The sequence below is a fragment of the Bradyrhizobium sp. 76 genome (assembly GCF_023073025.1).
GTDB lineage: Bacteria > Pseudomonadota > Alphaproteobacteria > Rhizobiales > Xanthobacteraceae > Bradyrhizobium.
This window is the reverse complement of the sequence record NZ_JADPIS010000131.1, coordinates 1-54,593: the sequence shown is the minus strand read 5'-3', so window position 1 is coordinate 54,593 and position 54,593 is coordinate 1. Positions and strand designations below refer to the sequence as shown.

At 64.8% G+C, this 54,593-nt stretch carries 58 protein-coding genes, 1 tRNA gene and 2 pseudogenes (1 of these 61 running past the window's edge); 32 read left to right on the top strand and 29 right to left on the bottom strand.

Going from position 1 to position 54,593, the window contains the following annotated elements:
- The 3 genes from IVB48_RS33510 to IVB48_RS33500 all read right to left on the bottom strand — a co-directional run.
- Positions 1-498: the beginning of a D-alanyl-D-alanine carboxypeptidase family protein gene (locus IVB48_RS33510; protein ID WP_247406868.1), read on the bottom strand. The gene continues 951 nt to the left of window position 1, outside the view; 498 of the gene's 1,449 nt are visible here — the first part of the coding sequence; it begins with the start codon at positions 496-498; the stop codon falls past the left edge of the window.
- 202 nt (positions 499-700) lie between these two features.
- On the bottom strand, positions 701-2,497 hold the full coding sequence (locus IVB48_RS33505; protein ID WP_247406866.1) for a glucan ABC transporter ATP-binding protein/ permease: 1,797 nt from the start codon (positions 2,495-2,497) through the stop codon (positions 701-703).
- Positions 2,498-2,586: 89 nt separating this feature from the next.
- On the bottom strand, positions 2,587-3,633 hold the full coding sequence (locus IVB48_RS33500; RefSeq protein WP_247406864.1) for an ABC transporter substrate-binding protein: 1,047 nt from the start codon (positions 3,631-3,633) through the stop codon (positions 2,587-2,589).
- Between the two features lie 224 nt (positions 3,634-3,857).
- Between IVB48_RS33500 and IVB48_RS33495 the strand changes: the two genes are divergently transcribed.
- The 7 genes from IVB48_RS33495 (at position 3,858) to IVB48_RS33465 (ending at position 9,390) form a co-directional block, all read left to right on the top strand.
- Complete coding sequence (locus IVB48_RS33495; protein WP_027565668.1) at positions 3,858-4,229, top strand: hypothetical protein; 372 nt, start codon at positions 3,858-3,860, stop codon at positions 4,227-4,229.
- A gap of 112 nt (positions 4,230-4,341) precedes the next feature.
- Entirely contained in the window at positions 4,342-4,746 is a 405-nt protein-coding gene (hisE, locus tag IVB48_RS33490; RefSeq protein ID WP_247406861.1) for a phosphoribosyl-ATP diphosphatase, read from the top strand.
- 45 nt (positions 4,747-4,791) lie between these two features.
- Positions 4,792-5,394 (top strand): YqaA family protein, encoded by a 603-nt coding sequence (locus IVB48_RS33485; protein WP_081747784.1) that lies wholly within the window; start codon positions 4,792-4,794, stop codon positions 5,392-5,394.
- Between the two features lie 48 nt (positions 5,395-5,442).
- Positions 5,443-5,979: a hypothetical protein gene (locus IVB48_RS33480; protein WP_027565666.1), complete on the top strand. Its 537-nt coding sequence runs from the start codon at positions 5,443-5,445 to the stop codon at positions 5,977-5,979.
- A 30-nt stretch (positions 5,980-6,009) separates the two neighbouring features.
- Positions 6,010-7,410 (top strand): aspartate ammonia-lyase, encoded by a 1,401-nt coding sequence (locus IVB48_RS33475; RefSeq protein WP_027565665.1) that lies wholly within the window; start codon positions 6,010-6,012, stop codon positions 7,408-7,410.
- A gap of 148 nt (positions 7,411-7,558) precedes the next feature.
- Positions 7,559-8,527 (top strand): nitronate monooxygenase family protein, encoded by a 969-nt coding sequence (locus IVB48_RS33470; protein ID WP_027565664.1) that lies wholly within the window; start codon positions 7,559-7,561, stop codon positions 8,525-8,527.
- 89 nt (positions 8,528-8,616) lie between these two features.
- The gene (locus tag IVB48_RS33465; protein WP_247406858.1) at positions 8,617-9,390 is read left to right on the top strand and encodes a thioesterase family protein; all 774 of its coding nucleotides are present in this window, start codon (positions 8,617-8,619) and stop codon (positions 9,388-9,390) included.
- 27 nt (positions 9,391-9,417) lie between these two features.
- On the opposite strand, the gene IVB48_RS33460 is transcribed toward IVB48_RS33465, so the two are convergent.
- Positions 9,418-10,980 (bottom strand): AMP-binding protein, encoded by a 1,563-nt coding sequence (locus tag IVB48_RS33460; RefSeq protein ID WP_247406841.1) that lies wholly within the window; start codon positions 10,978-10,980, stop codon positions 9,418-9,420.
- A 108-nt stretch (positions 10,981-11,088) separates the two neighbouring features.
- Between IVB48_RS33460 and IVB48_RS33455 the strand changes: the two genes are divergently transcribed.
- The 4 genes from IVB48_RS33455 to IVB48_RS33440 all read left to right on the top strand — a co-directional run bounded on the left by IVB48_RS33455 (position 11,089) and on the right by IVB48_RS33440 (position 14,113).
- Positions 11,089-12,063, top strand: coding sequence for a nitronate monooxygenase (locus tag IVB48_RS33455; protein WP_247406839.1), 975 nt, complete (start codon positions 11,089-11,091; stop codon positions 12,061-12,063).
- A 140-nt stretch (positions 12,064-12,203) separates the two neighbouring features.
- Positions 12,204-12,452 carry a hypothetical protein gene (locus IVB48_RS33450; RefSeq protein ID WP_027514201.1) on the top strand — a complete coding sequence of 83 codons (249 nt, stop codon included), beginning with the start codon at positions 12,204-12,206 and terminating at the stop codon, positions 12,450-12,452.
- Between the two features lie 132 nt (positions 12,453-12,584).
- A complete protein-coding gene (locus IVB48_RS33445) occupies positions 12,585-13,295 on the top strand; it encodes a hypothetical protein (RefSeq protein ID WP_027565660.1) in 711 nt (236 codons plus the stop codon).
- 104 nt (positions 13,296-13,399) lie between these two features.
- A complete protein-coding gene (locus IVB48_RS33440; protein ID WP_027565659.1) occupies positions 13,400-14,113 on the top strand; it encodes a hypothetical protein in 714 nt (237 codons plus the stop codon).
- Between the two features lie 96 nt (positions 14,114-14,209).
- Here IVB48_RS33440 and IVB48_RS33435 read toward each other — a convergent pair whose 3' ends face one another.
- The gene (locus tag IVB48_RS33435) at positions 14,210-14,434 is read right to left on the bottom strand and encodes a hypothetical protein (RefSeq protein ID WP_247406837.1); all 225 of its coding nucleotides are present in this window, start codon (positions 14,432-14,434) and stop codon (positions 14,210-14,212) included.
- 235 nt (positions 14,435-14,669) lie between these two features.
- Here IVB48_RS33435 and IVB48_RS33430 point away from each other — a divergent pair, with 235 nt between their 5' ends.
- Positions 14,670-14,951, top strand: coding sequence for a hypothetical protein (locus IVB48_RS33430; RefSeq protein WP_027565657.1), 282 nt, complete (start codon positions 14,670-14,672; stop codon positions 14,949-14,951).
- A 112-nt stretch (positions 14,952-15,063) separates the two neighbouring features.
- On the opposite strand, the pseudogene IVB48_RS33425 reads toward IVB48_RS33430, so the two are convergent.
- The 5 genes and pseudogenes from IVB48_RS33425 to IVB48_RS33405 all read right to left on the bottom strand — a co-directional run bounded on the left by IVB48_RS33425 (position 15,064) and on the right by IVB48_RS33405 (position 18,886).
- Positions 15,064-17,000, bottom strand: a pseudogene (locus IVB48_RS33425) (ATP-binding protein).
- Positions 16,997-17,680, bottom strand: coding sequence for a response regulator transcription factor (locus IVB48_RS33420; protein ID WP_027565655.1), 684 nt, complete (start codon positions 17,678-17,680; stop codon positions 16,997-16,999). Before IVB48_RS33420 ends, IVB48_RS33425 begins: the two are co-directional and overlap by 4 nt.
- A gap of 251 nt (positions 17,681-17,931) precedes the next feature.
- Complete coding sequence (locus IVB48_RS33415) at positions 17,932-18,165, bottom strand: hypothetical protein (protein ID WP_027565654.1); 234 nt, start codon at positions 18,163-18,165, stop codon at positions 17,932-17,934.
- Positions 18,166-18,323: 158 nt separating this feature from the next.
- Positions 18,324-18,626: a hypothetical protein gene (locus tag IVB48_RS33410; protein WP_027565653.1), complete on the bottom strand. Its 303-nt coding sequence runs from the start codon at positions 18,624-18,626 to the stop codon at positions 18,324-18,326.
- A 175-nt stretch (positions 18,627-18,801) separates the two neighbouring features.
- Positions 18,802-18,886, bottom strand: a tRNA-Leu gene (locus IVB48_RS33405).
- A 154-nt stretch (positions 18,887-19,040) separates the two neighbouring features.
- Here IVB48_RS33405 and IVB48_RS33400 point away from each other — a divergent pair.
- Entirely contained in the window at positions 19,041-19,580 is a 540-nt protein-coding gene (locus IVB48_RS33400; RefSeq protein WP_247406836.1) for a disulfide bond formation protein B, read from the top strand.
- A gap of 3 nt (positions 19,581-19,583) precedes the next feature.
- Here the strand turns inward: IVB48_RS33400 and IVB48_RS33395 are convergent, their stop codons facing one another.
- Together IVB48_RS33395 and IVB48_RS33390 are read right to left on the bottom strand one after the other, a co-directional pair.
- Positions 19,584-20,669, bottom strand: coding sequence for an AbrB family transcriptional regulator (locus IVB48_RS33395; protein ID WP_247406834.1), 1,086 nt, complete (start codon positions 20,667-20,669; stop codon positions 19,584-19,586).
- 96 nt (positions 20,670-20,765) lie between these two features.
- Positions 20,766-21,050 carry a PsiF family protein gene (locus IVB48_RS33390; RefSeq protein WP_007597424.1) on the bottom strand — a complete coding sequence of 95 codons (285 nt, stop codon included), beginning with the start codon at positions 21,048-21,050 and terminating at the stop codon, positions 20,766-20,768.
- 202 nt (positions 21,051-21,252) lie between these two features.
- Between IVB48_RS33390 and IVB48_RS33385 the strand changes: the two genes are divergently transcribed.
- The gene (locus IVB48_RS33385) at positions 21,253-21,744 is read left to right on the top strand and encodes a hypothetical protein (RefSeq protein WP_247285773.1); all 492 of its coding nucleotides are present in this window, start codon (positions 21,253-21,255) and stop codon (positions 21,742-21,744) included.
- Positions 21,745-21,791: 47 nt separating this feature from the next.
- On the opposite strand, the gene IVB48_RS33380 is transcribed toward IVB48_RS33385, so the two are convergent.
- Positions 21,792-22,340, bottom strand: a complete 549-nt coding sequence (locus IVB48_RS33380; protein WP_027565649.1) for a TetR/AcrR family transcriptional regulator — start codon at positions 22,338-22,340, stop codon at positions 21,792-21,794.
- A 109-nt stretch (positions 22,341-22,449) separates the two neighbouring features.
- Between IVB48_RS33380 and IVB48_RS33375 the strand changes: the two genes are divergently transcribed.
- The 5 genes from IVB48_RS33375 to IVB48_RS33355 all read left to right on the top strand — a co-directional run bounded on the left by IVB48_RS33375 (position 22,450) and on the right by IVB48_RS33355 (position 25,252).
- On the top strand, positions 22,450-22,878 hold the full coding sequence (locus IVB48_RS33375) for an acyl-CoA thioesterase (protein ID WP_247406832.1): 429 nt from the start codon (positions 22,450-22,452) through the stop codon (positions 22,876-22,878).
- 3 nt (positions 22,879-22,881) lie between these two features.
- Positions 22,882-23,358 carry a PaaI family thioesterase gene (locus IVB48_RS33370; RefSeq protein ID WP_247406830.1) on the top strand — a complete coding sequence of 159 codons (477 nt, stop codon included), beginning with the start codon at positions 22,882-22,884 and terminating at the stop codon, positions 23,356-23,358.
- Between the two features lie 44 nt (positions 23,359-23,402).
- Complete coding sequence (locus tag IVB48_RS33365; protein ID WP_247406828.1) at positions 23,403-23,786, top strand: CidA/LrgA family protein; 384 nt, start codon at positions 23,403-23,405, stop codon at positions 23,784-23,786.
- A complete protein-coding gene (locus tag IVB48_RS33360) occupies positions 23,783-24,505 on the top strand; it encodes an LrgB family protein (RefSeq protein WP_027565645.1) in 723 nt (240 codons plus the stop codon). The genes IVB48_RS33365 and IVB48_RS33360 overlap by 4 nt, the downstream gene beginning before the upstream one ends.
- 87 nt (positions 24,506-24,592) lie before the next feature.
- The gene (locus tag IVB48_RS33355; RefSeq protein WP_247357775.1) at positions 24,593-25,252 is read left to right on the top strand and encodes a DsbA family protein; all 660 of its coding nucleotides are present in this window, start codon (positions 24,593-24,595) and stop codon (positions 25,250-25,252) included.
- Positions 25,253-25,334: 82 nt separating this feature from the next.
- Here IVB48_RS33355 and IVB48_RS33350 read toward each other — a convergent pair whose 3' ends face one another.
- From IVB48_RS33350 to IVB48_RS33340, 3 genes are all read right to left on the bottom strand, one after another.
- Complete coding sequence (locus IVB48_RS33350) at positions 25,335-25,541, bottom strand: hypothetical protein (protein ID WP_027514183.1); 207 nt, start codon at positions 25,539-25,541, stop codon at positions 25,335-25,337.
- Positions 25,542-25,623: 82 nt separating this feature from the next.
- Complete coding sequence (locus IVB48_RS33345; RefSeq protein WP_247406825.1) at positions 25,624-26,694, bottom strand: phospholipase; 1,071 nt, start codon at positions 26,692-26,694, stop codon at positions 25,624-25,626.
- 28 nt (positions 26,695-26,722) lie between these two features.
- Positions 26,723-27,694 (bottom strand): S1C family serine protease, encoded by a 972-nt coding sequence (locus tag IVB48_RS33340; protein ID WP_247285783.1) that lies wholly within the window; start codon positions 27,692-27,694, stop codon positions 26,723-26,725.
- A 287-nt stretch (positions 27,695-27,981) separates the two neighbouring features.
- Between IVB48_RS33340 and IVB48_RS33335 the strand changes: the two genes are divergently transcribed.
- From IVB48_RS33335 to IVB48_RS33310, 6 genes are all read left to right on the top strand, one after another.
- Positions 27,982-29,400, top strand: coding sequence for a M20 family metallopeptidase (locus IVB48_RS33335; protein WP_247406822.1), 1,419 nt, complete (start codon positions 27,982-27,984; stop codon positions 29,398-29,400).
- Between the two features lie 260 nt (positions 29,401-29,660).
- The gene (locus tag IVB48_RS33330; protein ID WP_247406817.1) at positions 29,661-31,451 is read left to right on the top strand and encodes a peptide ABC transporter substrate-binding protein; all 1,791 of its coding nucleotides are present in this window, start codon (positions 29,661-29,663) and stop codon (positions 31,449-31,451) included.
- Positions 31,452-31,479: 28 nt separating this feature from the next.
- A complete protein-coding gene (locus IVB48_RS33325; RefSeq protein ID WP_007597394.1) occupies positions 31,480-32,439 on the top strand; it encodes an ABC transporter permease in 960 nt (319 codons plus the stop codon).
- Positions 32,405-33,322, top strand: a complete 918-nt coding sequence (locus tag IVB48_RS33320; protein ID WP_007615333.1) for an ABC transporter permease — start codon at positions 32,405-32,407, stop codon at positions 33,320-33,322. Before IVB48_RS33325 ends, IVB48_RS33320 begins: the two co-directional genes overlap by 35 nt.
- The gene (locus IVB48_RS33315; RefSeq protein WP_007615332.1) at positions 33,322-34,317 is read left to right on the top strand and encodes an ABC transporter ATP-binding protein; all 996 of its coding nucleotides are present in this window, start codon (positions 33,322-33,324) and stop codon (positions 34,315-34,317) included. The genes IVB48_RS33320 and IVB48_RS33315 overlap by 1 nt, the downstream gene beginning before the upstream one ends.
- On the top strand, positions 34,314-35,282 hold the full coding sequence (locus tag IVB48_RS33310) for a dipeptide ABC transporter ATP-binding protein (protein WP_027565638.1): 969 nt from the start codon (positions 34,314-34,316) through the stop codon (positions 35,280-35,282). Before IVB48_RS33315 ends, IVB48_RS33310 begins: the two co-directional genes overlap by 4 nt.
- Before the next feature lie 24 nt (positions 35,283-35,306).
- Here IVB48_RS33310 and IVB48_RS33305 read toward each other — a convergent pair whose 3' ends face one another.
- The 3 genes from IVB48_RS33305 to IVB48_RS33295 form a co-directional block, all read right to left on the bottom strand.
- Entirely contained in the window at positions 35,307-35,954 is a 648-nt protein-coding gene (locus IVB48_RS33305; RefSeq protein WP_247406815.1) for an HAD family phosphatase, read from the bottom strand.
- 66 nt (positions 35,955-36,020) lie between these two features.
- Positions 36,021-37,925, bottom strand: a complete 1,905-nt coding sequence (locus IVB48_RS33300) for a sensor domain-containing diguanylate cyclase (protein WP_247406812.1) — start codon at positions 37,923-37,925, stop codon at positions 36,021-36,023.
- Positions 37,926-38,092: 167 nt separating this feature from the next.
- Positions 38,093-38,314, bottom strand: coding sequence for a dodecin (locus IVB48_RS33295; protein WP_018453224.1), 222 nt, complete (start codon positions 38,312-38,314; stop codon positions 38,093-38,095).
- A gap of 296 nt (positions 38,315-38,610) precedes the next feature.
- On the opposite strand from IVB48_RS33295, the gene IVB48_RS33290 reads away from it, so the two are divergent.
- The gene (locus tag IVB48_RS33290; protein ID WP_247406798.1) at positions 38,611-39,612 is read left to right on the top strand and encodes a glycoside hydrolase family 16 protein; all 1,002 of its coding nucleotides are present in this window, start codon (positions 38,611-38,613) and stop codon (positions 39,610-39,612) included.
- 74 nt (positions 39,613-39,686) lie between these two features.
- Here the strand turns inward: IVB48_RS33290 and IVB48_RS33285 are convergent, their stop codons facing one another.
- The 8 genes from IVB48_RS33285 to IVB48_RS33250 form a co-directional block, all read right to left on the bottom strand.
- Positions 39,687-40,244, bottom strand: a complete 558-nt coding sequence (locus IVB48_RS33285) for an HNH endonuclease (RefSeq protein ID WP_007597381.1) — start codon at positions 40,242-40,244, stop codon at positions 39,687-39,689.
- A gap of 214 nt (positions 40,245-40,458) precedes the next feature.
- On the bottom strand, positions 40,459-41,436 hold the full coding sequence (locus tag IVB48_RS33280; protein WP_247406796.1) for a peptidyl-alpha-hydroxyglycine alpha-amidating lyase family protein: 978 nt from the start codon (positions 41,434-41,436) through the stop codon (positions 40,459-40,461).
- A gap of 135 nt (positions 41,437-41,571) precedes the next feature.
- Entirely contained in the window at positions 41,572-43,347 is a 1,776-nt protein-coding gene (locus tag IVB48_RS33275; RefSeq protein ID WP_247406794.1) for an NAD(P)/FAD-dependent oxidoreductase, read from the bottom strand.
- Between the two features lie 237 nt (positions 43,348-43,584).
- Positions 43,585-44,214 (bottom strand): general stress protein, encoded by a 630-nt coding sequence (locus tag IVB48_RS33270; RefSeq protein WP_247406792.1) that lies wholly within the window; start codon positions 44,212-44,214, stop codon positions 43,585-43,587.
- Between the two features lie 12 nt (positions 44,215-44,226).
- Positions 44,227-44,547 carry a PepSY domain-containing protein gene (locus IVB48_RS33265; protein ID WP_027565631.1) on the bottom strand — a complete coding sequence of 107 codons (321 nt, stop codon included), beginning with the start codon at positions 44,545-44,547 and terminating at the stop codon, positions 44,227-44,229.
- Between the two features lie 177 nt (positions 44,548-44,724).
- On the bottom strand, positions 44,725-46,233 hold the full coding sequence (locus IVB48_RS33260) for an acyl-CoA synthetase (RefSeq protein WP_247406789.1): 1,509 nt from the start codon (positions 46,231-46,233) through the stop codon (positions 44,725-44,727).
- Between the two features lie 22 nt (positions 46,234-46,255).
- On the bottom strand, positions 46,256-47,440 hold the full coding sequence (locus IVB48_RS33255) for an ABC transporter substrate-binding protein (RefSeq protein ID WP_247406786.1): 1,185 nt from the start codon (positions 47,438-47,440) through the stop codon (positions 46,256-46,258).
- A gap of 33 nt (positions 47,441-47,473) precedes the next feature.
- A complete protein-coding gene (locus IVB48_RS33250; RefSeq protein ID WP_247406783.1) occupies positions 47,474-48,448 on the bottom strand; it encodes a nitronate monooxygenase family protein in 975 nt (324 codons plus the stop codon).
- 175 nt (positions 48,449-48,623) lie between these two features.
- Between IVB48_RS33250 and IVB48_RS33245 the strand changes: the two genes are divergently transcribed.
- A complete protein-coding gene (locus tag IVB48_RS33245) occupies positions 48,624-49,511 on the top strand; it encodes a LysR family transcriptional regulator (protein WP_247406780.1) in 888 nt (295 codons plus the stop codon).
- Here IVB48_RS33245 and IVB48_RS33240 read toward each other — a convergent pair.
- Entirely contained in the window at positions 49,508-50,161 is a 654-nt protein-coding gene (locus IVB48_RS33240) for a DNA-3-methyladenine glycosylase 2 family protein (protein ID WP_247406777.1), read from the bottom strand. The two genes, IVB48_RS33245 and IVB48_RS33240, sit on opposite strands and share 4 nt — an antisense overlap.
- Positions 50,162-50,273: 112 nt before the next feature.
- On the opposite strand from IVB48_RS33240, the gene gluQRS reads away from it, so the two are divergent.
- Positions 50,274-51,146: a tRNA glutamyl-Q(34) synthetase GluQRS gene (gene gluQRS, locus IVB48_RS33235; protein ID WP_247406776.1), complete on the top strand. Its 873-nt coding sequence runs from the start codon at positions 50,274-50,276 to the stop codon at positions 51,144-51,146.
- 104 nt (positions 51,147-51,250) lie between these two features.
- Complete coding sequence (locus IVB48_RS33230; RefSeq protein WP_247406774.1) at positions 51,251-52,564, top strand: ATP-binding protein; 1,314 nt, start codon at positions 51,251-51,253, stop codon at positions 52,562-52,564.
- On the opposite strand, the gene IVB48_RS33225 is transcribed toward IVB48_RS33230, so the two are convergent.
- Entirely contained in the window at positions 52,491-53,384 is an 894-nt protein-coding gene (locus tag IVB48_RS33225; RefSeq protein ID WP_027565623.1) for a YihY/virulence factor BrkB family protein, read from the bottom strand. The genes IVB48_RS33230 and IVB48_RS33225 overlap by 74 nt on opposite strands.
- A gap of 204 nt (positions 53,385-53,588) precedes the next feature.
- Between IVB48_RS33225 and IVB48_RS33220 the strand changes: the two genes are divergently transcribed.
- From IVB48_RS33220 to IVB48_RS33210, 3 genes and pseudogenes are all read left to right on the top strand, one after another.
- Positions 53,589-53,783: a twin transmembrane helix small protein gene (locus IVB48_RS33220; protein ID WP_027514161.1), complete on the top strand. Its 195-nt coding sequence runs from the start codon at positions 53,589-53,591 to the stop codon at positions 53,781-53,783.
- 1 nt (position 53,784) lies between these two features.
- On the top strand, positions 53,785-54,357 hold the full coding sequence (locus tag IVB48_RS33215) for a cob(I)yrinic acid a,c-diamide adenosyltransferase (protein ID WP_247406772.1): 573 nt from the start codon (positions 53,785-53,787) through the stop codon (positions 54,355-54,357).
- A gap of 125 nt (positions 54,358-54,482) precedes the next feature.
- Positions 54,483-54,593 (top strand): annotated as a pseudogene (locus tag IVB48_RS33210) (electron transfer flavoprotein subunit beta/FixA family protein); the annotation flags it as partial.

Below are 54,593 nucleotides of genomic sequence, written 5' to 3'. Positions count from 1 at the left end.
GTCGGCGGGCAGGCCGTTCGGATTGACGTAGCTCGTCTGCGTCATGCCGAGCTTCTGCGCAGTGTCGTTCATCAGCGCCGAGAAGCCGTCGATCGAACCGCCGACGCCTTCGGCGAGCACGACGGCCATGTCGTTCGCCGATTTCACCATCATCATCTTGAGTGCGTTGTCGACGGTAAGCTGCGTTCCTGGGCGGAACCCCATCTTCGAGGGCGACTGCGAGGCTGCGGTCGGCGACACCGTGAGGATGGTGTCGAGTGTGAGCTTGCCGTCCTTGACCGCCTTCAGCGTCACATAGGCGGTCATGATCTTGGTGACGGAAGCCGGATACCAGGGAATGGTCGCGTTTTCCGCCTGCAACACCTTGCCGCTATCGGCCTCGATCAGAAGCAGCGCTTCGGCGCCCGCCGCGCGCGGCGCGAGCAATGCGCCGCAGGCGAGTGTCGCGGCGAACAGGTTGAACAGGGATTGACGAAGCAGCGGGCGAAGAGCGTGCACTATCCGATTCCGGTCCTTGGAGACCCGCCGGTTCCGGTCGGCTCTCGTGATCTGATGTTCGGTTCTGAAATCCAGCGCCGCCGCTTGCGGCGCCGCAAACCTATACCGGCTGGTGCGTCGGGAATAGGGGCATCAGCGGGGTATTCCGCAATGAAATGGGCCGAATTTCGACGATATGATGGGGACTTGCCAAGGCGACTTGCTAAGATGACTTGGCGGCCGTCGCGGCAGCCTCAGCCGCTGTCACGCTGGCCCGTGCGTTCTCCTGAACCATGAACTGAGCCCTGGCGAGGTCGGCGAAATGGCCGCCTTTGGCCACGAGTTCATCGAAAGTTCCACTTTCGATCACACGCCCGTTCTCGAACACCAGGATGCGCGTGGCATTGCGGATGGTGGACAGGCGATGGGCGATCACGAAGGTGGTGCGGCCCTTCATCACTTCGTCGAGAGCGGTATTCACCTTCGCCTCGGTGACGGCGTCGAGTGCGCTGGTCGCCTCGTCCAGGATCAGGATCGGCGGATCCTTCAGCAGTGCACGTGCGATCGAGAGCCGCTGGCGCTCGCCGCCGGACAGCATCCGACCGCGCTCGCCGGCATTGGTCTCGAAGCCGCCGCTGCGCTCGATGAATTCGAGCGCCTGCGCGCGCTCCGCCGCCTTGCGCATCTCGGCCTCGGTGGCGTCCGGCTTGCCGACGCGCAAATTCTCCGCGATCGAGCGGTTGAACAGCAGCGCCTCCTGAAAAACCACGCCGATGTTCCGCCGCAGCGATGTCAGCGTCACCCCGCGCACGTCCATGCCGTCGATCCTGATGAAGCCGGACTGCGGATCGAAGGCGCGATGCAGCAGCGCAATCGCCGTCGACTTGCCGGCGCCGGTTGCGCCGACCAGCGCGATGGTCTGGCCGGGAAGCGCGGTGAAGGAGAGGTCCTCGACCGCCGGCCGCTTGCCGTCATAGGAGAAGGTGACGTCGTTGAATTCGACGAGGCCGGAGAGCCGACCCGCATCGATCGCGTCGTGCCGGTCGTGCACCGCAGGCAGCGCATCGAGCACGTTGAAGAATTCGCGCAGGCGCGGGGCTTCCATGAACACGTTGTTGATGAAGCTCACGACCTGCTCCAGCTTCTGGATCAGAAGCGTCGCGAAGCTCACGAACATCACGATCTCGCCGACCGAGGTCAGCCCCTGGTCGTGCAGCGCGATGCCGAAAGTGAAGATCGCGAGCACAGTGATCGTGGTGGAGGCGCGCGTGATGACGGTGACGAGGGCCCACCACGACAGCACCGGCATTTGCGCCGCTAGCAACTCGTCGGCGACGGAACGCAGGCCCTTCACCTCGGAATCGATGCGCACGAAACTCTGCACCAGCGCGACATTGCCAAGGGCGTCGGAAGCGCGCGCGGAGAGCTCGCTGTAGTGCTCCTCCACCTCCATCTGCATGCCGAAAGTTCTGCGCACCACGAAGGTGGTCAGCGCGGTGAAGACGATGCAGAGCACGAACAGCAGGATTGCAAGCCGCCAGTTCAGGTAGAGCGACAGCGGCAGCAGCACCACGACCGAGAGGATCGCGGCAAAATGCTCTCGAAAGAAGCCGACCCATAATCGCCACAGCGCATCTGTGCCGTTCAGCATCACCTTCATCAACCGGCCCGAATGGGTGCCCGAATGGAAGGTCAGCGGCAGCTGCATGATGTGCTCGAAATATTCCGTCAGGACCGCCTGCCGCTGGCGGTGGGAGAGCCGGTCGGCCTGCAACGCTACGACCGCGCTGCAGGCGATGGTGAACAGCCCGAACGCGACCCATGCAACCAGGAATGGCCAGGCCGAGTTGGAGCCTGCGACCGTCTTGCCCGAGAGCACATCGACGATCCGGCCGAACAGCACCGGTTCGGCGAATTGCGAGCCCGCAAGCAGGAGATTGACGACCGCGAGCAGCCAGCCCAGTCGTGCCTCCTTGCCGAGCAGCTCGAGAACGCGGGTGTAAAGGCGGAGAATGGGCATGGGCGGGGAGCTCGGGCGGATCGAACGGAGTGAGCCCATACTCTAATCAGGGATCGGCTGCGAGATATAGCGGAAGCTGTCGGTTTTGCTCAGTTGATCAACCGCCCTTCAACGGGCGGCAAGAACCCGCCGTCGAAGATGTCGCCCGCCGCCGGCCGTTTGCGGAATTTGAAATCCTGCCCGATCTGGTCGATCGCGCGATCCATGCGCGCCGGGTCGATGTCGCCGAGGCCGTTGCGACGGACCTCGTCGGTCAGGATGTTGTCGACGAGGACGGTGCGCAGGCGCTCCAGCTCAAGATCGCGGTCGCCGTCCTCAATGCGGCTCGCGGCCTCGTCCGCCGCACGCGCCGGCTCCTTGACGGTCGCGTTGATGCCGGCGATCAATGCGCGGACGAAGCCCTTCACGGTGTCCGGCTTGGCCGCGGCGAAAACCGGGTTGACCACGACGGCAAAGCCATAGGCCTCGCAACCATAGTCGGCATAGCGAAGCGCGACGAGATCGCCGCCTGGTACGCCGCGGTCGCGCAGGTTCACTGCCGAGAGATAGCTGAAGCCGGCGACGGCATCGACCTGTCCTGCGGAGAGGATCGGCTCGCGCACCGCGGCGCTGATCTTGTGGAATTTCACGTGAGCCGTGTTGATGCCGTTCTGCTGCGCCAGCGCCGGCCACAGCCGCATCGACAGATCGCTATCGGCAACGCCGACGGTCTTGCCGTCCAGGTCGGGCAGGAGGTGGATGCCGCGGCTCCTGCGGGCGACGATCGCGTAGGGCGCGCGGTTGAACAGCACGAACACCGCCTTGACCGGTGTCGCATCCTTGTCGCGGAAGCGGATCAGCTCGTTGATGTCGACGAGCGCGAGCTCGCTGTCGCCCTTGGCGACGCGCGCAAGCGCCTCCGGCGATCCGGCCGCGCTGCTAAAGGAGACGTTGAGACGCTCGGCGCCGAAGCTGCCGTCCTTTGCGGCAAGAAAGAACGGCGCCATGCTCGCATCGATCGGGCGGTCGAAGGTGAAGTGGATTGCAATGGAGGGCGCGGCGGTTTCGGCCGCGGTAGCATCGCGCGCAGTCAGCGCCGCAAGAGAAATTGCAGCGGCCAGCAGGCCGCGAAGAGCGATTGTCGCGAATTCGAACATCAGTGGCGCCGGTCCGGTGTTATGATTTGGTGACGCTCGGAGCGCCGGCTGGCGACAAGCTTGTCCGCGTCAATATGAACGGCGGATGAGCGGCGGTTGCGTCACGATCACGCAACCCCGTTCAGCTTGTGTTGGGGTTGGGGAACCCAACATGGGATGCGGGTGTTTGAGAGACACGAGCCTGTCATCAGGCACCATTCGAGGTCCCAAGGAGGGTCCAGGACATGTTTGACAGATTTTCAGGATTTGCCGGCCGTAAGGCCGTTCTCGCTACCGCCGCGGTGCTGGCGCTGACCGCAATGACCCCGACCGCTTCGTACGCGGGCGGCCGTCATTGGCATGGTGGCGGCGGCGGTGCGGCCTTTGCCGGCGCGGCCATTGCCGGTGCTATCGGCACCGGCCTCGCAATCGCCGCGACCCGTGACGCCTACGCCTATGATGCTCCTGCCTATTACGGCGGCGGCCCGGTCTACTACGACGACGGTCCGGTCTATTACGGCGGCGACTCGTATATCGGTCCGCGCCCGTATCACCGTTGCGGCGGCCCGTACCAGTCCGCGCAGGGCGGCCAAGGCAACCTTTCGACTTGCTACTAGCTTTGACTAGCAAATGTTGGCCGGCCGTCGCGCTCGCTGCGACGGCCGGCTTTTTTGCTTTTGCTGCCGTGCGTTAACGTCTCCGCCACGGGTTTAGAGTAGCTTCGCGTACATGAGTGATTCGCTTGAGCGGCTATATCTGGCTGTGCTCGCGGCCAGGGACCTTGATCCGGCAACATCGCGCACCGCGCGGCTGTTTCAGCGCGGCCCGTCAAAAATGGCGAAGAAGCTGGCTGAAGAGGCTATCGAGGTCGTCATCGACGCGGTCAACGGCGATAGCGAAGCCGTGATCCGGGAAAGCGCCGACCTGCTCTACAATCTGACCGTGCTCTGGGCCTCGGCCGGCGTGCGCCCTGAGGACGTCTGGCGCGAGATGACGCGGCGTGAAGACATGCTCGGCATCGCCGAGAAGCTGCCGAAATCGGCGATGAAACTGCCCAAAGGTGCGTCACCGCGTGTCGCCGCGAGGCGGCCAATCGTCGCGCTCGAAGGCCGTGCCGCGCGCAAGCGCCACTAGTATTGGCACAAATCGGTCCCATCTCGGCATGGACAAATCCGTCCCATGGTGCTTCATCGCGGCGCCATGCTGAAACGTATCTACGACTGGTGCATCGACGCCGCTCACAAGCCTTACGCGCTCTGGATCATGGGCGCCGTGGCTTTCGCTGAAAGCTCCTTCTTTCCCGTCCCGCCGGACGTGATGCTGATCCCCATGTCACTGGCGCGCCCGCAACGCGCCTGGGTCTATGCGGCGATCTGCACTGCGACGTCGGTGCTGGGTGGCCTGTTGGGCTACGCCATCGGTGCGCTGCTCTTCGACTCGGTCGGCCATTGGCTGATCGAGGTCTATGGCCTCGGCGGCAAGGTCGACGCTTTCCGCGCCTCCTATGCCGAATGGGGCGCCGTGATCATCCTGCTCAAGGGCCTGACACCGATCCCCTATAAGCTCGTGACCATCACGTCCGGCTTTGCCGGCTACAATATCGGGCTCTTCATCCTGTGCTCGATCGTGGCGCGTGGCGGGCGCTTCTTTATCGTGGCGATTCTGCTCAACCGCTACGGCGATTGGATCCGGGTCAAGATCGAGAAGCATCTCGGATTGGTGGTGGCAATCGGCGCCGCGGTGCTCGTGCTCGGCTTTGTCGTCGCAGTCAAATTGATCTAACCCCGAAGGCGCTTTGCCGCTGCGTCTCGTTCGGCTACGGTTGCCGTCATGATGCTTCGATCCGGCAATCCGGTCCTGCGACTGGGCAGGCTGATATTTTCGGCGCTTTCGGTCCTGCTCCTTGCCGGCGGTACCGGATGGCCGCAATCCGCACCGCCGGCGCTCGGCTTGCAGGAGCAAGGACCGCAGGCCGCACCGGCGCCCTCGACAGCCCCTCCGTCGCCGCCGGTGCATGAGGAAAATCCCGGGCTGATCAACGAAATGGGCAAGCTGTTCGACAAGCTGCCCTCGATCCTGCCGCCGATCAAAAGCCCGAGCGAGACCATGAACGATTTGTCGCGCCTGGCGAAGCCGTCGACCATGGTGTCGGGGCGCGTGGCCTGTCCGGCCTCGTCGAACGGCGCGCCCGACTGCAAGCTCGCCGCCGACAAACTCTGCCAGAGCAAGGGCTACACGGAAGGCAAGAGCCTGAATGCCGACTCCGCGGAAAAGTGCTCGGCCAAGGTTCTGATTCCGGGCAGGCAACGCAAACCGGATGACTGCCGCACCGATACCTTCGTCACCAGCGCGCTGTGCCAGAACTGAGGACGTCGCGCGAGCAAGCAAGGAGCGCCCATGAGTCGCACGGAGCAGGACTTCCTCGGACAGCGTGAGATCGCCGACGACATCTATTACGGCGTCCAGACCATCCGCGGGAAGGAGAACTTCCACATCACCGGCATTCCGATGAACCAGGAGCCTTACTTCGTAAAGGCGCTTGGTTACGTCAAGAAGGCCGCCGCCATGGCCAACCGCGATCTCGGGGCGGTGGACACCAAAGTCGCGGAAGCCATTATCGTGGGCTGCGACCGCGTCATTGCCGGCGATATGATGGACCAGTTCGTCACCGACTTCATCCAGGGCGGGGCCGGCACCTCCACCAACATGAACGCCAACGAGGTGATCGCCAATCTCGCGCTGGAATCGCTCGGCTTTGCCAAGGGCGATTACCAGCACGTCAGCCCCAACGATCACGTCAATTACGGCCAGTCGACCAACGACACCTATCCGACGGCCTTTCGGCTGGCGCTGATCCTGCGGCTCGAGAGCTACATGACGGCGCTGCGTCAACTCCAGGAGGCGTTCTTCGCCAAGGGCAGGGAGTTCGATCGCGTGCTGAAGATGGGCCGCACCCATCTACAGGACGCGGTGCCGATGTCACTCGGCGCCGAATTCCGCGGTTGGGGCACCACCATGGGCGAGGAGGTCGATCGAATCTCCGAGGCCCGCGCGCTGCTGCGCGAGATCAATCTCGGCGCGACCGCGATCGGCACCTCCGTCACCGCTGCGCAGGGCTATCCCAAGCTCGCGGTCCGGCATCTGAGCGCGCTCACCGGCGTCGACTTCATCCTTGCAGGCGACCTCGTCGAGGCGACGTCGGATACCGGCGCCTATGTGCAGCTCTCCGGCGTCCTCAAGCGCACCGCGAGCAAGCTGACCAAGATCTGCAACGACATCCGCCTGCTCGCCTCGGGCCCGCGTGCCGGCTTCAACGAGATCAACCTGCCGCAGCTTCAGCCGGGCTCCTCGATCATGCCGGGCAAGGTCAATCCTGTCATCCCCGAGGTCGTCAACCAGACCAGCTTCCTCGTGATCGGGCTCGACACCACCGTGACGCTCGCGGCGTCCGCGGGTCAGCTCCAGCTCAATGTGATGGAGCCGGTGATCTCGTTCGCGCTGTTCTTCTCCATCCGCACCATGGAGCGCGCGGTCAACAGCCTGCGCGAGAATTGCGTCGTGGGCATCACTGCCAACGAGGAGCATACCCGCAACATGGTGCTGAACTCGTTGGGTATCGTTACGGTGCTGAAGCCGCTGCTTGGCTACAAGCAATGCGCCGAGATCGCGCGCGAGGGCTACAAGAGCGGCAAGTCACTGCACCAGATCGTCGTGGTCGAGCGTAAGCTGCTGACGCAGGAGAAATGGGACGAGATGTTCTCGTTCGAGCGGCTGATCAATCCGGACCTGATTGCGTGATGGCGTCGTCCCGCGCTGAATTCCGCGGCTTGGAATTGCGGTAACGCCGTCCTCCACGGCACCAAAACGCACTACTTGACAGTGGAAAGATTGCCTTGTTGGTATGGCTCCCAGCTTCGATTTGACGCCAACAGAGGATCGTCTCGCAATGTCCATGCCTGCCTTGTTCAAGGGACGCCTGTCGATCCCGGTGATCGGTTCGCCGCTCTTCATCATCTCGGTGCCCGATCTCGTGATCGCGCAGTGCAAGGCGGGCGTGGTCGGCTCGTTTCCGTCGCTGAACGCACGGCCGCCGGAGCTGCTTGACGAGTGGCTGGCGCGCATCACCGAAGAGCTCGCGGCGTATGACCGCGCGCATCCCGACAAGCCGTCGGCGCCGTTTGCGGTCAACCAGATCGTGCACAAGTCGAACAACCGGCTCGACCATGACATGCAGCTCTGCGCCAAGTACAAGGTGCCGATGATCATCTCGTCGCTGGGCGCGCGCGAGGAGCTCAATCAGGCCGTGCACGGCTGGGGCGGCATCGTTTTCCACGACGTGATCAACCAGAAATTTGCGCACAAAGCGATCGAGAAGGGTGCCGACGGCCTGATCCTGGTCGCGGCGGGCGCGGGCGGCCACGCCGGCACGATCTCGCCGTTGGCGTTCGTCGCCGAAACTCGAAAATGGTTCGACGGCCCGATCGCGCTGTCGGGCGCGATCGGCAACGGCAAGGCGATCCGCGCCGCGCGCATTCTCGGCGCCGACTTTGCCTATATCGGCTCGGCCTTCATCGCCACCAAAGAAGCCAATGCGGTCGAGAAGTACAAGGAGATGATCGCGGGCGCGACGGCCGATGACATCGTCTATTCCAACCTCTTCACCGGCGTGCACGGTAACTATCTGAAGCCGTCGATTCTTGCCGCCGGTATGGATCCGGAAAACCTGCCGACGTCCGATCCTTCCAAGATGAACTTCGGCACCGACGCCTCCGGCGAACGTGCCAAGCCAAAAGCCTGGAAGGAAATCTGGGGTTCGGGCCAAGGCGTCGGCAGCATCGACGGCATCGTGCCTGCCGCCGAAATGATCGCGCGCTTCAAGAGGGAATACGACGAGGCGGTCGATCCGCCGTTGTGATCTTAGTCGTCCCGGCTAGTGCGCAATTGCGCACTAGGGGCCGGGACGACACTTTTTGCTGAACTCCGCACATGCATCACGGAGAACCGATGACCCCCATCTACCGCGTCGAGGACGACAGCGTCGTCACCAGCCCGGATGCTGCGGGCCCGTGGGACCGGCGTATGCAGCACGGTTCAGCGCCGGCCGCGCTGGTGACGTGGGCGGCGGAGCGCATTCCAACGCCTGTCGCGATGGACATCGCGCGGGTCACCATCGACCTGATGCGCCCCGTGCCGGTGGCGCCGCTCACGATCGCGACCGAGATCTTGCGCGAGGGCCGCAAGATTCAGCTCTGCGGGGTCAAGCTGTTCGCCGACGGCGTACAGGTGGTCGCCGCCACCGTGCTCAAGATCAAGCGCCAGCCGCTGACGCTGCCCGAGGACGTCAAGGCGCTGCCGGTTACGCTGCCGTCCCCGGAGGACTCGCTGCTCGAGGACGGTCATGCCGCCACCAGTCCGTTCGTGCGATCGGTGTCGATGCGTGCCGCGCGCGGCCGCTTCGGCCAGGCCGGCGCCGGTGCGATCTGGTTTCGCGTCGACCATCCCCTGATCGCAGGCGAACCGCTCTCGCAGGCGATGCGCGCCGTGGTCGCGGCCGATTTTTCCAACGGCACCGCCTCGTCGCTCGATTTCCGCGCCTGGACCTATATCAACGCCGACCTCACCGTGAGCTTTTCGCGCCAGCCGATCGGCGAATGGATCCTGCTCGACGGCGATTCCTGGATCGGTCCCGATGGTGCTGGGCTTGCGATGTCGCGGCTCGCCGACCGGCAGGGCTATTTCGGCCGCGCCGTGCAAAGCCTTGTGATCGAGAAGCGGTAAGGGGCGGCGTGGCGTCCCGGGCAGGAGCTACCCCACCATCCGGTCCCGCCCGCTCCAGAATTCCGCGCGCAGCATCTTCTTGTCAACCTTGCCGACGCCGGTCATCGGCAATTGCCTGACGAACTGGATCTGCTTCGGCGCATGGGCCGAGCCTTTTCGCGTCTTCACCAGATTGATCAGTTCATCGGCGTCAGGTTTTGCGCCTTCGCGCAGGACGACGACAGCCGTGACGGCTTCGCCCCATTTCTCGTCGGGGATGCCCACGACCGCCACCATGGCCACGTCCGCATGCTGCGACAGCACGTCCTCGACCTCGCGCGGAAAGATGTTGAAGCCGCCGGAGACGATCATGTCCTTCTTGCGGTCGAGGATGAACATGTAGCCGCGATCGTCCTTGCGAGCGATGTCGCCGGTGTGCACCCAGCCGTTCTTCAGCGTCTCGGCGGTGATGTCCGGCCGCTTCCAGTACTCCGCCATGACGTGTGGAGCGCGCACGCAGATTTCGCCGGCTTCGCCCGTCTTCACTTCCTGGTCGTTGTCGTCGAGGATCTTGACCTCGCACGCCGCGATCGGGAAACCGCATGACAGGAACAGCTCCGGCCTGTTGGGATCGTGATCCGCCTTGCGCAGCACCGAGATTGGATAGCATTCGGTCTGGCCGTAGAGCTGCGAGAACACCGGCCCGATCCGCTCGATGCCCTCGATCAGCCGGCTCGGTGACATCGCGGAGGCGCCATAGAGCACGAGCTCAAGCGAGGAGAGGTCGGTTTTGTCGAGCGCGGGATGATCGAGCAGCACGTAGATCATGGTCGGCACGAACAGCGTGAAGTTGATGCGCTCGCGTGCGATCGTCGCCAGTACCGCCTCGGGATCAAAACCCTTCAGCATGTGCACGGTGCCGCCCCGCATCAAGGTCGGCAGCACTTTCGTGCCGGCGACATGGCTGATCGGTGCCACCGCGAGGTAGCGCGCGCCATCGGGGATCTCGAAGTCGGCAAGGATCGCGGCCGCGGCTCCGGCATTTTCGCGGTGGTAGCGCAACGCGCCCTTGGATTTGCCGGTCGTGCCACCGGTGTAATTCAGGGTGGAGAGATCGTCGGGGCCGGCGAGGCAATGCGCGCTGGCATGGCCTTCGATCTCGATCGCCTGCAAGAGGTCGACGCCGTAGTCAGCCGGTCCCGTGGTGAACACCGCCTTGAGCCAGGCCGCCTGTCCGGCGAGCTCGCCGCCGCGCTCGCGGAAGGAGCCCGCATCGACCACCAGCATTTCGGCCCCGGAATCCTCGAGCTGAAACAGCTGGTCTCCCCGCGATCCCAAAGGATGCAGCCAGGTGACGCAGAGCCGCGACAATTGCGCGGCGACGCCGGCGCACCATGTGTCGGCGCGGTTCGCGGTGAGGAAGGCGACCCGCGCGCCGGGCCGCAATCCAAGCCGCATGAACAGGCCCTGGATGCGCCCGATCAGGTCGATGGTGCCCTGATAGCTCAGCGATCCGCCGGGCCACGCGAACGCGGTTCGGCCCGGGTAGCGCGACAGCGCCCGCAGCGCCTGCGCGCAAGTCGGAGACGATGCATGGAGCGGATCGGACATATGTTTCCTCGCTGCTTTGTCATCGGCTTCCGGCGTGCCAATGTTTACCGCGACGCTAGCACAGGGAATGCGGGAGGGAACGACTAAGCCCGCGCGAGGGAGGCATGCGTGACGTCAGATCGGCTGCAACGTTTCCACGGTCGTCTCGCCCTGCCGCTGATCGCCGCGCCGATGTTTCTGGTGTCGGGCGTCGAGCTCATGGTCGCCGCCTGCCGCAACGGTGTGATCGGTAGCTTCCCCAGCGCGAATTGCCGTAGCACCGAGCAACTCGATGAATGGTTCACCGACATCGAAGCGCGGCTGCTGCGGCATGAAGATCAAACCGGCCGCAAGGCCGCGCCGCTGTGCCCAAACCTGATCGTGCACCGCTCCAACGCGCGGCTAGAGCAGGATCTCGCCGTGTTGCTGCGCCACAGGCCGGAGATCGTCATCACCTCCGTTGGATCGCCCGCGCCGGTGTTGAAGCCGCTGCATGATGCCGGCGCGTTGGTGCTGGCGGACGTGGCCTCGATCCGCCACGCCCGGCATGCGGCGGAGGCGGGCGCCGACGGGCTCGTGCTGCTCACTGCGGGCGCGGGCGGCCAAACCGGCTGGCTCAACCCGTTCGCCTTCGTCCGCGCGGTGCGCGCGTTCTACGATGGCATCATCGTGCTCGCGGGGGGTATCAGCGACGGCCAGGCATTGCGCGCGGCCGAAGTGCTCGGCTGCGATCTCGGCTACATGGGCACGAAGTTCATCGCGACCCACGAGAGCATGGCGGATGATCGTTACAAGCGGCTTCTGGTCGAGAGCAGCGCCGACGATATCCTGCTGACCACCGCGTTCACGGGACTTCAAACCAGCATGCTAAAGCCGTCGATCGTCGCCGCGGGTCTCGATCCCGACGACCTGCCGGCGCGCGGGGCCATCGACATCGCCAAGGACATCGACGTTGCCGCACGGGAGAACCGGCCAAAGCGCTGGCGCGATATCTGGAGCGGTGGGCACTCGACATCCGGCGTGACCGACGTGCTCGCGGTTGACGATCTCGTCGCAGGGACGGTCGCCGAGTATCGAGGGGCGGGTGGCCGCGTCTCCCCGTGAAAATGCGCAGGCCGACAGGGCCCGTCGTCCCATCACAGTTAATCGAGCGTTCCTCCGAAGCCCCCACTTAACGGCAGATTAACCAACGCCCGGCAAGAATCCCTCTCACGGCCGTCAATCAGGACCGAGAGGGACAGGCGATGGACTTCGACTTTCTGAACGCCAAGACGGCGGCTTCGCTGGACGAGATTCGTGTTCGCGTAGCCCATGCGCTGGCCCGCCACCCGCTGTGCCGCAATGTGCGCTTCGACATCGTCAGCGTCCCCCGCACCCGCCGGGGCGGCAATTGGACGGTGGCGCTGCAATCGGTCGAGCCGCGCGGAGTCTGGGAGGCTTCGGAGATCGTGGCCGACATCCAGGACGCCTACGATCTGGCGATAGCTGCCTGATTTTGTTGAGCTTTCTAGGCAATGTCGCCGTAGTCCGCGCGATTGCCGTCGCAATGGCACGGTTAAGCCTTAATTTTCGCCCAGTTTCCGGGCAGTGATCACGTGGACTTGAAGCCGGTTGCGGAGAGACGTTTGTCGAAAGCCATCACCATCGTCGTGCTGACCTGCTTCCTCGTCCTCGGCGCCGCCACCACCGCCATTCTCGGCCGCGACAGCGTGCCCAGCGTCAGCGCCGAAATGATCACGCAGGCGCCGGCACCCAAGCCGCTTGCAACCAATCGGGCCGCCAAGGCCGATCGTCTGGTTCCGACGTTGGCACTGGCCTCGGCCGCGTTCGACCCGGTCCAGGTTCCTGCCGACAAGCTCTCGCAGATGCCCGTGCTGACCGAGCCGCTGCGCCAGGCGTTTGCCGCCGCCACGCCATCCGATTTCCCGATGCCCAAGGCGAGCGTGAACGAGGCTCCGGCCGCTGCAGACATTCCTGCCGTCGAAGTCCCGGCCAAGCCGAAGGTCGTCGCCAAGCCGCAGCCGCAGAAATCCTATTCGCTGCTCTCCGACGTGCAGATCGCGGGCATCAGGGACCGTCTGAAGTTGTCGTCGTCGCAAGAATATTACTGGCCCTCGGTCGAAACCGCGCTGCGCAATGTTGTCCGCAAGATCTCGGCAAACAAGCTGTCCAATCCGAACGTGCAGGGTGTTCCGATCGATCCCAATTGCGACGAGGTCCAGCAGTTGAAGTCGGCGGCGATGCCGCTGCTGTTCCAGCTGCGTGACGACCAGAAAGAGGAAGTGCGCAAGCTCGCCCGCATCATCGGGCTCGAGAAGGTGGCGCAGCAGATCTAACGCGCAAGTTTCTTCCGGAAATCAAGTTCCTCCCGGAACTGCGCCTGTATCGGGAACATCCGGCAATCGACAAGCGTTGCCCGCTCCAAAGAGGGAGTGGACCAATGCGCGCCTCGACAGCCTATTTCGTCGGTGCAGGAACCATCGTCGCAGCCATCGCCATTGGTCTCGGCGGCGGCATTGTCGCCGGCAATATCATGAATCCGGTCTCGCCCAAGCAGGGGCCGGATACCAGCAAGATGGCGCAACGCGCTGACGCCAAGCCCGGCACGACGGATGCGCCATCCGAGCGCCTGCAATATCTCACCGGCTCGCAAGCATTTGGCGCCATGGTCGCCGCGCCAGCGCAGGCCGAAGCGAAATTCGACGCTAAACCCGAATCCACGCCTGAAGCAAAATCCGAAGCCGCGAAGCCCGGCACGCAGACCACTCAGGCCAACGCTGAACAGCCAGCGCAACAGCCTTCGCAAGCGGCTGCGGTAGAGCCGCCCAAGCCAGCGCCGGCATCGCCTCCGCAACTCGCGAAGCCTGCTGCACAGCAGGCGTCGACAGAGCCGTCATCCCCACCCGACAACGCCTTTGCCAAGGCCAGAGATTCTGACGTCAAGCGGGCCACGTCTGAACGGCGCCGGACGGAGCGCCGTGAGCGTTGGGCCGAGCGCCGTCATTACGATTCCCGCGAGCCGCGTGGGATGCGCGACCGGACCGATTGGGACGACGTCGCGCGCAACATCCGCGAAGATGCCGACGCGCGCGAGGTCCCGAGCCGGCCGCGCGGCGGCTTTCCGCAGATCAGGCTATTCGGCGACGACGATTAGGTCCGTCCTCGCCGTCGCGCGCGATCTATGACGGGCGCATCGACGGCTATGGTCTGACGCAACACCCGCGAGATTTGTGCCGCGGACGGCGGCCACTCACCCGCCGTGCGACTCCACGACCTTGCGGCAGCCGTCCGAAAGCTTCGACTTGTTCTCGCGCAGGCAGGCATTCATCTGCGGCGGCTTGCCGATGTGTTCGACGCAGAATTTGCTCGCGTCGCTTCGGCAGGTCATCTGCTCCTGCGGGGTCGGACCGGATTGCGCAGCGGCGGTCTGGGCGGTCGCGGCGAGCAGCAGCACGGCAAGAACCGAAATCTTCATAAAACACCTCCTTGGGAATGTCGTTGGTCCCGCTCGGGATCAAGCGGGCCGGACCATCTCGCGACCGCCGGGCGCAGGTCCATGCCATGTTCATGGCATCGGCTAGCCCGTCCCGCCGCCGTACCCCCATTTTCATGGCATGTATCAGCGCGCCGTCTTTTGTCATTCAGGCTGCACGTCGGCTGCGAGACCCGGTGATTGCATCGGGACGCCGAACGGCAAGCAGGAGAGCAAGATGTCGAAAAGAGCGGGAGCGCTGAGCGCCGGGTTGACGATTTTGGCGCTGGCAGGTTCGGCGATGGTGTCGCTGGGCACGAGCCCGGCGCAAGCGGTGGTCTATTGCAAGACGGTCGGCATACCCAAAGGCTGCGTGGTGCGACCGGCGGCAGCGGTGAGGGTAGCGCCGGCCGCCGCGGTCGCCGTGGCGACACCCGGGGTCGGTGCGCCCGGTGTCGGCGTGCGCGCGGGCACGCCGATGAATCGCGGTGGTCCGGTCAATCGCGTGGGCGTGCGCTGAGAACAACGAGTTCGGGCGAAGGAGCCGTGCGGACGAACCCCCGTCCTCCCCAGGCAAATCATCCGGCCCGTCCCTCTCTCCGCGCGTCCCACACGTTCGGAGAGGGGGCTTTTCAGCCGACGGCGGCATCGCTGTCGGGGAAAATCTGCGGCAATTGCAGCCGCACGCGCGTGCCTGAGGAATCCGAACCGAGATCGAGCATCGCCCCGCAGCGCGCGGCACGGCTCCTCATGTTGCGAAGGCCCCGCGCGGTCTGGCTCGCGTCGGTGGCCCCGCCGCTGCCGACCGGCGCACACCGTTCGCAAAGCCCTTGCCGTCATCCGCGACCCTGATCACACCGTACGGTCCCTGACCTCCGTCGACCGTCTCGATGGTGACCGCGATGCGGCGGGCCTCTGCGTGCTTGACCGCATTGGTCACGGCCTCGTCGAGGATGCGCACGATCTGGATGACATGCCATGGCCTGAGCTCGGGATGCAGCGGCAGCCCTTGCGGCGTCGCCACGTGCCAGTCGAGTGCGATGTCGTGCGGTCGCAATTGTGCGGTCGCGCGCTCGCGCCAGGAGCCGAGTGCGAGCATCAGGTCGCCGCCGATGTCGTCCATGGAGTCGATGACGAGACGGAGGTCTTTCAGCGCCGCACGGGCGGCGTCGGTGATGGTCGCGCCCTCGTGCCCGCGCTCGGACAGTGCCACGATGCTGATGAGCTGGCCGCCGAGGCCGTCATGCAGATCGCGCATCAGCCGCGTGCGCTCATTGGCAAGCGCGGCGGCCCGTGCACGCTCCTCCTCGCGGGCAAAGCTCGCCTTCAGCCGCTCCTCGGCCTCGCGTACGCGCGTTACGAGCTGGCCGGCAAAGCTGTCGACCTGGTTCAGCGCGCGCGCGAACCGCCAGGTCAAGCCGGCGCCGATCGCGACCAGCATCGCCGAATAGGAGAGGCGCGAGAGGAAGATGCGCTCGTCGGTCACGATCTCGAATACCGACAGCATGTCGTGGACCCAGCATATCAGCACGATGGTCACCGCGCAGCCGAGCGTGAAGCTTGCCGCGTCCTGCCGCCGCACCACCGCGGCGGCGGTGACGCAGGCCATCAGGAGCAGGCAGAGACCGACCGTGGGAATGCCAAGCAGGAGAAACAGAATGCGCGGCAGCGGCGGGCCGGCGATCAGTCCGACACCGAACACGACGAGGCCCGGCGCGAACAGCAGCATGCCGTAACGCGGCCAGCGCCAGCCGAAGAACAGCACGCCGAAGACGACGACCAGGGCGCTCTCGATCGGTGCGGACGCGAGCAACACCGCGGCGAGCCGGGACGTGTTGACGGGGGGCACCGGTGGCGGCGCGAAGGCCTGCACTACGCCGAGTACCATCGCCACGGCCAGGACGCCGTAAACCGGCTCGCGGCGGCGCATCAGCCACATGATCGCCAGGATGACGGCGAGGATCGACTGCCAGGCGGAGAACACCACGGGCAACGTGACGAACATCAGCGTGCGTGTCTCGTAGGCCGGCCGCAAGGCCGCATCCGGCCCGACATAGACGGTGTCGAGAAAGCCCTTGAGCGGTCCCCAAACCAACAGCCGCACCGTGATCTCGTTCGCGCCCTCGCGCAGCAGCGAGGACGGGATCGACCCGATCTGCGGAGTGTTGCGGTCGGGCCGGTTGGCGTTGGCATCGCGTCGGGAATCCAGGATGATGACGCCGTTGATTGAGACCTCCACCGCGTTGCTGAAGCGCGGCAGGAATACCGACCATCCCGACGCCACATCGCCGCGGCGGAACGTGAAGGCGCCGCTGTAGAGCGGCGGGTCGGCCAGGGAATAGCGTGACGACGTGAAATGCGGCAGCGTCACGGGGCGCGCCACGCCGTCCTCGCGCAGCGAGAATTCGCTCAGGGCAAAGTCGTCGGGGTCGCTGGGCTGGAGCAGCCGCAGCCCGAGGACAGTTGCGACCAATATCAGTGCCTGGAGCAGCAGATAGGGCACGAGGCGCGAGACCAGCAGCCGGCGCCGCGCGGGTTTGACCGGTGCCTTCGCCGCGATTTCGCTCACAGCTTGATCAGGCCCTGCTGCACTGCTTCGAACACCGCTTCGCTGCGGGTGTGCACTTCGAGCTTGCGATAGATGTTCTTGATGTGGCCGGGCACGGTCTGCCTGGACAGGCCGAGATGGCTCGCGATCTCGGCGTAGCTGAAGCCCTTGGCGATGCCCCAGAGGATGTCGATCTCGCGTGGGGTGAGCCTTGCGGTGTTGAGCGCGGGACCGGGCGGAGGCTCGGCCGCATTCTGCGCGGTACCCTGCGTTCTGCGCACGATGAAACGGGCGATCGAGGCCGAGATTGGCGAATGGCCGGCGACTAGATCGCGCACGGTGGTGGCGATGTCCGTGGGGAACGCATCCTTCAGGAGATAGCCGGTGGCGCCCACCGTGATCGCGGAGATCACACTCTCTTCGTCGCCAAGCGCCGAGATCACCATGATCTCGGTGTCGGGAAAGCGTTGCCTTGTCTCGCGGATCAGCTCGACGCCGTGGCCGTCGGGCAGCCGCAGATCGGTGAGCAGCACGCGCGGCGCCCGGTCGCCGAGCCCGGCGCGGGCCTCTGCGAGCGTGCCGGCGCTGCGCACCTCGTAACCGGCCTTGACCAGCGCGTCGTGGAGCCGCCAGCAGGTCGGCGCGTCGTCCTCGACGAGGAGGATGGTGATGGCTTCACCCGTCTCGCCCTGTTCGGTCATGATCATCGTCCTGCACCGCGTGTCCCCCGCGGCGCAGGGCCAAGTTTAGCTGCGGTGCGGGCGCCGCGACACCCATAATCATGGGGGCGCATTGTCACTCTTCCGCCGTTGCGGACGCCGCCTATCGCTTTGCTGCGGCCGATGGCGTCGGCGGCACTGGCAGACGCTGCACCGTGATTAGCGCCGTGCGGCGTTGCTCGCCCTGGGTTGAGGGGCTGGCGAGATCCTTGCCTCCGTCCAGGATGGCTCCTCTACGAAGCCTCTCCCCGCGGCGGTGGGTATCGCCGGGCCAGCGCCGACAACGGCAAGTGTTGCTCGCCCTCCGGCAGCTCCAGATAGGCGAGCACGAGCGGCCGCTTCCAGTCACCGACGCCGAAATCCATCGCCATCCATTTCTGCGGTTCGGCGCCTTCGAGGCCCCGGACCCAGACGAAGAAGCGGGGGAGGTCGTCGGCGTCCGCTTCGGTCGCGCGTCTCCTGGCCATCGAAGCTGCTCGCTGCATCAACATAGGTTGCCCCACGATATAGGGACTGGCTCTGCGAAGTCGAACCCGTCGAGGGAGGCTCGTGCAGGGAAGCACGGCCCTCTCCTGGCGAAGTGTCCCGGGGATGCGGATGCGGGCCGTATGGCGGCCCGCTCTCGTCACTGCCAGAGCTCGCAGGTCGCAACCCGGTTGATGTCCGCGAGCCGCCGACTGGTGTCGCCCGCGAGGTCGAGGCTTGCGACCAGCGCCAGCAGGCGATGATAGGCTCCGTCAGCGACCTCGACGGGCAGCGGGGCCTCATCGAACGTCTCGACATAGCTGCCGACCAGACCGCTCAACAGACGGCACAGGCCGCGCTGTTCGGGGTCGTCGCGGCCGAGCGTCTCGAGCTTTTGCTGAAAGATCCGGAAGGTGCGCAGGCCGTGGTGCTGTTGCGAAAGCCACGTGTGCAGGTCGTTCATATGAGCTCCTTCGAATTGCGGAAGAAGCTACCGGTTTATACAGGTGGCATGTGACGATTGCTAGGGAGGGGGAAAGCCGAGACAGTCGGTCTTCGCCAAGAGGCTTCGCCGGACACGCTTCACCCTTTCGGGCTTGGCGCGGGCTGCGCCACACGAAGCCCGAAAGGGCGAAGCGTGGTGCCCCTGGCCGGAATCGAACCAGCACTCCTTGCGGAACTCGATTTTGAGTCGAGCGCGTCTACCAGTTCCGCCACAGGGGCCCTCGGTCAGCCCTAACAGGGCGTCGCGAAGCCGGCGGACTATAGCCATGGACCAAGCGGGGTCAACCCGCGCCAAAGTGATCCCGGCCGTTCTCGACAGCCGCATGAGCCGGGGTTACAGCCTTGGAAAGCGACCCATCGAAAAGAGGCTGCCGTGACGACCCAGAGTGCCGCAATACCTGCATTCAAACCGGCGGCCACGAGCCCCGCGCTGGTCGCTTCGCTCGCGGTCACGCTGATTGCAGCCGCGACGATCGCAGGCGCCTGGTTCTTCCAGCTGGTGCTCGGGATCGTGCCCTGTCCGCTCTGCCTGGAGCAGCGCTACGCCTATTACCTCGCGATCCCGCTGGGCCTGCTCATCGCACTCGCGGCGCGGGGCAGTGCGCCGAGGCCGCTGCTGTTCGCGGGCCTCGCGATCCTTGTGCTGGCGAGCCTCGCCAATGCCGGGCTCGGCACCTATCACGCCGGCGTCGAATGGGGCTTTTGGAAGGGACCGACCGACTGCTCCGGTCCCGTCGTCAATCTCGGCAGCGCCACCGACCTGCTGTCGCGACTCGACACCGTGAAGGTGGTCCGCTGCGACGAGGTGCAGTGGCGCTTCCTCGGCCTCTCGCTTGCCGGCTACAATTTGCTGATCTCGCTCTTGATGGCTGCGATCGCCGCGTGGGGATTCGTTGCGACGGCGAAGCGCTAAGGCTCAATCATCCACATCGTCCTGCGTCCGGCCGAACAGGTGCACGATGCCCGGCGTCGCGATCGTCACGAAGACGAAACGCGAGAGGTGATGGGCGCCGACGAAGATCGGGTCGATGTGCAGCGTCAGGGCCAGCGCCAGCATGGCGTCCATCGCGCCCGGTGCGTAGGCGACCACGACGTCGGAGAATTTCACCTGCGTGGTGAGCGCCACGATGCCGACGAAAATCGCGGAGACGGCGATGGCGACGGCAAACGAGCCCAGCGCCGCGTTGATGTGGCCGGCGAGCGTCTTGATCTGCATCCGCGCGAAGCGGCTGCCGATCAGGGCGCCGATGCCGATCGGCGCCACGCCGCGTACCCAGTCCGGCAGGCCGCCCTCGACCCAGCCTGCGCCATGCAACACGCTCGAGCCGATCATCGCGCCGAACATCCAGCTCGCCGGAAACCTGATCAGCCGCAGGACGAGCGCCGCGGCCAGCGAGGCCGCGACCAGTTCGACGAGGTCAAGCGGCGAGGCAATCGTCGTCGTCAGCGACGGCGCGACGGAGGGTGCGACGCCGGCGAACGCCAGCACCATCGGCAGCGCCGCGGTGAGGATGATTACGCGCATGGTCTGCACCACCGCGATGCCCGGCAGGTCGGCGCCGCGCTCGACCGCCAAAATCGTGATCTGCGACAGCGCGCCGGGGCTGCCGGCGAGGAAGGCCGAGGTGCGGTCCCAGCCGTGGATGCGCTGGAGATAATAGCTCGAGCCGAAGGTCGAGCAGAAGGTCGCGAGCGCGAGCAGCCCGATGGTGAGCGGATAGGCACTGACCTGTTGAAGCAGGTGGCGCGAGACGACTGATCCTAACGAAATGCCGAGCAGCACCAGCACGGTCTGGGTCAGGATCGGCGGCAGCGTCAGCTGGCGACCGGCGATCGCGGCGATCCCGACCGCGATCATGGAGCCCGAGATCAATCCCCCCGGAAGGCCCGCGAGCAGAAACACGAGGCCCCCGGCGGTGCCGATGACAAGCGTTTCCACCGTGCTCAAGATCTTGGCACGGCTCGGCCATTCGAACGGCAGGGAGGCGGTGATTTGCTTCACACCGCCTTATCGCAAATCAGCGAGAGGCGCACAATTGCGGTCACGTCATGCCGCAATGCGCGCGCCTCTCCCGAAGCCGCAGGCAGAGGGAAGGACTTACTTCTTGTCCGCAGCCGGCGCGGCCATGCCGGCCTTGGCGGTCTTGATGCATTCGGAGCGGAATTTCTTGCGCTCCTTGCCGTGCAGGCCCTTGGCGTCGGCCTGCTTGGAGCATTCGAGCGACTCGGCCGAGTGCTCCTTCGGTGCCTTCTTGTCCATGGGGGCGGCGGTTGTGGTCTTGGTGTCGGTCTTTGCTGCCGGCGCGGCGGTCTGCGCGAAGGCAGTGCCGGTGGCGAGCAGGGAGGCGAGAGCGACGACGGCGAGGCGAGATGTGAAGGTCATGATGCTGCACTCTTCTTGCGGGAATTGCGAAGGGCGCGAAAGTCGGCTGGCCTTGCTGAACGCGACATGAATAATTCGAACGTGGAGGATCACTATATTTTGGCGGCAGCAGCCATCGCTTCCTTGTCGCGAGCCGGCGGCACGCTAGGATAGCAATCCTCGGTTCACTTCCCTCGGGGGAAGATCAAGGAGGAGACCAAGGATGACCATGCAATCAAAGTTGCTGTGTGCAGTTGCGCTGTCGGGCTTTGCCGCGCTGGTGGTGAGTGCGCCGGCGCAGGCGCTGACCTCGCAGGAGTGCAGCGCGAAATACCAGGCCGCCAAGAAGGACGGCTCGCTCGGCACCACGAAGTGGAATGACTTCCGCAAGGCCCAGTGCGGCGCGGATGCGACGCCAGCGGCTGCGCCGACCGCGGCCGCTCCTGCTGCGCCCGCCGCTCCCGCCGAGCCGAAGCAGGCGAAGAAGGAGGCCGCCCCGGCTGCCGCGCCGACCCTGCCGGCCGGCCCCGCGATCTATCCGAACGCCGTTGATCCGAAATACGCCAAGGAGACCCCCGGCAAGGGGCGCCTGCACACCTGCGTCGACCAGTACAACGCCAACAAGACCACCAACGGCAATGGCGGCATGAAGTGGATCGAGAAGGGCGGCGGCTATTACAGCGAATGCAACAAGAAGCTGAAGGGCGCCGCCTGAGGCTTCAAGACGACGCAGAGGCCGGAGCCAAGCTCCGGCCTCTTGCTTTAATCCAGTAGCTTCTCGGCCGATTTCGCCACGAGCTGCGATCGCTTGCGCGGGCCGCGCTCGACGAACAGCAGGCTCTGGCCGAAGATGAAGCAGTAGAACAGGAAAGCCTGCGCTTCAGCTGCCTCGGTCTCGAGGCCGGTCGCGCGATAGAGTTCGGCGACGTGCTTCAGCCGCGCCGCGTCCACGTTCGCCACCGCTGCCGCGGCGCCCTCGTCCGAGCGGGCCCATTGCCGGATCGCAAGCTCGATTGCCATCCCGTCCGGATTGAGCCGCTCCGAATAGAGCTGGATCACTGCCCTCAGCCGTTCACGGGGCTCTTGGCCATCAAGGCTCGTCTGCTGCGCGATCGCCGTTGAGCGCCCCTCGCGCCAGCGCTCCAGCATGGCACCGAGCAGCGCGGCACGGTCGGCGAAGCGGCGGTAGAAGCCGCCCTTGGTGACGCCCAGATTCTTGGCGAGCACCTCGACCCGCACCCCCTCGACCCCCGATCGGGCGAGTTCGGTGAACCCTGCCTCGACCCAGACATCGCCTTTGCCGTCACTCATGCAGGCAGCCTCGCCGATTCTTGATACGGTACCGTATTGCTAACGCGGGAGGAGGTTGATACGCTACCGTATCAACAATCAAAGCCAGAAAAGGTCAGGGAGAATTGCGATGGAGCAGGAGGCGACCTATCGCGGCACGGTCTATCCGTGGCAGTGCGATCACGTCGGCCACATGAACATCATGTGGTATGTCGGCAAGTTCGACGAAGCCAACTGGAATCTGTTCGCCCGGCTCGGGCTGACGCCGAGCTATCTGCGCGGCTCCGGCCGCGGCATGGCCGCCGTGCAGCAGAACATCACCTACAAGCGCGAGTTGCTCGCCGGCGACATCGTCGAGATCCGCAGTCACCTGCTCGAGATCCGCGACAAATCGATCCGCTTCCGGCACGACATGATCAATGCCGATACCGGCGAGATCGCCGCGTTCTGCGAGATCACGGGCGTGCACATGGACCGCAGCCTGCGCAAATCGGTGCTGTTCACGGACGACATTCGCGAGATCGCCTTGAGACATCTCGCCCAGCCGGCGGAGGCCTGAGCCATGGCCGCATACGAGCCGAAGAACCCGGGCTACCGCGCGGCTGCCATCGCCATGTTCGATCGCCAGCCGGCAATGCACACGCTCGGCATCGCGATCGTCCGCCTTGCGCCGGGCGAGGCTGAACTCGCCATGCTGCATTCGCCGGCCCTCACACAGCAGAACGGCTTTGTCCACGCCGGCATCATTACCGCAGGACTAGACAATGCCTGTGGTGTCGCTGCCTTCACCCTGATGCCGTGCGAGGCCGATATCCTCACCGTCGAGTTCAAGACCACGTTGCTCGCGCCGGCACGGGGCGAGCGTTTCGTCTTCAAGGCCGAAGTGGTCAAGCCCGGCCGCACGCTGACCTTTTGCGAGGCCAGGGCGTTTGCCGAGCACGGGGGCAAGGTCACGTTGATCGCCATGATGACCGGGACGCTGATGGCAATGCTGCCGCGCGTTGCGGCTGCGCAAGCGCCGCGCACGACCGCTGCATAGCGGTGATTGACAAGACTGCCGGCGCATCCCTTGATGCCTAAGTCATGCTTGCAAGCCTTGGTCTCATTCTGCTCTGCCAGTTGATCGGCGAAGCCGTCGTGCGCGGCCTCGGCCTGCCGATGCCGGGCCCGGTGCTTGGCCTCTTGCTGCTCCTCATCCTGCTGCTCGCGCGCGACCGCTTTGCGCTTCTCGCGCGCGGGCCGCTGCGTGATGATGGTGTCGAGACGGCGAGCAAGGGTCTGCTCGCGCATCTGTCGCTGCTGTTCGTGCCGGCCGGGGTCGGCGTCGTGCAGAAGCTCGATCTGCTCGCGTCCCACGGCATCGCCATCATCCTCGTGCTCGCGCTGTCGGTGGTCGTCACCCTGCTCGCAACCGTACTCACTTTCCGCCTGGTCAGCCGCCTGTTGAGGCAACAGGACGCGCGATGAAGGACAATCCGTTCTCGCTCTGGGTCTATCTCTCGCAGTCGCCGCTGCTTTGGTTGACAGTGACGCTGCTGGTCTATGCCGGTACGGACGCGGTGTCGCTGGCGACGCGGCGCCATCCGCTCGCCAATCCCGTGCTGCATGCGATGTGGATCGTCGGCGCGTTCCTGCTGCTAACCGGCACCTCCTACACGACCTATTTCGCCGGCGCGCAGTTCGTGCATTTCCTTTTGGGGCCCGCGACGGTCGCGCTGGCTGTTCCCCTCTATGAGAACCGCAAGCGCGTCGTCGCCTCGATCGTGCCGATGCTGGTGGCGCTGGTCGCGGGATCGGTCACGGCCGTGGTGTCCGTGGTGTTACTGGCCCAACTTGCCGGTCTGCCGCACGAAGTGGTTTTGTCGCTCGCGCCGAAATCCGTCACGGCCGGTGTTGCCATGGGCATCGCCGAATCCCTGCACGCCGATCCCTCGCTGGCTGCGGTTGCGGTTATCCTTACGGGCATTATGGGCGCGATCATCGTGACGCCGCTGATGAACCGCACCGGCATCAGCGATTTCCGCGCCCGCGGCTTTGCCGCCGGCCTTGCCGCGCACGGGATCGGTACCGCGCGAGCGTTCCAGGTCGACGAGATCGCCGGCGTCTTCTCCGGGATCGCCATGAGCCTGAACGCCTTGGTGACCTCCTTCCTGGTACCCTTGGCGGTCACGCTGCTGGTGCGATGACATCGGCGCCGCGACACTCTATATGAGCTGTAACAATTCCCAGTCTCGAACCGTATCGACGGAGATGGGACCGAAATGGAACGAGATATGGCTGGATTCAGGAATAAAGCCCTTGTGCCGACGCGGCGCGCGGCGCTGACGCTGATTGGGGCGGGCGCCCTTGTCGCGGGTGGAATCACCTCGGCGCGCGCGGCGACCGACGAAGACGAGGTGCTGACCGAAGCCAAGGTGCTGCGCGACCCGGATGTTCCCGTCGCCGGTAATCCCGACGGGAATATCAGTATTATCGAATGGTCCGACTATAACTGCCCCTATTGCCGCAAGCTCGAGCCCGAGTTGCGTCAGGTCGTCCAGGACGACGGCAAGGTCAGGCTGGTGATGAAGGACTGGCCGATCCTCGGGCCGGTCTCGGTCACCGCCGCGCGGGCGGCGCTCGCGGCGAAATTCCAGGACAAATACCACCAGGCCCATGACGCCATGATGGGCGTCAGCTCGCGCCTGACCGAGCCACGCATCAACGAGTTGCTCGCGGCCGCCGGCGTCGACATGGATCGGTTGAAGCGCGATCTCGCCGACCACGCCAAGGACATCGACGCTCTGCTCAAGCGCAACAACGAGCAGGCCGAAGCCTTCGGTTTCCGCGGCACCCCGTCCTTCATCGTCGGCAAGTACCGCGTGCCGGGCGTGCTCAGCATGAACGAGTTCGAGCAGGTCATCGCCGACGCCCGCAAGGCCAAGATGAACTGAGCCGAGCGATATTCACCGCGCAAGACGAAGGCGCCGCCGCGGACCCGCGACGGCGCCTCATTTCATTCATGATACCACGTCGTTACTTCGAGGAGATGCGGACCCAGTCCTTGTGCGCGCGATCGCGCAGCGCGTCCCAGTCGGCTTTTGCGACATCCCAGTTCACGATGGTGCGATTGGTCGTCGCGACCTCGCCATTAGCAACCGACGACGTCTGCATGGAGTCATAGACATACACGCCGCAGCCGAGCAGCAGCGCGCCCAAAATCATTCCAAGAAACATCCGCATCGCGAAACCTCCAATGACGGGCGATAACGTCGACCCGGATCGATTGTTCCGCGACAGTGCGGCGCAGGTAAGGAGAGGTTGTTCATTCTCCATTCAGCCACTGCACCAGCTCCGCGTTGATCTCGCGTGGGTAGGTGTGGCTGAGGTCGTCGATCTCGCGATAGGTGACATTCGCGCCGGCGGCGGCGAGGGCTGCCTGCGTCTGCCGCGCGGTCTGCACCGGAAACATCCAGTCGAGCTTGCCGTGCGTGATGAAGATCGGCAGGCGCTGCAGGCGTGTGGCGTCGGCCATCTCCGCCATCAGCGGGTGGAAGGTCGCCGAGACTGGCGCGAGATGCGTGAAGGGCGAAGCGCCGTCGAGCCCGGTGACGTAGCAGAAGGTGCCGCCATCGCTCATGCCGGTCAGCAGCATGCGCGAGGCGTCGATGGTCCAGCGGCTGCGCACCGTTTCGAGAATGCGCGTGAGGTTGGGCGTGTCGGAATCGTCACCCATCAGGGCCCAGGTCGGGCCGGTCGCGGTCGGCGCCACCAGGATTGCACCGAGACTGCGGGCGTCGCGCAGCCAGCTCCACAGAAACCCGCGGCCGTTGCCGCTGCCGCCATGCAGCGCCACCACCAGCGGCATGACGCGATCGGGCGTATAATATTCGGGCACGTAGACCGAAAAGCCGCCGCGGCTGCCGGGCTCGTTGTGATCGTGGATGATGCCGGTATGCGCGTCCGCGCCGGCTTCGAGCCGCGACAACAGGTCGGCATTCTCGCGCATGGCGGCGTTGAGGAAGAAGCTGCTGACCGGCGGAAACTGCACGGCCAGCGGATAGAGTGCCTCCTGCGCGCGCGGCACATGGCGCAGCGCGCGGAACACCGCGACGAGGTCGCCATTGCCACGCTCAACCTTGCGCAGGCTGGCAAAGGCGGCGAGCGTTTCGTCGCAGGCACGATCGAGCCGCTCGCGCAGTCCGGTGAACTGCCCCGGCCATTCTCCGATTGCCGCGCGCGCCGTTTGCAGCGCCTCGTCGGGAGCGCCGATCGCGTTCATCACGGAGCCGAAGGCCGGCGGGTGCAGGTTTCGCTGAAAGAATGCGAGCGCTTCCAGCGCATTGAGTAGCGGCGGCAGCACGGCCACGATGTCGTCAACGACGGCCTCGCTCATCGTCGTTTCCCTGCGTCAGTTCGCCTTGTCAGTGCAGCTTCGGCGCCTTCAAGAGCTTGAAGCGATCGGTCGAGGTCACCGTGACGTCGAAGGTGACGCCTTCATGATGTACCGTCAGCGGCACGTCGACGCCGGCGGCGCCGAGGCCCCACAGCTTCTTGTAGAAGCCGGTCTGGCTTGTGACCTTCTCGCCGTCGACCGCGAGGATGACGTCGCCGGTCTTGAGCTCGGCGCGGGCGGCGGGACCATTGGCGGAGATTCCGATCACCACCACGCGGTTGTCGATCTCGGTCGAAAAGAGTCCGAGCCATGGCCGTGCCGGCTTGTTGACGCGACCGAACTTGCGTAGATCGTCGAGGATCGGCTTCAACAGGTCGATCGGCACGATCATGTTGACGTGCTCGGCCTTGCCGTCGCGCTCGCGTTCGAGCTGGAGCGAGCCGATGCCGATCAGCTCGCCGCGCTCGTTGAGGAGCGCCGTGCCGCCCCAGTTCGGGTGCGCGGGATGGGTGAAGATGGCCTCGTCCAGCAGATATTCCCAGTAGCCGGCGAATTCCTGCTTGGCCACGATCTGGCTCGCGACCGAACGCGTGCGTCCCCCGGCGCCGCCGACCACGACGCGGTCCCCGAGCCGGGTCTCGGCCGAGACACCGAGCGGCAAGGGGGCGACGTCGAGCTGGCCGAGCGCCTGCACCAAGCCAAAGCCGGTGACGGCGTCGAAGCCGAGCACATGTCCTTCCACCACGCGCCCGTCTCCGACATGCAGCCACACGGACTCTGCTTCGGTGATGAGATAACCGATGGTGAGCACCAGCCCATCGTCGATCACGACGCCGTTGCCGGCGCGTTCGGTCCCCAGTGTCTCGGCGCTGAAGGCGTCCGGCGGGATGATGGCATGCAGGCCGACGACGGAGGCGAGCGCGCGGTCGAGATCGAAACCGTAATCGCTCGCACGCGGTTGATTGGCCGGCGGCACTCTCCATTCGGTCAGGGCGGGCATCGAGTTCTCCTGGCTGAGAGCATCGCTCCGCCGTGGCTAGCGGAACGACGCACGAAGCACGCATAATTTAGGCCGGAGGAGGCCGTCTTGAAAGCCTCGTTCCTGACTATTCCAGAGAACGCCGTGTGAAATCTTTGAAAGGCACAGGACCGGTTATGCACGGTCGGTCGGGCGGGCGGCTCTCCGGCATTGACCGCATGGCTGCTGTCCGGCGAGGTGCTAGGCGCCGTACAATGAAGCTGCTAACCATTGCCGCTTCGTTTGACCTAGGGATCACGGACCGAAGCATGGACAACCGCAGCGACATCTGGCGTGGCATCGACACGATCAAGGCACGTTTCATCGACCTCAGCGACAAGGTCTGGGGCATGCCCGAAGTCTGCTACACCGAGGCGCGGTCCGCCGCCGAGCATCTTGCCGAGTTGCGTCATCAGGGCTTTCGCATCACCGAGCAGGTCGCGGGCATTCCGACCGCGGTGATGGGCGAATGGGGCGAGGCCGGACCGGTCATTGCCTTCATGGGGGAATATGACGCGCTGCCGGGCCTCAGCCAGGAGGCGGGCGTCGCGGAGCATCGTCCGGTCGAGACCGGTGGCCACGGCCATGGCTGCGGTCACAATCTGCTCGGTTCCGCAGCTCTCCTCGCCGCGACGGCGGTGAAGGACTGGCTTGCCGAGAACAAGGTGCCGGGCCGCGTGCGCTATTACGGCTGCCCCGCGGAGGAGGGCGGCGCGGCAAAAGCCTTCATGGTGCGCTCCGGCGCATTCGAAGACGCCGACATCGCCATCACCTGGCATCCGCACAGCTTCTGGGAAGTCGCGGTGACGCCGTCACTCGCCAACACCCGCGCCGACTTCATCTTCACCGGCCGCACCTCGCATGCGGCGGCCTCGCCGCATCTCGGCCGCTCCGCGCTCGACGCCGTGGAGCTGATGAATGTCGGCGTGAACTATATGCGCGAGCACATGCCGAGCGACGCGCGCGTGCACTACGCGCTGCTCGACACCGGTGGCATCGCCCCGAACGTGGTGCAGGCGCATGCGCGCGTGCGTTATTCGATCCGCGCCCGTGATCTGCCCGGCATGAACGAGCTGGTCGGACGCGTGAGCAAGATCGCGGACGGCGCGGCGCTGATGACCGAGACCAAGGTCGAGATGAAGATCATCTCCGCGGTCTCCAACATCCTGCCGAACACGCCGCTGGAGCACGCGCTGCACCGGGTCATGGAAGAGCTCGGACCGCCGCATTTCGACGACGCAGACAAGGGCTTTGCCACGGAGATCCGCGCGACGCTGAGCGACAAGGACATCGAGTCGGTCTATTACGCGATCGGCATGGAGCCGACCGACCGGCCGCTGGCTGACTTCCTGGTGCCACTCGATGCCAAGCGCAATCCGCTGGTCGGTTCGACCGACGTCGGCGACGTGAGCTGGGTGGTGCCGACCGTGCAGGTTCACGCACCCACGGTTGCAATCGGTACGCCCTTCCACACCTGGCAGGTGGTCGCGCAGGGCAAGAGCGCGCATGCCCACAAGGCCATGGTGCAGGCCGCCAAGGCGATGGCCGGCATCGGCATCAAGGCGCTGACGGACCCGGAGCTGATCAAGGCTGCCAAGGCTGACCTTAAGAAGCGGACGGCCAAGACGCCTTACGTCTGTCCGCTGGCAGACCATGTCGCGCCGCCGCTCGACATGTCCGTGGCGTAGAATTTCGCCTCGATACTTCGTCTGATCCGGCGATCAAATTTTCTGCAGTGCAGCGCGGAATTCAGCGCGTTTTGATGCTGGATTGCCGAACGGATGGGCTGCGGAATATGAATTTGCCCAACAGACAGTCAGAAGACCGTTTGCATACACACGGTCCCGGTTGACGCGCGGCCCATTCGGTGTGCCATCTACCGCCAGCCAACTTGGTGGTCGCCCCGCGCGACCGCCTGCATCCATACGGGAACCAGACGGGGACAACCATGCTGGATAAAGAATTGCGTTCGATGATCGGTGACGTGAAGGACGGGCGGATGGATCGCCGCGGCTTCATTCAGCGCCTGGCTGCCGTGGGTCTCACCGCGCCTTTGGCCAACCAGATCCTCGCGCTTGGCGGCGTCGCGATGGCTGAGGGCGCCTCGACCTACAAGCCGACCAAGCGCGGCGGCGGTGGTGCGCTCAAGCTGCTGTGGTGGCAGGGGCCCACCCTGCTCAATCCGCATTTTGCCACCGGCACCAAGGACCAGGACGGCGCGCGCCTGTTCTACGAGCCGCTCGCCTGTTGGGATCCCGACGGCAACATGAAGCTGGTTCTGGCCGCCGAAACTCCCTCGATCCAGAACGGTGGCCTCGCCGCCGACGGCAAGTCGGTGACCTGGAAGCTCAAGCCCGGCGTCAAATGGCACGACGGCACGCCGTTCACGGCCGACGACGTCGTCTTCAACTGGGAATATGCCAAGGATCCGGCGACCTCCGCGCTGACGATCGCAACCCTCCGCGACATCACCGTCGAGAAGGTGGACGACCTCACGGTCCGCATCCTCTTCAACAAGCCGACGCCGTTCTGGGCCGACGCTTTTGTCGGGGCTCCCAATACCATCATCCCGAAACATCTGTTCAAGGACTATATGGGGTCCAAGTCGCGGGAGGCGCCGACCAACCTCTCGCCGGTCGGCACCGGCCCCTACAAGTTCGTCGAGTTCAAGCCGGGCGATCTTGTCCGTGGCGTGATCAATCCCGATTATCACATGGCGAACCGGCCCTATTTCGATTCGATCGAGATGAAGGGCGGCGGCGACGCCGTCTCTGCCGCGCGCGCGGTGATCCAGACCGGCGAATATGATTTCGGCTGGAACATTCAGGTCGAGGACGACGTGCTGCTGCGCCTGGAGAAGGGCGGCAAGGGAAAGACCGTCTACGCCGTGGGTGGCGACACCGAATTCATCGCGCTGAACTTCACCGATCCCAACACCGAGGTCGATGGCGAACGCTCCTCGATCAAGACCAAGCACCCGCTGTTTTCTGATCCATCGGTGCGCAAGGCGCTCTCGCTGCTGATCGATCGCGAGTCAGTCAAGAAGGCGATCTACGGCCGCGCTGGCCGTACCACCGCCAACTTCCTCAACGGGCCCGAAAAATTCGTGTCCAAGAACACCTCGTGGGAGTTCAGCGTCGAGAAGGCCTCGAAGATCCTGGACGCCGCCGGCTGGAAGCCGGGCGCCGACGGCATCCGCGAGAAGGACGGCAAGAAGCTGAAGCTCCTCTACCAGACCGCGATCAACGGGCCGCGCCAGAAGACGCAGGCGATCGTCAAGCAGGCGTGCCAGAAGGCGGGCATCGACGTCGAGCTGAAATCGGTCGTCGCCTCCGTGTTCTTCTCCTCCGACGTCGGCAATCCCGACACCTATTCCAAGTTCTATGCGGACATGGAGATGTTCCAAATCCCGCTGAGCCAGCCCGATCCGTCGCAGCACATGCGTCGTTACCTTTCGAACCTCGTCGCCACCAAGGAGAACAAGTGGCAGGGCACCAACTTCCCGCGCTGGGTCAACAAGGAGTACGACGCGACCATCATGGCCGCGGACGGCGAGATGGATCCGGTCAAGCGTGCGGCGCTCTACATCAAGGCCAATGATCTGATGTACCAGGACATCGTTTTCATCCCGGTACAGCACCGCCTGAAGGTCGAGGCGGCCGCCAACAATCTGCGCCCGGTCGTTTCCGGCTGGGCCAACGAGACCGACAATTTGTTCGACTGGTACCGCGAAGAATGATCACGCACGCCTAGAGCGGTCCTTCTTCATGAGCCAGTATGTCCTGCGTCGCCTCCTGATCGCGATTCCGAGCCTGCTCGGAATCTCGCTGGTGCTGTTTGTCGTGCTCGCACTCGCCCCGGGCGATCCCTTCTCGGAGCTGGCGACCAATCCGAACGTGCCGCCCGAAGTCGCTCTCGCGCTTCGGGCGAAGTTCGGCCTCGACGATCCGATCTACCTTCGTTACCTGCACTGGCTCAACGCCATGCTGCACGGCGACTGGGGTTTCTCCTTCGTCAGCCGGATGAACGTCGACACGCTCATTCTCCAGCGACTGCCCACGACGCTCTACGTGATCGGCTCGGCGCAGATTCTGGCGCTCCTGATCGCGATCCCGGTCGGGGTCTATGCCGCGACGAAACCTTATTCGCTGTTCGACCAGGTCGCCAACACGCTCGCCTTTGTCGGCTTCTCGCTGCCGACCTTCTTCACCGGCATCCTGTTCATCCTGATCTTCTCGGTCACGCTGGACTGGCTGCCTTTCGTCTACACGACCGACATCAAGGGCACGGGTATTCACTGGGTGCTGGAGATGATCCGTCAGGCTATCATGCCGGTGGCGGTGCTCGGCCTGTTCCAGGCTGCGTCGATGACGCGTTTCGTGCGCTCGGCGATGCTCGACGTCATCCGGCTGGACTACGTCACCACCGCGCGCGCCAAGGGCATCGGCCAGCGGCGGGTGATCATCAAGCACGTGATGCGCAACGCGATGATCCCGGTCGTCACGCTGATTGCGTTGCAAATCCCGGCGGTGTTCGGCGGCGCGATCGTCACCGAGCAGATTTTCCGCATCCCCGGCATCGGCTCGCTGCTGATCTCCTCCATCCTTTCCAACGACACGCCGGTGGTGATGGCCGTCACCTTCGTCTTTGCGTGCCTGGTCGTGCTGTTCAATCTCATCGCGGACGTTCTTTATGGCTGGCTTGACCCTCGCATCTCCCTCCGCTGAGCGGCGCGTCTACTCGCCCTGGCGCGAGACGTGGCGGCGCTATAGCCGGCACAAGCTTGCCGTGGTCAGCGCGTTCCTGCTCCTCGTTCTGATCCTGGCGGTGGTGGTCGGCCCGTTCGTCTGGCGGGTCAAGATCGACGACATCGACATCGTGGCGGGCATGCAGGGGCCGTCGCTGGCCCATCCCTTTGGCACCGACGATCTCGGGCAGGATATCCTCGCCCGCATGATCTATGGCGGGCGCATCTCGCTCGCGGTCGGTCTCGCCGCGATGCTGGTCTCGGTCTTTGTCGGCGTGTTGATCGGCGCGCTCGCCGGCATGTCGCGCGGCGCGCTCGGTCATGGGCTGATGTGGCTCACCGATCTCTTTCTGTCGCTGCCGCAATTGCCCCTGCTGCTGCTGCTGATCTATCTCTTCCGCGACGGGCTGAAGGCCGCTTTCGGCCCCGAGGGCGGCATTTTCATCCTGATCGTGCTCGTGATCGGTGGCTTGCGCTGGATGCCCGTCGCCCGGCTCGTTCGGGCGCAGTTCCTGTCGATCCGTGAGAAGGAATTCGTCGAAGCCGCGCGCGCGCTCGGGGCAAGCCCGGTGCGGCAGGTAGTGCGCCATATCCTGCCTAATGCGCTGGGTCCGGTGATCATCGCCGGCACCATCGACGTGGCCGCCGCCATCATCGCGGAATCGACGCTGTCCTTCCTCGGCCTCGGCTTCCCTCCGGATACCCCGACCTGGGGCCGGCTGCTCTATGATGCCAAGGACTTTCTCGACATCGGCCCGCACTGGGCGCTGTTTCCGGGCGGCGCGATCTTCATCGCGGTGGTCGCCATCAACTTCATCGGCGACGGCCTGCGTGACGCGCTCGATGCGCGGCGGGTGATCTGATGGCGCCGCTGCTCGAGATCAAGGGACTGAAAACCCACTTCTCCACCGACGACGGCATCCTCCAGGCCGTCGACGGTGTCGACATCTCCATCAATCGCGGCGAGACGCTCTGCGTCGTCGGCGAATCCGGCTGCGGCAAGACCGTCACCGCGATGTCGATCCTCAAGCTGATCGCGATGCCGCCGGGCCGCATCGCGGCGGGCGAGATCATCTTCGAAGGCCGCGATCTCGTGCCGCTGACGAGCAGTCAGCTCGACGAGATCCGCGCCAAGGAGATCGGCTTCATCTTCCAGGAGCCGATGACCTCGCTCAATCCGGTGCTGACCATCGGCGAGCAGATCGCCGAAAGCCTGCGCCGCCATGAGAACGTCACCAGGAAACAGGCGCTGGAGCGCACCATCGAGATGCTCAAGCTGGTGCAGATTCCCAATGCCGAAGGCCGGGTGCACAACTATCCGCATCAGTTCTCCGGCGGCATGCGCCAGCGCGTGATGATCGCGATGGCGCTCGCCTGCAAGCCGAAGCTGATCATCGCCGACGAGCCGACCACGGCCCTCGACGTCACCATTCAGGCGCAGATCCTCGACCTGCTCCAGGACATGAAGGAACGTTTCGGCATGGCGGTGATGCTGATCACCCATGCCATGGGCGTCGTCGCCGAGACCGCGCAGCGCGTCGTCGTGATGTATGCCGGCAAGGTGGTGGAGGAGGCGTCTGTCGACGAGCTCTTCGGCAATCCCGGCCATCCCTATACCCAGGGACTGATCCGCTCGATCCCGCGCATCGATCTCGCCAGCGAGCACAAGGTGCGGCTGGAGGCGATCGGCGGCTCGGTGCCGATCCTGATCAATCCGCCGGTCGGCTGCCGCTTCGCGCCGCGCTGCCGCCACGCCATGAGCGTCTGCACCGAGAGGGAGCCGTTGCTGCGCGAGATCGCGCCCGGCCACCGCATGGCCTGTCATCTGGGAGATACGCAGTTGGGAGGCGCAGCATGACCGAGCCCTTGCTCCGCGTCAGCGGCCTGAAGAAATATTTTCCCGTGCATGGCGGCCTGTTGTCGCGTCAGGTCGGCAGCGTTTATGCGGTCGACGGGGTCTCGTTCTCGGTCAATCGCGGCGAGACGCTCGGCCTCGTCGGCGAATCCGGCTGCGGGAAGTCGACGACGGGACGCTGCGTGCTGCGCCTGATCGAGCCGACCGACGGCGAGGTCGTGTTCGACGGCCAGGATGTCGGCCAGCTCGGCGGCACCGATTTGCGCGCGATGCGGCGGAACATGCAGCTCGTGTTCCAGGATCCGTTCGCCTCCCTCAATCCGCGCATGACGGTCGGCGCCATCCTCGGCGAGGCGCTCGTCATCCACAAGCTCGGCTCATCGGCCAAGGAGCGCGAGGATCGCGTTGCGAGCCTGCTGGTGAAGGTCGGTCTCAAGGCCGAGCACATGCGCCGCTATCCGCATGAGTTTTCCGGCGGCCAGCGCCAGCGCATCGTGATCGCGCGCGCGCTCGCGGTCGAGCCGAAACTGATCGTCTGCGACGAACCGGTGTCCGCGCTCGATGTCTCGATCCAGGCGCAAGTCATCAACTTGCTGGAAGATCTCCAGGCTGAATTGAACCTCACCTATCTCTTCGTCGCGCACGATTTGTCGGTGGTCGAGCACATCTCCGACCGCGTCGCGGTGATGTATCTTGGCCGTATCGTCGAGCTCGCCAAGGCCAGCGACCTCTACCGCAATCCGCAGCATCCCTACACGAGGGCGCTGTTGTCAGCGGTGCCGGTGCCCGATCCCAAGCTCAAGCGCGAGCGCATCCGCCTCAAGGGCGACGTTCCGAGCCCGATGAAGCCGCCGTCGGGGTGCCACTTCCACACCCGCTGTCCTATCGCCCAGCCGCGTTGCGCGGAAAGCGCACCGGAGCTGAAGGAGGGAGCGGGCGGGCACTTTGTGGCGTGCCATCTCGCCTGACGCCGGGAAAAGCGGAGCGCGCATTCAAGCGTGAAGCAGGCCGTGCTCCGAAAGGGCCTGCTTGAAAGCCTCAACCGAGGTGTGGTGATGCGCGAACAGGCCCGCCTCTCGCGCGCCGGCGACATTGGCCATGAGATCGTCGACGAACAGGACGCTCTCCGGTTTGACGTCGAGCTCCGACAGACAGAGGCGGAAGCAGCGCGGGTCCGGCTTCGCCGTCTTGAACCGGGCCGAGGCGTAGATTCGCTTGCCGAACAGCGGCGGCAATTCCGGCAGCAGCGCAGCGACATGGTCGGCGACCAGCGTGGTGTTGTTGGTCAGGACGGCAATGTCGACGGTTTGACGCAAGCTGCCGGCAATCTCCAGCATCGCACGATCGGCCTGCATTGAACGGCGTCGCGCCTCGATCCACTCGTCCAGTGACAGCGGATAGCCGATGCGCTCGCCGAAGCCCCGCAAATAGTCCGCGGCGTCGAGAGTGCCGGAATCGCCGAGCAGCTCGAAGCCGCTGTCCCAGATCGCCTTGTGGACGGATTCGTTCGTGGTCCCCGCAAGCTTCGCCAGCCATGCGACACGCTTTGCCCTGTCGTAGTCGCAGAGGACATTGTCCATGTCGAAGAGGACGAGTTTGATTCTACCAGTCACAGCGGCACTCTCGGATTGGCCGAACATCCGGCCGTGATCCAAGTCATAACGCGCTGGGGCGCAGGCGACAAATCCAGCGCAACGGTCGATCCGTCACGCGCTCCTGGCGGGCCAGGGAACGACCTGTCCCGACATCACCAGCCGGTCACGGCCGTTGTCCTTGGCGGCGTAGAGCGCGCGGTCGGCGGCGGCGACCAGCGTGCTGCAGTCCGCCGTGGTTTGGGATGGCAGACTCGTCGCGCCGCCAACGCTTGCGGTCACCAGGCGCGAGGGAGGACTTTGCGCATGCAGCATGGCGAGATCGTGCAGCGCCTTGCGAATCCCTTCGCCGACCTCGGCGCAGCCCTCGGGACCGGTGTTCGGCAACAGCACGGCGAATTCTTCGCCACCGTAGCGCGCCGCGAGGTCGGCCGGGCGCTTGGTGTGCGCTGACAGAATCCGGCCCAGCGCGCGCAGGCATCCGTCGCCCGCCAGATGGCCGTAATGGTCGTTGAACTTCTTGAAATAATCGACATCGATCAGCAGGAGCGAGAGCTGCGTGCCGTCGCGCCTGGCGCGCGCCCATTCGTCCGCGAGACGCTCGTCGAATGTGCGCCGGTTGGCGAGGCCGGTAAGGCCGTCGGTCGTTGCGAGCGAGGCGAGCTTGTCCTGAAGATCCTTCTGCTCCGTCATGTCGCGCACCACCGCGACGACGCCGTCGATTTCGCCGCTGTCCGACGCCAGGGTCACGTGCAACGCCGCCTCCGCCCAGATCTCGCCCTTGTCGCGGTGACGCTGGCGATAGACGAACCGCGCCTCCTCGGCCTCGCCATTCCTCAGCGCGGCGATAGCCTGCTCGACCCGCTCCATGTCGTCGGCGTGAATGCCGGCCAGGGCCGAAGTGGACAGCAGTTCGTCGGACGACCAGCCCGTGATGCGTACGCACGAGGGGGAAACGTAGAGCAGCCGGTTGTCCAGCCGGATCCGGGTCACCATGTCGCTGGATTGCTCGGCTAACAGGCGGAAGTTTGCTTCGTTGACGACGAGGGCCTGGGCCATGCGCTGCCGCTGCACGAGCTGACGGACCAGGTAGAAGCCGATCACCGCGATCAGCAGCACGAGGCCGAGGACGAAGGTGGTGCGCGCTGCCGCGGCTTGCCGCCAGGGTGCCAGCACGTCGTCCCGCGACTTGCTCGCCAGCACCATCAGGGGATAGCGGCTGCTGCGTTGGTAATAGCTAAGCCGCTGGACGCCATCGAGCGGCGACTTGAAATAGTAGACTGCTGCGGCGGGACGACTTTCCCATCCCTTGAACAAGGGCGCGTTGGACAGGTCGCGACCGACAAAGGCGCCGCTGTCGTCGCGGCTGCGCGCCAGCATGATACCGCTATCGCTGAGCAGCGACGTCGAGCCGTTCGGACCGATGTCAAACCGCTCGTAGAACTTGACGAAATAGCTGACGTCGATCGTGAGCAGGGCAACGCCGGCGAAGCCGCCGTCGGCATCGTTGATCCGGCGGGACGCGGTGACGACCCATTGGCCGCCGGCTCGACTCTTCACGGGCGGTCCGATCAACGTGCCCATCTCGGGCGAGTCGCGATGACGCTGGAAATACTCGCGGTCGCTGTTGTTGAGCTTGGAGAAGTCGAGCCGCTCGGTCGTGGCAAGCCACTGCCCGGTCGCGTCATAAACGAAGATGCCGCGGATGCGGTCTGATGATTTTCGTGTCGGCAGATATGCCTGAAGCTTGGTAATCGTGTCCGGACCGGTGCCGTCGATTTCGAGCCGATGGACCAGCCCGACGAGGATCGTATCAACGAGTTCGAAGGTGTCGTCCGCGTGCTGAATCAGCGAATGCGCCAGATTGGCGACGTCGATCTCGGCGTTCTTGAGATCGGCATTGCGTGTTTCCCATTCACGCCAGGCACTCAAGCCGAGGATGGCGAAGCAGGTCAGGATGACGAAACCCGCCGCCCAGAGCGAAAGGCGCGTCTTTCCGAGTTCTCGGCCCGTAGTCATCAGGCTTGCTCCATTTCGGCGCAAACCTCTCACTTTGGCCTTAACGGGCTGTTGCAACATCCGCGCGGATTGTGCGCTTCCGGTCGGAACAGTCCTCGACAATTAACGGGCTATTGTCGAGCTAACCAGGCTGGCCTCGGGCGTCGGCTTCGCCCGGCCTTTCTGCCTCACTCATCCAGCGTGAAGCCGACGCGCAGCGTCACCTGGTAGTGGCGCACGGCGCCGTTCTCGATATGGCCGCGCGTTTGCACCACCTCGAACCATTTCATCTCGCGAACGGTCTTGGCGGCCCGGCTGACCGCGTTCTTGATCGCATCCTCGATCGAGGTCTCGGACGATCCGACCAGTTCCAGGATTTTGTAGACGTGATCCGTCTCGCTTGTGGCCATCACTATTCTCCTATTGTGCTGTGGCGGGGCCGGATATGTCTGTCGCGGACAACTGGCGTCCGCGCGACATCCGGCCTCGACTCTGAACGGATGCCGGCGCTTCGAGTTCCGTCCCCGAGGGAGACCCGCCGGTCGCCTGCCGCGCGCGGTGCTCCATTTTTATAAGTGCACGAAAATCCGGATGGCGTGGGCGGGTGGCGCTCCCGAATTGGCGCGCGGTCGCGGGCCCGCTCTTGCCCGTCCCGATATGGGCGAGCTAACTTCCGCCCTTCCTCTGGCATCTTCGAAGAGCGGTGATGATCGCGCGTTGGACGAGGGGCGCTCTGGCTGCGATCGGTCTCTGCGTAGTGCCTGCGCCGGCCATCGCGCAGGACGATCTCAATGCTGCCCCGGTGAGCATGTCGCTGCAGGTCACGACCGATCCCTCTACCATCGAGTGCCGCCGGCTGGAGGAGGTCAATCCGGCCTCGCTGGTCTTCTTGCCGCTACGCCGGACCTTCAACGAGGATTTTGACGAGCATCCGCTGGCGAACGGACGCTGGGTGCCGCATTACGCCGGCGGTGCGGCCTGGCCGGAGGCGCGCTACTGGGGTGGCGACGGCTCCGACTTCAAGCGCAAGACCAGCGCCAATGGCGAGCAACAGATCTATGTCGATCCGCGCTACGCCGGGCGCGCGGCGGCGCCGCTCGGGCTCGATCCCTTCAAGGTCAAGGACGGCGTGCTGTCGATCGTCGCCAGCCGCACGCCGCCGGAATTGAAACCGGTGCTGTTCGACAACGAGTACATCTCCGGGATACTGACGACCCAGGGCACGTTCACGCAGAAGCACGGCTATTTCGAGATCCGCGCCAAGGTGCCGGTCGGGCACGCGGTGTGGCCGGCGTTCTGGATGCTGGCGGATGACGGCGGCTGGCCGCCGGAGGTCGACGTGCTGGAAGGCCGCGGCGAAAAGCCGGGTGATCTCGTGATGACGACGCATTGGCGGATTCCCTCGACCCAGAAGATCCAGTCCTGCGGCTTCGACTTCGCGGTCGGCGACGCGTCGAGCGCATTCCACACTTACGGCGTGCTGTGGGAGGAGGATCGCCTGGTCTATTTCATCGACCGCAGGCCGGTGTCCGACATCAAGGTGCCGATCGGTTTCGACGATCCCATGTACATGATCGTCAATCTCGCGATCGGATCGAAATTCTTTCTCGGCGTCGGTCCGGTCGACGCGGAGTCGCCGCCTACCGTCGCATTCGAGATCGACCGGATTTCCGTCTATCAGATCGATCTGGAGCAGGCGCGCAGATAGCGAAGCTCGCTGATCTCTCCCGGTGTTGAGCGGCGCGGGTCAACGATGGACTGCCGAGGGCCTGCACGCCGACGCTACGGATCCAGCTCCGTATCCCAGTAGAGATAATCCAGCCAGCTGTCGTGCAGATAGTTCGGCGGGAACAGCCGGCCGTTGCGGTGGAGCTGGTGCACGGTCGGCGCGAACGCGTGCTGGCGTGGAAACATCTTGGCCTGCACCGGCGTCAGATTGCCCTTGCGCAAATTACAGGGCGAGCAGGCCGCGACCACGTTCTCCCAGGTGGTCTGGCCGCCTTTGCTGCGCGGGATGATGTGGTCGAAGGTGAGGTCTTCGGGCGAGCCGCAATATTGGCAGGCGAAACGATCGCGCAGGAAGACGTTGAATCGGGTGAAGGCAGGGTGGGTGGTCGGCTTGACGAAGGATTTGAGCGAGACCACGCTCGGTAGCTGCATTTGCAGCGTGGGGCTATGGACCGCCTGATCGTAATGCGCGACGATGTTGACGCGGTCGAGGAATACCGCCTTGATCGCGTCCTGCCACGACCACAAAGACAGTGGGTAGTAACTCAGCGGCCGGAAGTCCGCATTCAGCACCAACACCGGCCAATGGCCTTGCGAGACATGTGCGTTCAAGTAACGCTCCTGGCCTCCAATGTACGCTGCGAAGCAGCACGTAACTGACATACTACATGCAGCGTGACGGGATTGTGAAGCCCGTTGAGCGACTTATTCCGGCGCAAGCAACGCGGCCGGGGGGTGGCAAAGCGCGAAAAACGCCGTGATTTCCAGGTCCGAGGCCGCGGAGGCAGCGTCGTCCTGACAGCGCGATGTGGATGTGCCGAGGCAGCTACTCCCGCACCCGCTCCAGCTTCTGCAAACATCGCGTCGCGCGCACCGCGGCCGGCATCTCCTCATCCGGAAAGCTGGTCTTCCAGTCGGTGACGCCGACCTCGCCGACATAGATGTCGCCCCTGGAATCCAGTGCAATGCCGTGCGGTGCCAGGAATTGTCCGCTCGCAACGCCCGGGCCTGCCTCGCCGCCGAGCCGCGCGATGCGGTTGCCCTTGGCGTCCACGATCGACAACCGCGGGCCGAGATTGGGTACCTTGCGGTTGACCGCCAGGCCAGGGCCGAGTTCCCCGATAACGAAGGTCGGGCTCTTAGCCCCACCGCAACAGCATAGCGCACAAGGGCGGTGCAGATTGTTCCACTGCGTCTCGTACTTGCCGTTGCCGTCGAACACCTGAACGCGATGGTTCTCGCGGTCGGCCACATAGACAAAGCCGTCGGCATCGGTGGCGATGTTGTGCACGATGTTGAACTGGCCGGGGTCGGTGCCGGGCTCGCCCCAGCTTGTCATCAGCTTGCCGCCGGGCGTGAACTTGTGCACGCGCGCATTGCCATAGCCGTCGGAGACGTAGATTTCGCCCTTCGGCGACAGCGCGGTGTGGGTACAGCGGTGAAAGGGATCGCCGCTCATGAACGGCGACGGTTTCTCGGGAATGCCGATCGTCAGCAGCACCTTGCCGTCTGTGCTGCACTTGCGCACGGTGTGGTCGCCGTCATCGGTGCAATAGAGATTGTCGTCGGCATCGATGTGCAGGCCATGGGCGCGCGAGAACACGCCTTCGCCCCAACTGCGCAAGAAATTGCCCTCGCGGTCCAGCACCACCATCGGATGGGCCCCGCGGTTGAAGACGTAGACGCGGTCCTTGCTGTCGACGGCGACCGAAGCGACGTCGGTGAGCTGCCATCCGTCCGGCAGCTTTGCGAAATTTTCAACGACGCGGTAGCGGTGCTCGCCGGTGCCGAGAATGGCTGGCATGGGTGTTCTCCTCTTATTGGTGTCGGCGATGCGCGATCGTTTCCACACTGTCATTGCGAGCGCAGCGAAGCAATCCAGACTGTATCCGCGGAAAGACACTGGATTGCTTCGCTGCGCTCGCAATGACGAGGAGGCTCAAATTGCGCCCGCCTCACGCCCCAAAATCCCTTCCTCGATCGCCTTGATCTGGAGCGCGAGATATTTCGAGTTGATCCGGCATTGCGCGAGGCTGCCGGCGATGAACCAGAGGCCGGGCTGCCTGGTGCGTGCATACATGTTGCGCAGCTCGAGGCCGTCGCCAAAGCCCCAGATAGGGCCGACCCGGTCGACGACGCCGTCGCCGAACAGTTTCCGCACCAGATATTCCTGCGTCTTGTAACCGGTCGAGAGCACGATCAGATCGGCGGCAATAGTCGCGCCGTCCTTCATCCGGGCGCCCTCGGCGACGAAGCTCTCGATCTCGGAAAACTGCCTGAGCTTGATCGCGCCCTCGACGATGAGGTTGGAGCAGCCGACGTTGAAATAATAGCCGCCGCCACGGGTGAGATATTTGAACTGCCAGCCGGTGCCGGCCTCGCCGAAATCGAGCTTGAAGCCGACGCGCCGCAATCCGTCGAGCAGCTCCTTGTCGAGCTCCTTCGATTGTTTCGTCAGCATCACATGAGTCTTTTTCGCGAGCGGCGTCGGCATCGAGGTCGCGATCAGATCGTTGTCCTCGAGCGTGCCCTCATTGTAGGTCGCATAAGCGAGTTGGGCCGACGGCTCGATATTGGTGACGAGCGTAGGTGAACGCTGCATCAGCGTCACTTCGGCGCCGCTGGAGTGAAGATCCTGCGCGATGTCGTGACCGCTGTTGCCGGTGCCGATGACGATGGCGCGCTTGCCGGTCCAGTGTTCGCCGTCCTCGTAGCGGCTCGAATGCAGCAGCGTGCCCTTGAAGTTATCGAGTGTCGGGATGAAAGGCACATTGGCGATGCCGCTGACACCGGTCGCCATCACCACATGGCGCGGGTGCATGATGCGCTTGCCACCGTCGGCGCGCCGCAGTGTGACGGTCCAGTGCCCTTTCGCATCGTCGTAGGCGCCGCCTTCGAATTCGGTGCCGGTCCAGAAGTTCAGCTCCATCGCGTCGACGTAAGCTTCGAACCAGTTGGCGAGCTTGTCCTTCGGGATGTAGGTCGGCCAGCTCGGAGGAAACGGCATGTAGGGCAAATGATTGACCTGCACCTGGTTGTGCAGGGTCAGCGCGTGGTAGCGCTTGCGCCAATTGTCCCCGATCCGTGCCTCGCGATCGACGACGAGTGTGTCGATCTTCAACTGCTTCAGCCGCGCGGCAATCGCGAGCCCCGCCTGGCCGCCGCCGACCACCAGCACGGCGGGATCGCGATTGGCGTAGTCGCGCGAGGCGTTGCGCAGGTCGAGCCAATTCGGTCCACGGAAGTCGCGCGAATAGGCCTGGCCGCGGGGCCGCGAGGTGCCGAGCTGCTCCTCGAAGCCTTTGAGCTCGTCGAGCGCGGTGAGGAGCGTCCACGCTTTCAGGCGGTCGCCGTCGGCGGCGTCGGGTACGAGCCGGACGATGCCGCTACCACGGCCGATTGCGGTCTCGAAATTGAGGATGGCTTCGATAGTGTTGGTCCCGGCACGCGTGACCCAGCGCGGTGGCGCTCGGTTGGGCGCGATCTTGAAGCTGCCCGGCGCGACCTTTGCCGCGAGCGTTGTCAGCTCCCGCTTGATGGAGTCGCCGCCGGCGATTGTTTGCAGGTTCCAGCTGAGTGCCAGCGCGTCGCGCCAATAGCTATCGGCGAGGAAAAGACGATCCAGCCCAGCGCCATCGGGTGCGCCAAGCGTGCGCTCAAATTCGTCGAGCCAGGCTTGTGCGGATGCGGCAATATCCATCGTCCTGTCCAGCATGCGCGACCTCGTGCCGTCTTCGCGGCGTTTCCTCTAGGGTCGAAGGCTATACTGGAAGGAGGGGTATCGAAAGCGCTTTACCCGAGCAGCGAAAGCATGTGGCCCCTGCTCAGGCGGAATACGCCGGTGAGCGCTGCGAGATGCCCGCCGCACGCTCGCGGAACGAGAGAGGTGTATGACGAAAAAGGCTCCACCTGAGTGGAGCCTCCTCGTGCTGTCGTTTTGGTTCGCGGATCCTTATCGGCCCCGCATCCCATTGCCGTACAACTCGCGCTCACGGCCGACATCGTCGGGTGACAACGGCGGGCTTGCGGCATCGAAGCCGTTCCAGCCGGATTTTTGCCAGGCGGTGCTCCGTTCCTGCAGGTTCACGGCCTTTTCGTGCAGAAGGGCATCGAGACGTGAGCGGTCCTGGTCGGGGACCCGCGCCGATACCAGCGTTCCGCCACGACGGACGCCCTCCGCGTAGCGCGACGCATCATCCTTGGAAACGCCGGCTTCGGTCAGCGCGCCAACGATGCCGCCCGTCGCGGCGCCGGCCGCGGCACCAACTGCGGTCGAAGCCAGCCAGCCGGCGGCAACCACCGGTCCGAGTCCCGGAATGGCCAGCAAGCCGAGTCCTGCAAGCAGACCCGCCGCGCTTCCGAGGCCTGCGCCGATGCCGGCACCCGTGCCGGCGCCTTCGGCGCGATCGTCGACGCCGTCGCGATCGCGGTCGACCTTGCCGGTGGATGAGCCGTACCAGTTATCGGAATTGTTCGCGACGATGCTGATGTCGGAGTGCGGCACGCCCGCGGCCTCCAGGCGGCTGACCGCACGTTCCGCATCCGGATAGGTGTCATAGAGTCGAGAAATGGTGGTGGTCATGTTTTATCCTCCTTACTTGGCGGGGTTCACGTTGCCCTGGAAGTCGACGCTCACGTCCGCCTTGGTCCCGGCCTTGTCGGCCTTGCCGCGCCAGACGCCATTGTCGTCCTTTTGCAGGCCGGAAACATTGGAATAGCCCGCACCCTCGATCTTCGACTTCGCCTGGCCCTCGGTGAAGCTGTTGCGACCTGCGACGGGTGCGTTGGAGTTGTTGTGATCAGAGCTGTTGACGGCGTTGTTGCCCGGCCCGCTTTGTGCCTTTTGCGACTGTGCGCTTACGGGTACCGATCCGAGCAGCAGGAGAGCCGCAGCGAGGGAAATTAGACGTGACATAGTTTATCCTCCGGCAGTGATTGTGCCAGTCGACAACAGACGAGATTCGAATTGGTTGCTCTTCCATTTGCGACGGAAGCGCGCGTCTTCAAACTGCTCGATATTGAAGAGGCCCAGGAACGATTGCCACTCGTTCCCGTTTATACGGTCTCGCACTCTCGGACGCGTCGCCTGTTTTCACGTCGCCCAATAGGGCTCCCGCAGCTTGCGCTTGAAAATCTTTCCCGTTGCCTCGCGCGGCAGCGCGTCGCGGAATTCGACGTCCTTCGGCACCTTGAAATTGGCAAGCCGCTCGCGCAGGAACGATCGGACAGCGTCGGCCGAGAGCCCGGCATCCGATTCAGGCTCGACAAAGGCGCACAGCCTTTCGCCGAATTCCGCGTCCGGGATGCCGAACACGGCACAGTCGCGCACGCCGGGCATTCCGATCAGCGCGTTCTCAATCTCGGCGGGATAGATGTTGACTCCGCCGGAGATCACCATGTCGCGCTTGCGGTCGCACAGGAACAGATAGCCGTCCTCGTCGAGGTAACCGACGTCGCCGACGCTGACGAGGCCGTCGCGGCCGGCCTCGGCCCTTGCCTGCGACCTGCCGTGATAGTCGAAATCGGGCACCGCCGTCTGGCGCATGTAGATCTCGCCGACTTCGTTGGCACCGCACGGGCTGCCGTCATCGCGGAAGATCCTGACGATGCCGCCTTCGATGGCGCGGCCGACCGTGCCGGGCTTCTTCAGGGCTTCCTCGGCCGAGTGCCACACCGGGATCCCGGTCTCCGTGGAGCCGAAATACTCGTTGATGACCGGTCCCCACCAGTCGATCATGGCGCGCTTGACGTCTGGCGGGCAGGGCGCGGCGCCGTGCACGACGAAACGCAGCGACGACAGGTCGTAACGCTGCCTGACCGCTTCGGGCAACCGCAGCAGCCGGACGAACATGGTCGGTACCATGTGAATGTGCGTGACGCGGTGGCGCTCGATCAGCGCCAGCAGCTCCTCGGCATCGAACCGCGCCTGGAGGATGATGGTGCAAGCGCTGCGGAACGCCAGCATGCCGTAGGAATGCGGCGCCGAGTGATACATCGGCCCGTTGATCAGCACGATTTGGTCTTCCCGCGGCTTGATGCCATAGGCGATCCCGCCCACGCGTTCCGAGGCGGCCGCCTGTTCAGGCTGCATCGGCATGCGCCGCACGCCCTTCGGCATGCCGGTGGTGCCCGATGTGTAGATCATCGCTGCCGCCCGGCGCGGTGGCTCCTGCGCTTGCGGATGGTCGTCGCGCCAGCGGTCCCAATCGGTCAGTCCCACAGGGATTTCGGTCAGCTCCCGAGGGATCGAGAAGGTCGCCGCGAGTTCGGGCGGCGTCGCGACGACCAGGAGAAGCACATCCGCCGGTATGCCGTCGCGGATCTGCGGCAGCAAATCGGCATGACAGACGAGGATCTTCGCCCCGCTGTCGGCCAGGATGTAACGGACCTCCTCGGCTTTCAGATGCCAGTTGATCGGCACCACCGGACTGCCCAGCGCGGCGGAAGCGGCAACCACCTCGAACAGGGCGAAATCGTTGCGCAGCATCATCGCGACCGGCGCTGCCTCCGCAAGCCCCAGGGCACGGAAGCCGCTCATCGCCCGCTTGATCCGGGCCCGGATGTCGTCATAGCTGATCTGGCGTTCGCCGCTGATGATCATGGCGTCTCCTCATTCCGCTCGTCTAGCGATCATCCAGCACGTCGCCGAAGCCGACCCAGCTCTTGCCGTTGAAACGCCGGAGCTGAAGCTGCTGGAACGGCAGATAGTCGTCGGGGCCGGTCGCAACAGTCATTCCCGGCAGCAGCAGCGGCAGCTTCACATCCTTCAGCGAGGCCGCCTGGCGCATGATGTTGTCGCGGCTGACATCATCCTTGCACGCCTTCAGCACCGTCATCAGCAGCGTGGCATAGTGATAGCCTGCGGCGTAGTTGGAGTTGGAGAGGTCCGCGGTCGGCATGTAGCGCTTCATGAAGGCGAAGTATTCTTTCACCCCGGGATCGTCGGCCCATTGCGGGTCCATCGTGTCCTTTTGGTTGCTGGACGAGATCAGGCCGACCGCGTTGTCGAGCCCTGCCGGTTCCAGGAAAGAGATCGACGACGCCGAGGTCGGCACGAAGAACAGCTCCGGCTTCCAGCCGATCTCGGCCACGCCCTTGACCATCTGCGAGGTGAACTTGCCGAGCACGACGCCGAACAGCACGTTGGCGCCGGAGGCCTTCAAGGTCGAGAGCTGCGAGCTGATCGTCGGCGCGCTGGTCTCGTAGCTTGCTTCCGCGACGATCATGCCGGCCGCCTTGGTCCCGAGCGCTCGCTTGAACCCCGCGACATAGTCGCGGCCGAAATCATCGTTCTGCGAGAGGATCGCGATCCTGGCGTCGGGCTTTGCCTGCAAAATGTATTTGGCATAGACCACGCCCTCGGATTCGTAGGCCGCCATGCCCGGCATGGTCCACGGGTTCTTCTGCGGATCGGCCCATTTGGTGGCGCCGGAGAGCACGAACAGCTGCGGCACTTTCTTGGCGTTGAGATAGCGCTGCACGGCGCTGTTGGTGGCGGTGCCGAGCGAACCGAACATCATCAGCACCTCCTCTTGCTCCACCAGCTTGCGGGTCTGCTCAACGGTCTTTGGCGGCGAATAGGCGTCGTCCAGCGTGATGAACTTGACCTTGCGGCCGTTGATGCCGCCTTCGGCATTGACCTTCTCGAAGAACGCTTCCTGCGTCCGTCCGATCGCGCCGAAGCCAGAGGCCGGACCGCTGTAGGGCAGGGTCTGCCCGATGCGAATCTCGTCGCTGCCTTCGGCATGGGCACTGCCGCCGGCGAGCGTCAGCAACGACATGCCGATCAGTGCGGCTGCCAGCTTCATGGTGTCCTCCCGTTTTATTGTCGTTCCGAGTCGTCAGGCGCTGGCGCGCATCAGGAAATCCTGTCGGGCCTGGTCGAATTCCCGTTTTATCCGGTCGACGAGCTCGGCGACCGGCGGCGCGTCTGTGATCTGGCCGATACCCTGGCCCGAGCCCCAGATGTCGCGCCACGCCTTGGATTTCATGTTGCCGCCGGAGCCGAAGTTCATCTTCGTCTTGTCCGCGGCCGGAAGGTTGTCCGGATCGAGCCCGGCCGCGGCGATCGAAGGACCGAGATAGTTGCCGTGCACGCCGGTGAAGAGGTTGGTGTAGACGATGTCGTGGGCGGCGTGCTGCGTCAGGGCGGATTTGTAGGCTTCGTCAGCATTGGCTTCCTTCGTCGCGATGAAGCGCGTGCCCATATAAGCGAGGTCGGCGCCCAGCGTCAGCGCGGAGGCGATTGCGAAGCCATCGCTGATTGCGCCCGACAGCAGGATCGCGCCGTCGAACCATTGCTTGACCTCACGTACCAGCGCGAAAGGCGAGAGCGTTCCTGCATGTCCTCCAGCGCCGGCGCAGACCAGGATCAGCCCGTCGACGCCTTGCTCGGCCGCCTTGCGCGCGTGCTTGACGTTGATGACGTCGTGGAACACGAGGCCGCCGTAGGAATGCGCGGCCTCGACGAGCTCGGCGGGCGGTCGCAGCGAGGTGATGATGATGGGCGCCCTGTGCTTCACACAGGTCTCCATGTCCTTCATCAGCCGGTCGTTGGAGGCGTGGCAGATCTGGTTGACGGCGTAGGGTGCGACCTTCCTGCCGGGATTGAGCGATTTGTATTCGCCGAGTTCGTCCTCGATGCGGCTCAGCCACTCGTCGAGCTTTTCCACCGGACGGGCATTGAGCGCCGGAAACGAGCCGACGATGCCGGCCTTGCACTGGGCGATCACCAGCTCAGGGCCCGAGACGAGGAAGAGCGGCGAGCCGACCACGGGCAGCTCGAGCGAATCCTTCAAGAGAGCGGGCAGCGCCATGATGTCCTCCCGGAAACGCAGCCCGCCGGCGGGCGGATGACGTGGCGTTTCCCTTTGATCGTCGCGGGCGAGTTGCCGCCCATGTTTCATTTCACGCCATTATAGGGGTTGGAGTGCGGCCTCCCATCGTTCAATATTGAACGGATGACTATTCAGATTTGAACAGAGGCCGCTCATGGACTGGGACCTTTGCAAGACCTTCGTCGCGGTCGCCGATACCGGCAGCTTCACCGGCGCGGCGCGCCGGCTGCACAGCAGCCATCCCACCGTCAGCCGCAAGATCGCGGCGCTGGAAGCCCAGCTCGGTACCAGGCTGGTGGCACGCGCCGCCGACGGCCTGGCTCTGACCGCGGATGGACGGACACTGCGCGAGCACGCCGAGGCGATGGCGGCGGCCGCACTGCGGGCAGAGACGGCAGTCTCGGCCGGAGGGCACAAGGCGCGTGGTACCGTCAAGCTGTCGATCGGCGCGACGCTGGCATCGCATTGGCTGATGCCGCGCCTGCCTGCTTTCCTGCGCGCGCATGATCACGTCCAGCTCGAGATCATCACCCATCCGTTTCCGGCCAGCGTACGCCGGCGCGAGGCGGACGTGGTGCTGCGGCCTTTCGACAGCGGCGAGGAAAATCTGGTCGGCCGCAAGATCGGCCGTCTCGGCACCGGATTCTACGCCTCGCGCGAGTACGCCGGCGGGCGGTCCCTGCCGGAACGGCGCGGCGAGTGGAAGGGGCACAGCGTAATCGGTTTCGCCGATCAGGCCTCCAATGCCCAGCTTGCGCGCTGGAGCGACGTCGTCACGCGTCAGGCCAGGGTGGTGATGCGCTGCTCGTCCCAGGGCGACATGCTGGCGGCGGTCCGCGCCGGACTCGGAATCTCCGCCCTGTCGTGCTTCGTCGCCGAAAGCTATCCCGATCTCGTGCGTGTCGCGCCGCAGAAGCTCGCCAGCGTGGCGGACCTGTGGCTGCTCGCCCATCCCGACCTCGTCGAACTGCCGGCGGTGCGCGCCGTCATCGACTTCGTCGCCGATTGCGCCCGGACCGATCGCGTTAGGCTGCGGGGCTAAGCTGATCCCGCGATCACGCCTTCCCGCTTCTTCACTGCGCGATAATAGCTCCACCACAGATGCGCCGCCGCACCGCGCAGGGGGCGCCAGGGTTCGGCGAGCGGCGCCATCTGCTTCTCCGTCGGCCGCGCCTGCAAGCCGAGCCCGATGCGGATGCCTTCCTGCACGGCGAGGTCGCCGGCGGGCCAAGCGTCGCCATGGCCGAGGCAGAACAGCAGATAGACGTCCGCCGTCCACGGTCCGATGCCGGGCAGTGCGATCAGCGAGTGATGCGCGGCATCGGCGTCTTCTTCGGCGAGCACGTCGAGGTTCAGCCGTTGTGCGGTGATCTCGCGCGCGAGATGTTTCAGCGTCTTGATCTTGGCGGCGGACAGGCCGAGCCGCCCCAGCCGGTCGGTGCGGGCGCGGCGGACCGCCTCATGGTCGAACGGATCGAACGCTGCGGACAGCCGTCCCCAGATCGCCGCGGCGCTCGCGGTCGAGAGCTGCTGTCCGCAGACGATGTGGGCAAGCCCCGTAAAGCCCGGCTCACGCCGGCGCAATGCCGGCATGCCGGCAGTCGCCAGCACGGGCTTCAGGCGCGGGTCGTGCTTGACCAGCGCATAGACGGCCTCTTCGAGATCGGATTGGGTTTCGAGGTGGATGGTCATCGCTTGCTGAACTCGTTGTGCGCGGACTTGACCCGCGCATCCATCTCCTATCGTAACAGAGTGTTGGAAGATGGATGATCGGGTAAGCCCGGCCATGACGAGATTTGTGCATATGTCGCCACCCGTTTTCCGATTTGCCCCCAGTCCGAACGGTTTTCTGCACCTCGGCCACGCCTATTCAGCGCTGTTGAATTCCGACCGCGCGCGCGAGACCGGTGGGCGGCTCTTGCTGCGGATCGAGGACATCGACGCGACGCGTTGCCGGCCGGAATATGAGACAGCGATCTACGAAGACCTCGCCTGGCTCGGCATCGCCTGGGAGACGCCGGTGCGGCGGCAGTCGGAGCATTTCGACGCGTATCGCGCGGCACTGGACAGGCTCTCGGCGCTCGGCTTGGTCTATCCCGCCTTCGAAAGCCGCGCCGAGATCGCAAGGCTGGTTGCGGCGCGTGAAGCGGATGGGCCGTGGCCGCGCGATCCCGACGGCGCGCCGTTCTATCCCGGCGACGCCAGATCGCTGTCCGCCGACGAGCGAGACCGCCTCATCGACACCAGTGCGCCTTATGCGCTTCGGCTCGACATGGCGGCTGCCTGCCGCCGCGCCGCCGGCCTGAGCTGGAACGAACTGGGCGAGGGGCCCGATGGTGAGCGCGGTGTCGTTCCGGCGCGGCCAGAAGCCTGGGGCGATGTCATTGTGGCCCGCAAGGAGACGCCGACCAGTTACCATCTGTCCGTCGTTGTCGACGATGCGCTCCAGGACATCAGCGAGATCGTGCGGGGCCAAGACCTGTTCCACGCCACTTCGGTCCACCGTTTGCTCCAGGTTCTGCTCCGCCTGCCGGAACCCGTCTACCGTCACCATGGGCTAGTTCGCGACCACGGTGGCCGGAAACTGTCGAAATCAACCAGCTCGACCGGCCTTCGTGAACTGCGCGCTGCCGGCGCCACGCCGGCCGGTATCCGCCAGTTGGTGGGATTAGATTAAGTTTCTCTGGGGGTTAGCCAAACGCCGCCGTGACTCCGGGTGTTCCGCCGTGCCATGCTCACCTGACGGCCCGGGGTTCGAAGGGGATACTTCGAAGGGGAGTTATGGCGGCGAAAACGCGCGCAGCGCGCACTACGGGGACGTCCAAGCGAGTTGCTCGGAAGCGCTCCGGGCCGACTGCCCGGTTGCCCAAGCGCAGCACCAAGCGGGTCGAGCCGGACGTCGTCCAGGCCGCGCTTGCCGCCTTTGCCCATGAGGTCCGCACCCCCCTGACCGGCATTCTCGCGATCAGCGACCTGCTCGCGACGTCGGATCTCGGGGAACGGGAAAGACGCTGGGCCGACACGATCAAGGCTGGGGCCGAGCATCTGGCGAACCTTGCCACCCTGTTCGTCGATGCCGCCCGAAGTGGCAAGGGGACGGGGAAGGCGGTCGGGGGTGGAAGCTCGCTGCGGCAGGATTTGTTCGACCTGCGGACGCTCGCACGCAACGCCGGCGATTCGCTGGCCGGTCGCGCCGCGGCCAAGGGTCTCCAGGCCGAGGTCGATATCTCGGAGAAGCTGCCGGGCCTGGTGGTCGGTGATCCCGTTCGCCTGCGCGCCGCGCTCGAGAACCTGATCGACAATGCCGTGAAGTTCACCGAGCACGGCGGCGTGGCGCTCACGGTCGCGCCTTGGCGTTCCGCCAAGAGCAAGAGCAACAGCAAGGGCAGCACCAAGAGCAAAGGCCAAGCAAAGAGCAAAGGCAGGGTCGGAATCGCCTTCGCGGTGTCCGACAGCGGCATTGGCCTCACCATGGCCGAGATCAAGCGGCTGTTCCGGCCGTTTACCCAGGCCAATGTGACCATTGCCTCGCGCTTCGGCGGCGCCGGCCTGGGCCTGTCGTCGGTGAAGCAACTGGCGCGCGCGATGGGTGGCGACATCACGGTCGCCCCTCGGCCCGGCGGCGGCGCCACCTTCACGTTGACGGTGTCGGTGGATGCCACGGGATCGGGCAAGTCCCGCAAGTCGAAGGGTGAAGCCGAGATGGATGCGGTCCCGGCGCTGCGCTTGCTCAGCGTCGAGGACAATCCGTTCGGCCGCGTCGTGCTCAACACCATCCTGACCGAGCTCGGTCATCATGCCGAGTTCATCGGGCGCGGCGAGGACGCGGTGAACCGGCTCGCGCAGGGCGCCTTCGACGCGGTGCTGATGGATATGGTGCTGCCGGGCATCAATGGCGTCGAGGCGATCAGGCGGATCCGCACCATGGCGACGCCGCTGGCTCAGATCCCCATCATCGGGGTGTCAGGTCGCGGCGAAGATGAAGTCGCCTCACGCGAGGCCGGCGCCGACGCCTTTTTGGTCAAGCCTGTGTCTCCGCGGGCGCTAGCGACTGCGCTGCTTGCAGCGACACGCCGTGAGGAAGCCGCGACTTGATGATCGCGGCGTTGAGCTCGCCGCCGAAAACGAAGATCGCCGCGATGAAGTACAGGAACACCAGCGCGATGATCACCGAGGCGAGCCCCGCATACATCGTCACGTAATTGTTGGCGAAGCGCGCCAGATACTGCCCGAACACGATGCCCGAGATCAGCGACGCCACGATGGTGAAGACGATGCCGGGCAGGATCTGGAGGAACCGGCGCCGTCCCGCCGGCAACCAAGTATGCAGGATGATCAGCGCCACGACCAGCGCGCCGACGGTGATGCCGTAGCGCAGCCAGGTGAGGATCCTCTCGTTGGACTCGACGAACAGCGGAATGTGGGCGCGCGCGGCCTCGATGAGGAGCGGCCCGAGCACGATCAGGAATGCCATGGCGAGCGCGGTGATGGCCGCAATCAGCGTGTAGGCAATCGATTCCAGCCGTAGCCAGTACCAGGGCCGCATCTCCACGACCGCATAGGCGCGGTTCAGTGCGACCCGCAGCGCCTCGACGCCGTTGGAGGCGAAGTAGACCGACAGCACCGCGCCGATGGTGAATAGGCCGGTGCGGGTCGTGGTCAGCACGTCGTGGACTTCCCCCGAGATCGAATCCGCGACCTGCTTGGGCCAGACCTGGAGCATCAGGCTTGCGGCCTGGTCCGCGAGTTCCTTGGAGCCGAAGAAGCCGGCGAGCGAGGTCAGCACGATCAGGAACGGGAACAGCGCCATCAGTGTCGACAGTGCAATGTGGCTCGCGATCGCCCAGCCATCGTCGGCCAGGAACGTGTAGAACGCGTCCATCGCGACGACGTAGATGGCACGGATTGCCTTCACGCACCACCTGCACTGCTGTTGTCGTTTCCTCTTCCCGCGCGGGGGAAACGCATTCCGACCTCTCGCCGCAGGCGGGGAGAGGCGAAGAGGACGGGTAATTCGCGCAAATCCAGATTCATCCAGCTAGCTTCTGATATTATTGGCTTAAAAGCCAGATCGGGAACGCCATGGCGGACCGGCGCGGAGGGTGTTATTTACCCTCGAATGGCATCTCTTCTGAGTACTTTCATCCTGCCGATCGCGGTCGGCGCCGTGGCGTTGGTGCTGCTGCTCGGTCTCATCAACATGATGCGCGGCGGCTCGCCCAACACCTCGCAGAAGCTGATGCGCTGGCGCGTGCTGCTTCAGTTCGTGGCGATCGTCATCGCGATGGTCGCCGTGTGGGCGATGGGGCGTTAACATGGTCGTGCTCAGCCGCATCTACACGAAAACTGGTGACGACGGCACGACAGCGCTCGGCTCGGGCGAACGCCGGCCGAAATATGATCTGCGCATCGAGGCCTATGGCACGGTCGACGAGACCAATGCCGCGATCGGCGTGGTCCGGCTTCACACCAGGGATGCGCCCGAGCTCGACGCGATGCTTGGCCGCATCCAGAACGATCTATTCGACCTCGGCGCGGACCTCGCGGTGCCCGAACGTGAGGGCAAGGCGGAGCGGCTACGGGTGGTGGCGAGCCAGGTCGAGCGGCTCGAGCGCGACATCGACGCGCTCAACGACAAGCTGGCACCCCTGACCTCCTTCGTGCTGCCGGGCGGCACGCCGGCCGCCGCCTACCTCCATGTCGCCCGTACGATTTGCCGCAGGGCGGAACGCGTGATGGTGGAACTGGCGGCCCGGCCGGAAGAGCCCGTTGGTGCCGCTGGCATCCAGTATATGAATCGCCTGTCGGACTTCCTGTTCGTCGCGAGCCGCGCCAGTAACGACGACGGCGCCGGCGACGTGCTCTGGGTTCCGGGCCAGAATCGCTGACCCATCAGGCGGCGCATTTCTGGGCGCCAAAATTAGACCCCTTCGCGCGTTGACCGGGCCGGATCAGGCCTTTAGGTTCCGCGCCAGTTGATAAATCCCCTCCCAGATTGAGTGAAAGAGGATCGATGAAGGTCTTGGTGCCGGTAAAGCGGGTGGTCGATTACAACGTCAAGGTCCGCGTCAAGAGCGATGGATCGGGTGTTGAACTCGCCAACGTCAAAATGTCGATGAACCCG

Coding starts and splice junctions, on each gene's coding strand:
- IVB48_RS33475 (WP_027565665.1), top strand. CDS start 6,010: ATGAGTCGCACGGAGCAGGACTTCCTCGGACAGCGTGAGATCGCCGAC.
- IVB48_RS33315 (WP_007615332.1), top strand. CDS start 33,322: ATGGCGCCGCTGCTCGAGATCAAGGGACTGAAAACCCACTTCTCCACC.
- IVB48_RS33310 (WP_027565638.1), top strand. CDS start 34,314: ATGACCGAGCCCTTGCTCCGCGTCAGCGGCCTGAAGAAATATTTTCCC.
- IVB48_RS33460 (WP_247406841.1), bottom strand. CDS start 10,980: ATGTCCGATCCGCTCCATGCATCGTCTCCGACTTGCGCGCAGGCGCTG.
- IVB48_RS33415 (WP_027565654.1), bottom strand. CDS start 18,165: ATGGCCAGGAGACGCGCGACCGAAGCGGACGCCGACGACCTCCCCCGC.
- hisE (WP_247406861.1), top strand. CDS start 4,342: ATGAGTGATTCGCTTGAGCGGCTATATCTGGCTGTGCTCGCGGCCAGG.
- IVB48_RS33280 (WP_247406796.1), bottom strand. CDS start 41,436: ATGCCAGCCATTCTCGGCACCGGCGAGCACCGCTACCGCGTCGTTGAA.
- IVB48_RS33270 (WP_247406792.1), bottom strand. CDS start 44,214: ATGACCACCACCATTTCTCGACTCTATGACACCTATCCGGATGCGGAA.
- IVB48_RS33330 (WP_247406817.1), top strand. CDS start 29,661: ATGCTGGATAAAGAATTGCGTTCGATGATCGGTGACGTGAAGGACGGG.
- IVB48_RS33275 (WP_247406794.1), bottom strand. CDS start 43,347: ATGCTGGACAGGACGATGGATATTGCCGCATCCGCACAAGCCTGGCTC.
- IVB48_RS33370 (WP_247406830.1), top strand. CDS start 22,882: ATGGCCGCATACGAGCCGAAGAACCCGGGCTACCGCGCGGCTGCCATC.
- IVB48_RS33375 (WP_247406832.1), top strand. CDS start 22,450: ATGGAGCAGGAGGCGACCTATCGCGGCACGGTCTATCCGTGGCAGTGC.
- IVB48_RS33495 (WP_027565668.1), top strand. CDS start 3,858: ATGTTTGACAGATTTTCAGGATTTGCCGGCCGTAAGGCCGTTCTCGCT.
- IVB48_RS33350 (WP_027514183.1), bottom strand. CDS start 25,541: ATGCGGATGTTTCTTGGAATGATTTTGGGCGCGCTGCTGCTCGGCTGC.
- IVB48_RS33440 (WP_027565659.1), top strand. CDS start 13,400: ATGCGCGCCTCGACAGCCTATTTCGTCGGTGCAGGAACCATCGTCGCA.
- IVB48_RS33260 (WP_247406789.1), bottom strand. CDS start 46,233: ATGATCATCAGCGGCGAACGCCAGATCAGCTATGACGACATCCGGGCC.
- IVB48_RS33450 (WP_027514201.1), top strand. CDS start 12,204: ATGGACTTCGACTTTCTGAACGCCAAGACGGCGGCTTCGCTGGACGAG.
- IVB48_RS33240 (WP_247406777.1), bottom strand. CDS start 50,161: ATGACCATCCACCTCGAAACCCAATCCGATCTCGAAGAGGCCGTCTAT.
- IVB48_RS33245 (WP_247406780.1), top strand. CDS start 48,624: ATGGACTGGGACCTTTGCAAGACCTTCGTCGCGGTCGCCGATACCGGC.
- IVB48_RS33250 (WP_247406783.1), bottom strand. CDS start 48,448: ATGGCGCTGCCCGCTCTCTTGAAGGATTCGCTCGAGCTGCCCGTGGTC.
- IVB48_RS33295 (WP_018453224.1), bottom strand. CDS start 38,314: ATGGCCACAAGCGAGACGGATCACGTCTACAAAATCCTGGAACTGGTC.
- IVB48_RS33230 (WP_247406774.1), top strand. CDS start 51,251: ATGGCGGCGAAAACGCGCGCAGCGCGCACTACGGGGACGTCCAAGCGA.
- IVB48_RS33265 (WP_027565631.1), bottom strand. CDS start 44,547: ATGTCACGTCTAATTTCCCTCGCTGCGGCTCTCCTGCTGCTCGGATCG.
- IVB48_RS33220 (WP_027514161.1), top strand. CDS start 53,589: ATGGCATCTCTTCTGAGTACTTTCATCCTGCCGATCGCGGTCGGCGCC.
- gluQRS (WP_247406776.1), top strand. CDS start 50,274: ATGTCGCCACCCGTTTTCCGATTTGCCCCCAGTCCGAACGGTTTTCTG.
- IVB48_RS33485 (WP_081747784.1), top strand. CDS start 4,792: ATGGTGCTTCATCGCGGCGCCATGCTGAAACGTATCTACGACTGGTGC.
- IVB48_RS33335 (WP_247406822.1), top strand. CDS start 27,982: ATGGACAACCGCAGCGACATCTGGCGTGGCATCGACACGATCAAGGCA.
- IVB48_RS33435 (WP_247406837.1), bottom strand. CDS start 14,434: ATGAAGATTTCGGTTCTTGCCGTGCTGCTGCTCGCCGCGACCGCCCAG.
- IVB48_RS33365 (WP_247406828.1), top strand. CDS start 23,403: ATGCTTGCAAGCCTTGGTCTCATTCTGCTCTGCCAGTTGATCGGCGAA.
- IVB48_RS33290 (WP_247406798.1), top strand. CDS start 38,611: ATGATCGCGCGTTGGACGAGGGGCGCTCTGGCTGCGATCGGTCTCTGC.
- IVB48_RS33465 (WP_247406858.1), top strand. CDS start 8,617: ATGACCCCCATCTACCGCGTCGAGGACGACAGCGTCGTCACCAGCCCG.
- IVB48_RS33420 (WP_027565655.1), bottom strand. CDS start 17,680: ATGACCGAACAGGGCGAGACGGGTGAAGCCATCACCATCCTCCTCGTC.
- IVB48_RS33385 (WP_247285773.1), top strand. CDS start 21,253: ATGACCATGCAATCAAAGTTGCTGTGTGCAGTTGCGCTGTCGGGCTTT.
- IVB48_RS33500 (WP_247406864.1), bottom strand. CDS start 3,633: ATGTTCGAATTCGCGACAATCGCTCTTCGCGGCCTGCTGGCCGCTGCA.
- IVB48_RS33255 (WP_247406786.1), bottom strand. CDS start 47,440: ATGAAGCTGGCAGCCGCACTGATCGGCATGTCGTTGCTGACGCTCGCC.
- IVB48_RS33300 (WP_247406812.1), bottom strand. CDS start 37,925: ATGACTACGGGCCGAGAACTCGGAAAGACGCGCCTTTCGCTCTGGGCG.
- IVB48_RS33345 (WP_247406825.1), bottom strand. CDS start 26,694: ATGAGCGAGGCCGTCGTTGACGACATCGTGGCCGTGCTGCCGCCGCTA.
- IVB48_RS33390 (WP_007597424.1), bottom strand. CDS start 21,050: ATGACCTTCACATCTCGCCTCGCCGTCGTCGCTCTCGCCTCCCTGCTC.
- IVB48_RS33430 (WP_027565657.1), top strand. CDS start 14,670: ATGTCGAAAAGAGCGGGAGCGCTGAGCGCCGGGTTGACGATTTTGGCG.
- IVB48_RS33355 (WP_247357775.1), top strand. CDS start 24,593: ATGGCTGGATTCAGGAATAAAGCCCTTGTGCCGACGCGGCGCGCGGCG.
- IVB48_RS33305 (WP_247406815.1), bottom strand. CDS start 35,954: ATGTTCGGCCAATCCGAGAGTGCCGCTGTGACTGGTAGAATCAAACTC.
- IVB48_RS33380 (WP_027565649.1), bottom strand. CDS start 22,340: ATGAGTGACGGCAAAGGCGATGTCTGGGTCGAGGCAGGGTTCACCGAA.
- IVB48_RS33340 (WP_247285783.1), bottom strand. CDS start 27,694: ATGCCCGCCCTGACCGAATGGAGAGTGCCGCCGGCCAATCAACCGCGT.
- IVB48_RS33410 (WP_027565653.1), bottom strand. CDS start 18,626: ATGAACGACCTGCACACGTGGCTTTCGCAACAGCACCACGGCCTGCGC.
- IVB48_RS33470 (WP_027565664.1), top strand. CDS start 7,559: ATGTCCATGCCTGCCTTGTTCAAGGGACGCCTGTCGATCCCGGTGATC.
- IVB48_RS33480 (WP_027565666.1), top strand. CDS start 5,443: ATGATGCTTCGATCCGGCAATCCGGTCCTGCGACTGGGCAGGCTGATA.
- IVB48_RS33215 (WP_247406772.1), top strand. CDS start 53,785: ATGGTCGTGCTCAGCCGCATCTACACGAAAACTGGTGACGACGGCACG.
- IVB48_RS33360 (WP_027565645.1), top strand. CDS start 23,783: ATGAAGGACAATCCGTTCTCGCTCTGGGTCTATCTCTCGCAGTCGCCG.
- IVB48_RS33320 (WP_007615333.1), top strand. CDS start 32,405: ATGGCTGGCTTGACCCTCGCATCTCCCTCCGCTGAGCGGCGCGTCTAC.
- IVB48_RS33325 (WP_007597394.1), top strand. CDS start 31,480: ATGAGCCAGTATGTCCTGCGTCGCCTCCTGATCGCGATTCCGAGCCTG.
- IVB48_RS33505 (WP_247406866.1), bottom strand. CDS start 2,497: ATGCCCATTCTCCGCCTTTACACCCGCGTTCTCGAGCTGCTCGGCAAG.